Genomic DNA, 56,530 nt, shown 5'->3' with positions numbered 1-56,530 from the left:
GAAATCGAGCGCCGCAAATCTCCAGCCGTACCTCCCAACCTCAGCCGGCGATCAACTGGCGCAGCACGTAATGCAGAATCCCCCCTGCCTTGAAGTACTCCACCTCATTCAGGGTATCGATGCGGCACAGCACCTCGATCTGTTCCTGCTGCCCATCTTCGCGGGTAATGCGCAACGTCAGGCTCATCCCCGGGCGCACCTGCGCACCGTCCAGGCCCAGCACATCGATTTGCTCCTTGCCGGTCAGCCCCAGTTGCTTGCGGTCGTGCCCGGCCGTGAACTGCAGCGGCAATACGCCCATGCCCACCAGGTTGGAGCGGTGAATCCGCTCGAAGCTTTCCGCCAGCACCGCCTTGACCCCCAGCAGGTTGGTGCCTTTGGCTGCCCAGTCGCGGCTGGAGCCGGTGCCATATTCCTGCCCGGCGATCACAACCAGCGGGGTACCTTCCTGCTGGTAACGCATGGCCGCGTCATAGATCGACAGTTTTTCCCCTGTGGGCACGTGCAAGGTGTTGCCGCCTTCCTCACCTGCCAGCATTTCGTTGCGGATACGGATGTTGGCAAAGGTGCCGCGCATCATCACTTCATGGTTGCCGCGCCGCGACCCATAGGAGTTGAAGTCGCGTGGTTCTACACCCTGTTCGCGCAAGTAGCGCCCCGCCGGGCTGTCGGCCTTGATGTTCCCGGCCGGGGAGATGTGGTCGGTGGTCACCGAGTCGCCCAGCAGCGCCAGCACGCGCGCGCCGTGGATGTCGGCGATGGCGGGTGGCGGCCCACCAATGCCTTCGAAGAACGGTGGGTGCTGGATGTAGGTGGAGTCAGCCTGCCACACGTAGGTGGCGGCCTGTGGCACTTCGATAGCCTGCCACTGCGCATCCCCGGCGAACACTTCCGCGTATTCCCTGTGGAACATGGCCGTGTCGACCTTGGCCACGGCCTCGGCAATTTCCTGCTGGCTTGGCCAGATATCGCGCAGGTACACCGCTTTGCCATCTTTGCCGGTACCCAGGGGGTCGCGGGTCAGGTCCACGCGCACGCTACCGGCCAGCGCATAGGCCACCACCAGCGGTGGCGAGGCCAGCCAATTGGTCTTGACCAGCGGGTGCACCCGTCCTTCGAAGTTGCGGTTGCCGGACAGCACCGAGGCCACGGTGAGGTCGGCGCTGCCGATGGCTTTCTCGATGGCCTCGTCCAGTGGCCCGGAATTGCCGATGCACGTGGTGCAACCATAGCCGACCAGGTCAAAGCCCAGTTGATCGAGGTAGGGGGTGAGCCCGGCGGCATTGAAGTACTCGGTAACTACCTTCGAACCCGGCGCCAGCGAGCTCTTGACCCAGGGTTTGCGTTGCAGGCCCTTCTCCAGGGCTTTTTTCGCCACCAGGCCGGCAGCCATCATCACACTCGGGTTGGAGGTGTTGGTGCACGAGGTGATCGCGGCGATCACCACGGCGCCATCGCGCAGGGTGTGGGTCTGGCCTTGATGGCTGTAATCGATCTCGCCGGCCTGGTCGGCGTTGCCGACTGCCACACCGCCACCCCCTTCGCTTTCCAGGCGACCCACCTCCTTGGCCAGCGGTTTGGGTTGCAGTTCGATGAAGTGGTCGAAGGCCTGGCTGACCTGGCCCAGTGCGACACGGTCCTGAGGCCGCTTGGGCCCGGCCAGGCTCGCTTCGACCTCGTGCATGTCCAGCGCCAGCGTGTCGCTGAACAGCGGCTCCTGGCCGGGGAGGCGCCACATGCCCTGAGCCTTGCAGTACTGCTCGACCAGTTGCACGGTCGCTTCGGGGCGACCCGAGAGGCGCAGGTAGTCGAGGGTGACATCATCGACCGGAAAGAAACCGCAGGTAGCGCCGTATTCCGGTGCCATGTTGGCGATGGTCGCGCGGTCGGCGAGCGGCAGTTCGGCCAGGCCGTCGCCGTAGAACTCGACGAACTTGCCCACCACACCCTTCTTGCGCAGCATCTGCGTTACCGTCAGCACCAGGTCGGTGGCGGTGATACCTTCCCTCAGCTTGCCGGTCAGGTTGAAGCCAATCACTTCGGGGATCAGCATCGATACTGGCTGGCCGAGCATGGCCGCTTCTGCCTCGATGCCGCCAACCCCCCAGCCCAGCACGCCCAGGCCGTTGATCATGGTGGTGTGCGAGTCGGTGCCCACCAGGGTATCGGGGAAGGCGTAGGTGCGGCCGTCGGCCTCTCGGGTCCAGACGGTGCGGCCGAGGTATTCCAGGTTGACCTGGTGGCAGATACCGGTACCCGGTGGTACTACGCGGAAGTTGTCGAAGGCGCTCTGGCCCCAGCGCAGGAACGCGTAGCGCTCGCCGTTGCGCTGCATTTCGATGTCCACGTTTTCGCCGAACGCCTGCGGCGTGCCGTAGTGGTCGACCATCACCGAGTGGTCGATCACCAGGTCAACGGGCGACAACGGGTTGATACGTTGCGGGTCGCCACCGGCCTTGGCCATGGCGGCACGCATGGCTGCCAGGTCGACCACCGCCGGTACGCCGGTGAAGTCCTGCATCAGCACCCGAGCCGGGCGGTACTGGATTTCGCGGTCTGAGCGGCGCTCTTTCAGCCATTGGGCGAGGGCACCCAAGTCATCGCGGGTTACAGTCTGGCCGTCTTCCCAGCGCAGCAGGTTTTCCAGCAGCACCTTCAATGACATGGGCAGGCGTTGCAGGTCACCCAGCTGGCGAGCGGCTTCGGTGAGGCTGAAGTAATGGTAGGTCTGGTCGCCGACCTTGAGCGGCTTGAGGGTGTTCAGGCTATCGAGCGAGGGCATTGCCAACTCCTTCTGCGCCGGTGCCCGGCAACTATTCATGGTTTGCCAGTGGCACCGTTTAGTTTCGGTCCGCACGGCACGGACCTAGGCTGAATGGTCAGGTTAGACCGGTTTAGGCCACCTGACCCTTTTCTGGACCGGCGGGGCGTGTCGCTGGTTCCGAACTTCCTTTATCATCGCCGCCCTGCCGGCGCCTGTTGCGCGCCAGCCGTAGTGGAGTGAGAGATGAATACCCTGTTCATGCATTGCCGGCCCGGTTTCGAGGGTGAGGTTTGCGCTGAAATCAGCGAACACGCCGCCCGCCTGGGTGTTGCTGGCTATGCCAAAGGCAAGCCGCAAAGTGCCAGTGCCGAGTTTGTCTGCAGCGAGGAGGGCGGTGCCGAGCGCTTGATGGGGGAGCTGCGTTTCAACCAGCTGATTTTCCCGCGGCAGTGGGCCCGTGGTGAATTTGTCGAGTTGCCGGAAAGCGACCGTATCAGTGTCCTGCTGGCACATCTGGCTGACCTGCCGGTGTTCGGCAGCCTGTGGCTGGAGGTGCTGGACAGCAACGAGGGCAAGGAGTTGTCCACCTTCTGCCGCAAGTTCGAAGTGCCGCTGCGCAAGGCCCTGGAAAAAGCCGGCCGCCTGGTTGACGACACCAGTCGCCCCCGCCTGCTGCTCACCTTCATCAGCGGCCGGCGGGTATTTGCCGGTATTGCCCCTGCCAACAACAGCGCGCTGTGGCCGATGGGTATCCCGCGGCTGAAATTCCCTCGAGAAGCACCCAGCCGTTCGACCCTCAAGCTGGAAGAGGCCTGGCACCAGTTCATTCCGCGTGAACAGTGGGATCAGCGGCTTGGGGATGACATGACTGGCGTCGACCTCGGGGCTTCGCCGGGTGGCTGGACCTACCAGCTGGTGCGGCGCGGCATGCTGGTGACGGCCATCGACAACGGGCCGATGGCCGAGAGCCTGATGGATACCGGGCTGGTGCAGCACCTGATGGCCGATGGCTTCACGTGGCAGCCGAAGCAGCCGGTTGACTGGATGGTGTGCGATATCGTCGAGAAGCCGGCGCGTACCACCTCGCTGATTGAAACCTGGCTGGGTGAGGGGCTGTGCCGCGAGGCGGTGGTCAACCTGAAGTTGCCGATGAAGCAGCGTTATGCCGAGGTGCGGCGGTTGCTCGATCGTATGGAGGCGACGTTCAAGGCGCGCAAGATTCGGGTTTCGATTGCTTGCAAGCAGCTGTATCACGACCGTGAAGAAGTCACTTGCCACCTGCGCCGGCTCGATTTGAAGGCACGTTGAGCGTTTCGGGTAGATGGCTTGCAGGTGTGGTTTGGATTGAGAACCAGCGCCGCGCGGGCGGCGCTCGGTCTCAACGTTCACACACAACTGAGCGCATGCCTCTGACCCCCCTTGGACCGCGTGGCGCTATGCGCGACAATAGCGATCATTTTCGGAGCTCCCCATGACCGATTTCACCCCCGACGCCATCCTCGATGCCACCGGCCTGAACTGCCCGGAACCCGTCATGATGCTGCACCAGCACGTACGCAATCTGGCCGCTGGCGGCCTGCTCAAGGTCATCGCCACCGACCCATCGACCCGTCGCGATATCCCCAAATTCTGCAACTTCCTCGGTCACGAACTGCTGCAACAGCAAGAGGACGCCGGCACCTTCCTTTACTGGATCCGCAAGAAAGCCGACTGAAGCGCTCTGGAACGCGCCCGACGTTGCGCCTACACTGCGTTCCCCAGACAGGAGAGCGCCATGCTGATAGTTGCCGACGAGAACATCCCGCTGCTCGATGCCTTCTTCCAGGGTTTCGGTGAAATACGCCGCTACCCCGGCCGAAGTCTCGATGCCGCCAGCGTCAAGGACGCCGATATCCTCCTGGTGCGCTCAGTGACCAAGGTCGATCGGCAATTGCTCGAAGGCAGCCGCGTACGCTTCGTCGGTACCTGCACCATCGGTACCGATCACCTCGACCTGGACTACTTTGCCGAAGCCGGCATCCGCTGGAGCAGCGCACCAGGCTGCAACGCCCGCGGCGTGGTCGACTATGTGCTGGGCAGCCTGCTGACCCTGGCCGAGCTGGACGGCGTGGCGCTGCCCCAGCGTGTCTACGGTGTGGTCGGGGCAGGTGAGGTAGGGGGCCGCCTGGTGCGGGTACTGCACGGCCTGGGCTGGAAAGTGCTGGTGTGCGACCCGCTGCGTCAGGCCGCCGAGGGCGGTGACTATGTCAGCCTCGAAACCATCCTCCAGCAGTGCGATGTGATCAGTCTGCATACCCCGTTGCAACGCGGCGGCGAGCACCCGACCTGGCACTTGCTGGGCCAGGCGCAACTGAAGCAGTTGCGCCCAGGTGCCTGGCTGGTCAATGCCAGCCGGGGGCCGGTAGTGGACAACGCCGCCCTGCGCGAGCTGCTGCTGGACCGTGAAGACGTGCATGCGGTGCTGGATGTGTGGGAAGGCGAGCCGCAAGTCGACCTGCAACTGGCCGACCTGTGCACTCTGGCTTCGCCGCACATCGCCGGCTATAGCCTCGATGGCCGCCAGCGCGGTACGGCGCAGATCTACCAGGCGCTGTGCCGCTTCCTGGAGGTGGACGAGCAGGTACAACTGGCCGACCTTCTCCCGCGACCGCCGCTGGCGCAAATTGAACTGGATGCTGCGTCCGACCCGGCTTGGGCCTTGGCTACGCTATGCCGCGCCGTCTACGACCCGCGTCGCGATGATGCCGATTTCCGCCGCAGCCTGAGCGATGACCCGCAGCAACAGCGCACGGCGTTCGACCAGTTGCGCAAGCAATACCCGCCGCGGCGCGAGATCGAGGGCTTGGCAGTGCGCTTGCGTGGCGAGTCGCCGCAGCTGGCGCAACTGGTCAGTGCCCTGGGTGGGGTAGTGGTCTGATACCACCGTATCCAGGCAAATAAAAACCCGGCGCAAGCGCCGGGTTACAAGGAATTCGCCGATCAACCTTTGCGTACACGCTCGGCCCGGCTTTGTTCCAGGGCCTTGCACGCCTGCTGGATCATCTGCTCGGTGATCGGTACCTCGCGCCCCTGGGCGTCGATGATCGAACCGCACACCTGTGGTTGCGGGGTCGGCCGGGGCTGCTGGTTGTCGCTGCTATGCTGCAAGCTCATGCATGGTCTCCTCATCAGGTGGAAGCTCAGGGTAGCCTTGCACCGTGACTGGCCTGTGACGATGCCCGTATCACGGCAGTACCAGTCCAACAGAAACGCGGTCAAAGCTCCAGACCCTGGTTATATCGATAGGCTATAGCAGCCTGCAAGCGTTCCCCTGGCGCTGATGAGTGGTAGTCTGCGGCTTCTCCACCACTGTGGTCGTCGTCATGCCCGAATCGGTTTCCCCGCGTCAACGCCGCGCCTTGCGTCTGGCCTGGCAGTTCGTTCGCCCGTACCGCAGGCAGATGCTGCTGGCCTTGCTGGCGCTGGTGGTGACTGCTGCCATCACCCTGTCGATGGGCCAGGGCATCCGCCTGTTGGTAGACCAAGGCTTCATGACCCGCTCCGCACACCAGCTCAACCAGACTATCGGGCTGTTCCTGCTGCTGGTGCTGGCCCTGGCGGTCGGCACCTTCAGCCGCTTCTACTTGGTTTCGTGGATTGGCGAGCGCTGTGTGGCGGACATCCGGCGTGCCGTGTTCGACCACCTGATCGGCCTGCATCCGGGCTTTTTCGAAGACAACCGCAGCTCGGAGATCCAGTCGCGGCTGACGGCAGACACCACCCTGTTGCAATCGGTCATTGGTTCGTCGCTGTCGATGTTCTTGCGCAACGCGTTGATGGTCATCGGCGGGGTGGTGCTGCTGTTCATCACCAATCCCAAGCTCACCAGCATTGTGGTCGTGGCATTGCCATTGGTGCTGGCGCCGATTTTGCTGTTCGGCCGCCGGGTCCGCAGCCTGTCGCGGCAGAGCCAGGACCGGGTTGCCGATGTGGGCAGCTATGTGGCCGAGACCCTTGGGCAGATCAAGACCGTGCAGGCCTACAACCACCAAGCGCACGACCGCCAACTTTTTGCCGGTACGGTCGAGGCGGCATTTGATGTGGCGCGCAAACGGATCGCCCAGCGTGCCTGGCTGATCACCCTGGTGATCGTGTTGGTGCTGGGCGCCGTGGGGGTGATGCTGTGGGTCGGTGGCATGGATGTGATCGCTGGGCGGATTTCCGCAGGCGAGCTGGCGGCATTCGTGTTTTACAGCCTGATTGTCGGCAGCGCCTTCGGCACCCTCAGCGAGGTGATCGGCGAGCTGCAGCGTGCCGCGGGCGCCGCCGAGCGCATTGCCGAACTGCTGGCGGCGCGCAGTGCCATCTTGCCTCCCGCCGCGGCACAGGTGCCGCCCCAGCAGCGGGCCCGGGGCCGTATCGATCTGGAGGAGGTGGTGTTCGCCTACCCTTCACGGCCCACGGTGGCGGCGGTCGACGGTCTGAGCCTGGCCATCGAGCCCGGGCAGACCGTTGCCTTGGTAGGCCCTTCTGGGGCAGGCAAGTCGACCTTGTTCGACCTGCTGCTGCGCTTTTACGACCCTCAGCAGGGGCGCATCCTGCTCGATGGCCAGCCGCTGACCGAACTGCACCCGGACCAACTGCGCCAACAGTTCGCCCTGGTTGCCCAGAACCCCGCGCTGTTTCGTGGCACCGTCGAGGCCAACATCCGCTATGGCCGGCCCGCCGCGACATTGGCCGAAGTCGAAGCCGCGGCCCGCGGTGCCCATGCCGACGAATTCATCCGGCAATTGCCGCAGGGCTACCAGACACCGCTGGGGGAGGGCGGCATAGGCCTGTCCGGTGGCCAGCGTCAGCGCCTTGCGATTGCCCGGGCCTTGCTGGTCGATGCGCCGATCCTGTTGCTGGACGAAGCCACCAGCGCACTCGACGCGCAAAGCGAATACCTGATCCAGCAAGCGTTACCCAGCCTGATGGCCGGGCGTACCACGCTGGTCATCGCCCATCGCCTGGCCACCGTACAGCATGCCGAACGCATCGCTGTCATCGACCAGGGCCGGCTGGTGGCAGTGGGTACCCACCGTCAGTTGATCGAAGACAGCCCGCTGTATGCACGGCTGGCGGCTTTGCAGTTCACCAGTGGCTAGGATGTCGTGGCTTTGTAATATTTCTGTAGCAATTGCTTGAGAGTATCTGCCCCAACTGTTGCGTAAGTGCTCGACCTGGCTGCCATTGCTTGATGGCAGCTTTTTTTTGGCCTGCCAGTCATGGGGGCCGCCCAGCGGCCTCAGCCTTCCCCTCTGGTTCCGAGACCCTCGATGTTGCGTAAATCCCTCAGAGTGCAAATTCTCTCGCTGCTCGGTGGCAGTCTGGTGGCGATGCTGCTGATCGCCCTGGTGTGTTTCCAGTTCCTGTCGTCCAGCGTGCGCGGTTATGCCGAGCTGGTCGACGGGCCTCTGCGGGCTTCGCAATTGATCGACGAAGCCAACCTGCAGTTCAAGATCCAGGTGCAGGAATGGAAGAACGTGCTGCTGCGCGGGCGCCAGCCGGCCGAGCTGGACAAGTACTGGCAGCAGTTCCAGGCGCGTGAGCAACAGGTGCAACAGCTGCTGGGGCAGTTGATCGACAGCAGCGACGCCAGCCTCAAGGCGCCGCTGCAGCAGTTGCGTGACAGCCACCAGCAGTTGGGCCGTGCCTATGAACAGGGCCGCCAGGCGTTTATCGCTGCGGGTGGCGACCCGGTAGCCGGCGACCAGGCAGTGAAGGGTGTGGACCGTGCGGCCAGTGAACAGATGAGCGAACTGGTCGAGCAGTTACGTGGCGATGCCCGCCAGCGTGCAGCCAGCATCAGTGCCAGTGCCGAGCGCACGGTCTGGCTGGGCGTGCTGGTGATGCTGGCGTCGGCGCTGTTGGTGGGATTGCTCAGCCTGTGGCTGCTCAACCGAAACCTGATCGAGCCGATTCGCCAGTTGATCGAGTACGTTGCGCAGCTCAGCCAGGGCTGTTTTGCCGCGCGGGTCGATAGCCGCCGCGAGGACGAGCTGGGGCGCCTGGCGCGGGCAGCCAATACCTTGCGCGACTTCCTTGCCGACACCGTTGGCCGGCTGCAGGACAACGCCCAGGAACTGGAAGGCGCCAGTGGCCAGTTGCGCAGCATTGCCGGTGACATGGCCCGTGGCACCCACGACCAGTTCCAGCGCACCGACCAGGTGGCCACGGCCATGCACGAAATGTCCGCCACCGCCCAGGAAGTCGCACGCCACGCCGCCGAAGCTGCGCGCGCGGCGGACGACGCCGACCACAGCGCCCAGGCTGGCGAGCAGGTGATGCAGCAAACCATCGACATCATTGGCCTGGTCAACCGCGAGATTGCCGGCACGGCGGCGGTGATCCGCGACCTGGAGCATGACAGCACGCGCATTGGCAAAGTGCTGGAAGTGATCCGCGGCATTGCCGAGCAGACCAACCTGCTGGCGCTCAACGCAGCCATCGAAGCGGCCCGTGCCGGCGAAGCCGGGCGCGGGTTCGCGGTGGTCGCAGATGAAGTGCGTAGCCTGGCCCAACGTACGGCAGCCTCGATTGCCGAGATTCACCAGATCATCGAAGCAGTGCAGTCAGGAGCAGTGGAAGCGGTCAAGGCCATCGAAAGTGGCCAGCAGCGCAGCCAGGAAGGGGCTGAACAGGTCGAGCAGGCCGGGCAGATGCTGCAGCGCATCACCCAGGCCGTGGAAGCAATCCGCGACATGAACCGGCAGATCGCCACGGCGGCCGAAGAGCAGACCAGCGTGGCCGAAGACATTTCCCGCAACCTGATCGAAATTACCCGAATCGCCACGGCCAACCAGGCAGCGGTGCAGCATACCGAACAGGCCGGCCAACGCCTGCATGGCTTGTCGGGGCAACTGGGTGAAGTGACTTCGCGCCTGACCGCTTAAGCGATTGCACGCCCAACACGGCCCCGGTAGAGCCGGGTGTCGCGGTCGGCCGCAAAGCGCCTTTAGGCAAGACCAGCCCCCGGCGGATGCATTTTTCGGAGACGACAAAAAGCCCGCACAAGGCGGGCTGATTGAGCAGGATCTGGTCGGAGAGACAGGATTCGAACCTGCGGCCTTCTCGTCCCGAACGAGACGCGCTACCTGGCTGCGCTACACTCCGATGAAGAAAATCCTACTGCATCCCGTTTTGGCCGGCAAGCCCTTGTTGTTTAAAGGGTGATTGCCAAACGGGGCGCGGGTCAGAGCTCCTTGACGGTGCGGATCTGGTCCTTGTTCAAGCGCGTGCGCTTGCCGTCCAGTTGCTCGAATTCATAGAAGCCGGAGTCTTCGTCGTAGGACGGTTTATCCGTTGCCTGGATCTCGCGGCCATCGTTGAGGGTGATGACGGTTGGGGTCGAGCAGCCGGCAAGAGCGCCCAGGCCCAAAGCGAGCAAAAAGGCAGGAAGGGTCCGTTTGATCATCGTGTTTCTCCAAGTGCGATGGTGCTAGATGACATTTATGACGCGAGACGTTAGTGCAAGTTCATTCCAAGTGCAGCATAGCGACAAATCCGTGCTCTTGACCCAGCGCAACCCCGACGGCTGCAACGCGGTAAAAGGTGCGCTGTGATATAACTGCGGCCATCCATCTTCTGGTGACCGACACCCATGAAAGCCAAGGCAGATACCCCCTTCGTGCCGCTGAACATCGCCGTGCTCACGGTCAGCGACACCCGCACCTTCGACACCGACACTTCCGGCCAGATGTTCGTCGACCGCTTGAGCGCAGCCGGCCACCGTTTGGCCGAACGCGTGCTGCTCAAGGACGACTTGTACAAGATTCGCGCTCAGGTCGCTACCTGGATCGCCGACGACACCGTGCAGGTCGTGCTGATTACGGGGGGTACTGGTTTTACCGGCCGCGACAGCACCCCCGAGGCCGTGGCCTGCCTCCTGGACAAGCAGGTGGACGGCTTTGGTGAGTTGTTCCGGCAGATTTCCGTACCCGACATCGGTACCTCCACCGTGCAGTCGCGAGCCCTTGCCGGGCTGGCCAACGGCACCCTGGTGTGCTGCCTGCCGGGGTCGACCAATGCAGTACGTACCGGTTGGGACGGTATCCTTGCCGAGCAGCTCGACGCCCGCCATCGCCCGTGCAACTTCGTGGCGCACCTGAAGCAGGCAGCGGCCTGTGACAGCCGTGGCTGAGGCCCACCAGGCTCGGCCTCTGATGCCGGTTGAGCAGGCTCTGGAGCAACTGCTGGCGCTGGCCGCGGCCGCACCGATCCGCGAGACCGAGAACGTGCCACTGGCGGCGGCCGAAGGCCGCGTGTTGGCCTGCGACCTGGTGGCCTCGCTCGACCTGCCGCCCTGGCCGAACAGCGCCATGGATGGTTATGCGTTACGCCTGGCCGACTGGCATGGCGAGCCGCTGCAGGTCAGCCAGCGGGTTTTCGCCGGCCATGCGCCGCAGCCGCTGCAGCCGGGCACCTGTGCGCGGATCTTTACCGGTGCACCCGTGCCGGAAGGTGCCGACTGCGTCGAGATGCAGGAAAACACCGAAGTACTCGAGGATGGCCGGGTGCGCTTCCTTGCAGCGCTGCAGGCTGAACAGAACATTCGCCCACAGGGCCAGGAAACCCGCAAGGGTGAACAGGTGATGAGCGCGGGCACCCGCCTTGGCCCGATCGAACTGGGCCTGGCTGCGACCCTGGGGCATGGCAGTCTGGACGTGGTGCGCAAGGTGAAGGTAGCGGTGCTGTCCACAGGTGACGAGCTGGTCGAGCCTGGCCTGCCGCTGGGCCCCGGGCAAATCTACAACAGCAACCGCCGGTTGCTGGTCAGCTGGTTGCAGCGGCTGGGTTGCGACGTGGTTGACGCAGGGATCCTGCCCGATGACCTGGCGCGTACCTGCGCGTGCCTGGCCGGGTTGGGCGATGTCGACCTGATCCTCTCCACCGGCGGGGTTTCGGTGGGCGAGGCCGACTACCTCGGGGCTGCCCTGCGCGAAGCCGGTGAGCTGGCGTTGTGGAAGCTGGCGATCAAGCCGGGCAAGCCGCTGACCTTTGGCCACTTCCAGGGTGTGCCGGTGATCGGCCTGCCGGGTAACCCAGCGTCGACCCTGGTTACCTTCGGCCTGCTGACCCGTCCGTACCTGTTGCGGCGCCAGGGGGTGGCCGATGTGACCCCCCTGCGTTTCGACATGCCGGCGGGTTTTGACTGGCCCAAACCTGGTACGCGCCGCGAATACTTGCGTGCGCGCATCGAGCAGGGCCAGGTGCGCATCTACAAGAACCAGAGCTCGGGTGTGTTGCGTAGCGCAGCCTGGGCCGAAGGGCTGGTGGAAGTGCGCGAAGGCAGTACGCCGAAACCGGGCGACAGCGTCCCCTTCATCCCTTTCAGCGAGCTACTTGGCTGAGCGGCCTAGCCAGGAACCACCCAGCGGTGCGGCTTCGGCCGGCGCTGTCTGGGTCAGGCGCATGTGCACGTTTTCCAGCTGCTGGGCGGCTACGCGCCAGTCGTGACGCTGGCGGGCGAACTGGCGACCGGCATCGCTCAACTGGCTCATGCGCCAAGGCTGGTTGAGCAGTTGGGTGATCAGCAACGCCAGTTGGTCACCATCATCACTGCCGAGGTAGTGTTCGCCATTGTTCGCAGCCAGGCCTGAAACGCCTTTGCCGGTGGTGATCACCGGCAAGCCGGCAGCCATCGCTTCGAGAATCTTCACCTTCGAACCACCGGCGTAGCGCAGGGGGGCGAAGAACAGTGCCGAGCGCCGTTGCAGCTCTCGCAGGTCGGGGCGGTAACCAAACCATTCGATGCGCGGGTCGTTCCAGTGCAGTTTCCAGCTGGCGGGCATGGCATGCCCGGCGATGGCCAGGCGAACCGCAGGGTTGCTCATCCACACTTGCGGCATGATATCTTCCAGCGCCCATTCTATGGCCTCCAGGTTGGCGCCATACTCGAAATTGCCGACAAACAACAGGCGCTGGCTGTGCAGTGCAGGTTGTACGTGCTGATAGAAATCACAGTCCACGCCATTGACCACCACGTTGACCGGGCGCCCGCTGATCTGCGCAATCAGCTCGGCATCGTGGGCACTCACTGCCACCAGCTCGGTGGGCTGGCGCAGCACGCGGTGCTCCCAGCGCCGGTAGCGCCAGCGGTCGAATGCGTTGAGCGGTCGCAGCCACAGCGGCAGGCGGTCGTGGCAGGCGCCACCCATGACCGACTCCAGGGTGTGCTCGCTGAGCATGTAGGGCACACCGCGGGCCTGCAGGGCCTTTTCGAAAGGTTGGAAACTGTAGCTGTGCTCGATCTGGATCACGTCCCAAGCTTCGTCCAGCAGTTGTTCGAAGCGATGCCGCAGGCAAGGCGACAAGCCGTTGATGATCGCCCGCATGGGGTAGTCGATGATCGGTGAGGCCAGCAGGTTGAGCGGGCTGTGCAGCGGCCGCCGCGGCACAACGATCAAGCGCTCGAGCAACGGTTCCAACGCATCGCGCGCGCTGTCGTTGAGGGGGATTTTCGACTGCACCAGCAAGGTAATTCGGTGGCCCCGCTGGGCCAGTGCACGCAGCAGGTGGTATTGCCGGGTCTTGCTGCCGCTGGTGGTTGGCCAGGGCAGGTAAGGCAGTGTCCAGAGAATGCGCATGACCCGGAATCCTCATTGACGGCAGCAGATGGCAAGACGCGCCCGCGGCAGTGTTCAGGCAACACTGCCGGGGGGCGCGTCCATGGCTAAGATCGAGGCAGGGCTGGGCATCGGAAAGTCAAAAGGCTGACTCGCCTGAGTTGATTCCCTGCTCAGGTCAAAAACTTGTCAAAGGTTCATTAGCAGAGCATAGCCGGGCATTGCCGGCCGTGTGAAAAATGCCATCATTTTCCTGAGCCCGGAGACCCTGTTTTTCGGCGCGCATGCAACGATCCCTGTATGCCTGTGGTCGAGATAGGGGTTGGCCAACTTCACGGAGACGCGCACATGCAAGAGCGCAAGGCAATGCTGGTCCTGCATGGCAAGCAGGCAATGAACGAAGAGTTGCGCAGTGCCGTGAGCGACCTGCGCGACAGCGGCTGGGTGCTCGATGTGCGGGTTACCTGGGAGGCGGGTGACGCGCAGCGCCTGGTGGGCGAGGCGCTGGCGGCGGGCTACACGCATATCGTCGCCGGTGGTGGCGATGGCACGTTGCGTGATGTGGCCGAGGCCATGGGCCAGGCGGGTACCGATGCCAGCCTGGTCTTGCTGCCGCTGGGCACGGCCAACGATTTCGCCAAGGCTGCCGGTATCCCCCTGGAGCCAGCTTCGGCGCTGGCCCTGCTGAATGTCGACCCCCAGCCGATAGACCTGGGGCAGGCCGGCGACCAACTGTTCCTGAACATGGCCACGGGCGGCTTTGGCAGCCAGGTCACGGCCAATACCTCCGAAGACCTGAAGAAAGTGCTGGGTGCTGCTGCCTACCTGTTCACCGGCTTGTCGCGCTTCAGTGAACTGGAGGCCGCGTCGGTAGAGCTGCAAGGGCCGGAATTTCACTGGCAGGGGCCACTGCTGGCGCTGGGTATCGGTAATGGCCGCCAGGCTGGCGGTGGGCAAGTGCTGTGCCCCGAGGCGGTGGTCAACGACGGCTTGCTCGATATCGCCATCCTGCCTGCACCGCAAGAGGTGGTCGGGGCGTTACGCGACCTGTTGGCTGGCGACGGCCTGTTCGTCCGGGCGAGGTTGCCTTGGGTCGAGATCAAGAGCTCCCAGGGGCTGGATATCAATCTCGATGGCGAACCCTTGCAGGCTGACAACCTGCGTTTCCAGGCCCGGCCCGCAGCGTTGCGCCTGCACTTGCCGGCCGGGTCGCCGTTGCTCAGTCGTCCAGGCTGATGATCTTCTCGCGCACGGCGAACAGCACCAGGCCTGCCACGTCATGAATCTGCAGGCGCTTCATGATCTGCGAGCGGTGGGTTTCCACGGTCTTGATCGAGAGGCTCAGGCCCGCAGCGATTTCCCGGGTCGATTTACCCCGCACGATGAGGCGCAGGATTTCCAGCTGCCGCGCAGTCAGTGTGTGCCGTTCGCCGGCCACTTGCTTGCCCTGCCTGGAGTGCCGCAGTGCCTGGTTGATGACCGTGTGGGCGATGGCCGGGCTTAGGTAGCGCTCGCCGTTACGCACTGCCACCAGTGCTTGCTCCAGTTCAGTGGCACTGGTGTCCTTGAGCAAGTAACCCTGGGCACCGCTTTCCAGCGCGCGCATGATCAGGTCCGGATCGGTATGCATCGACAGGATCAGCACCTTGCAGGTGTTGCCGCTGGCCCGCAGGTGAGTGAGGGCATCCAGGCCGCTGGTCGAACGCATCGAGATGTCCAGCAAGACAATGTCAGGCGCCAGCGTGCGAACCTGATCCAGCAGTTGGCTGCCATCGTCGGCTTCGCCGATCACTTCATAGCCTGGGATGTCGCAGACCAGTGCGCGCACCCCGGCGCGGATCAGTGAGTGATCGTCTACCAAAAGCAGTCTACAGGTCATGGGCGGCACTACTCCGGGCGCGTTGCTGGGTGCGCGGCGGCCAGGGAAACATCGCCTCGATCTGCGTGCCGAGGCCAGGCTGGCTGGTGATGTCGAGGCTACCCTGCAGCGCGGTTACCCGCTCCTGCATGCCGGCCAGGCCGCGCTGGCCGGCTTCGGCCGGGTGGCGAACGGGCACAAAGCCCACGCCATCATCGTGGATCCCCAGCGCCAGCCCCTCGGGCGTGCGCTGCAGGCGGATGACCAGATTGTGTGCCTTGGCGTGGCGCAGCATGTTGGTAACCGCCTCTTGGGTGATACGGAACACGGCCATGGCCACTGCCTCGTCAATGCCGCCCAGGCGCTGGTTGCAAGCCAGGCTCCAATGCACGTTGGAGCTGGCCAGGGTGCGTACCAGATGGGCGCGAAGGCTGGCTTCCAGGCCAAGGCTGGCCAACTGCCGAGGGTTGAGCAGGGCGGATACGTCGCGCACGTTGCCCAGGGTGGCATCCAGGGTATTGCGCAGGGCGTCGCAGTGGCCTTGCAGTTCGTCGGGCATGCGCCGTTGCAGCCATTGCAATTGCAGCTTGGCAGCGGTGAGCGACTGGCCGATGTCGTCGTGCAGCTCCCGGCTCAGGTGCTGACGTTCATCTTCCTGCACCTTGAGCATGCGCTCGGCCAGTTCTGCCGGGCGCAGGCTGATCGACCTGGCGCCCAAGCCCAGCTGCACGGCGGCGCCCACCGTGGCGGCCAGTTGCAGCAGCAGCAAGCTGGCCGGGATCGCCTGGCTGGCCAGGGACAGCGCCACATTGGCCCCCAGCGAGGCCACCCACAGCCCGGCCGTTGCCCAGCGCAGCAGGGCCGTGCGGGAGACGCAACGCAAAGTAGTCTTCAAGCGTGGGAACATAGTTAGGGAAGCCACTGAAGTATTGCTGATGGTGGGCCTTGCACAATGCTGGTCAGAGGCTTTGGCGCAGTACTTTCGATGTTTTTCTGAACGCGTGATCTTGCAACTTTTGTGCGGCTCGCAAGCGTTTGTGGGGGCGCATGTTACCACTTCGGATTGCATCGGTCGCGGCTGGGAAACCCTTTGAAACGCAGACTGGTCGGGCATTTTCGGGTAGCAAAGTGCCACCCTTGAATCGAGTGCTGCGCACCGTTCGGCAACTAGCGTGGCAACGGTGCAACTTCGCCCACGAAGAACTTGCAGAACTTTCCAAGTTCGACCGGTGCCGGGCTGGGATACACGTACTTAGTTGCCCTTGGCTGCAGGTTGATGCGACGGGGGCAGGCGCCCGGTACGCGTGCCGGCTGCCACGTCAGCATGCGGATGAATGCAAGGGCTACCGTGCTCATCGCAAGCGGCACAGGCCGGCGCGAAGGGTTGCTGCACGGCTTTGGCCAACTCGCCCAGCAAGACCAACTGTTCGCCGATGTCCAGGTTAAGCCGCCCGGTCCGGGGGTCGACCAGCTCCAACTGCCACGCCAGCAGGGTAAGGCAGGCCTGTACCGCTGGCAGGGCTTCTCGTTGCAGACAGCCGCCGTGGCAGGCCGGGGCGAGCAACTGCTGCAGGGCACTTGAGTAATGCGCTACTTCACGCAGGCCCAGGCGTGTGGCCTGGCGAGCGAGGCCGTCGAGGGTATTTTCCAGGCAGCGGCAGGCATCCGGATCGTTGTCGATCAGTTCCAGATGCCGCAGGCATTCATGCGCCTGGGTCAGTAGCACTTGGGCATCCAGCAGAAAACCCCGCAAGGCTTCATCGAACGATAAGGCAGAGTCCACCATCAGCGCCCCGCGGGTGGCATGGGCGCAGGGGATGGGCACGCCGAAACGATAGCTAGCAAAAGCCTGACTCCATTCATGCAATGAGAATGGCGTCACATTAATGGCTAAAGGATATCGCGAATATCAGGTTGCACCTGATTACCGGTAAGGGTTTCCCCGATAAGCGGCCCAGCTTGGGAACTTTTATCAGGTGCTTGATTGACCCGTCAGTGTCCTGAGTTAAGCATGATGTTAAAGTGATATCAATTAGTTGCGTGGCATTTTCCCGCAAGGGTCAAGGTGTGCGTGAAGCCGCCGATACAGGGTGGATGATTTTACTTTTCTCGACTCAAGCCTGGGGGCTTTTCAATGGCAGGCATTCTCGACACGGTAGACCAACGCACGCAACTGGTGGGTGAGAACCGCCTGGAAATCCTGATGTTTCGCCTGGCCGGTCGGCAGTTGTTCGCGATCAACGTGTTCAAGGTGCAGGAAGTCCTGCAACTGCCCAAGCTGACCCTGATGCCTCAGCGCCATGCCTTCGTGTGCGGGGTGGTAAACCTGCGCGGGCAGACGCTGCCGGTGATCGACCTGTCCCAGGCGATCGGCATGCGCCCGCTGCAGCCAGGGCCAGACAGCACCATCATTGTCACCGAATACAACCGGTCGGTGCAGGCCTTCCTGGTGGGCGGTGTCGACCGCATCGTCAACATGAACTGGGAGTCGATCATGCCGCCGCCGACCAGTGCCGGACGCCAGCATTACCTGACCGCTATCACCAAGGTCGACGAAAAGTTGGTGGAGGTGATCGACGTAGAGAAGGTGCTGGCCGAGATCGTGCCGTACAACGCACGGGTGTCCGGCGAGAAACTGGCCGATCCAGTGTTGGCCCGGGCGCGTGGCCGCGAAGTGTTGCTGGTAGACGACTCCAGTGTGGCCTTGGCGCAATTGCGTGACACCCTGTCCCAGCTTGGCGTGAAGCTGCATGTGGCCAGTGATGGCCTGAAGGCGCTGCGCATGCTCAAGGGCTGGGCCGATGCCGGCGAGGACGTGTGCGAGAAGCTGCTGATGGTGTTTACCGACGCCGAAATGCCGGAAATGGACGGCTACCGGTTGACCACCGAGATTCGTAGCGATGCGCGCCTGCGTCAGCTCTATGTAGTGCTGCATACTTCGTTGTCGGGCAGTTTCAACGAATCGATGGTGAAGAAGGTGGGCTGCGACAACTTCCTGTCCAAGTTCCAGCCCGATCGCCTGGTCGACGTGGTCAAGCAGCGGCTGCTGATGGACATCGCCTCTGCGTGATCCGCGGGCCGGCCAGGTATAAGCTTGGCTTTTGGCATGACGCGAGGCGGCAGGGATGTTTCTCAGTGAGTTGTATCGGTACCCGGTGAAGTCGGGGCGGGCGCAAGGTCTGCAGGCTTCAGCGGTTGGCTGTTTGGGGCTGCAGGGTGACCGGCGCTGGATGGTGGTGGAGGAAGAAAACGGACGCTTCCTGACCCAGCGCGCCTGGCCACAGCTTGGCCGCATCGAAGCGCATGACGACGACAATGGCCAGTTATTGTTGCAGGCCCCGGGGCAGGCGCCGCTGCGCGTGGCGGTGCCGCCTGCCGACGAAGCCCTGCGTGGCGTGACCATTTGGCGCGATACCCTGCGCGTTCCGGACGCTGGCGATGCGGCGGCAGGTTGGTTGAGCGCGTTGCTGGGCAAGGCCGTTCGCCTGGTACATTGCCCGGAGCAGCGTGCGCGTTACCTACCTAATGGTTATGGTTTCAACAGTGATCGGGCGGCGTTTCCCGACGGTTTCCCGTTGCTGCTGATTGGCCAGGGCTCGCTGGACGAGCTGAGCCGGCGTATCGGCCGGCCCATGGAAATGCTGCGGTTTCGGCCTAATTTGGTGGTGCAGGGGGCTGAGCCATTTGCCGAGGATGGCTGGAAACGCATCCGCATTGGCAGCCTGGAATTCCGGGTGCTCAAGCCCAGTGTGCGGTGCATTTTCACGACCATCGATCCGGCCACCGGTGAGCGCAGCGCTGACCGTGAGCCTATGGCTACGCTGAAGACGTTTCGCGAAAAGGAAGGCGACGTGCTGTTCGGCCAAAACCTGGCGGTGGATGGCAGCGGGCGGTTGGACGTTGGGATGCAGGTAGAAGTCCTGGAGTAGCGATGTTGCCGTTACCGACCCTATCGCCGTCAAGCCAGCGATAGGGTCGGTACAGGCTCAGCAACAATCACATGTCATCGAAATACCGCTCATGCCAGTCCACCAGCGGCTGCGGTGAGTTCAGCTTTTGCCCGTAGATGACCGAATACGACAGTACGTTTTGCACGTACTGGCGGGTCTCGTCGAACGGGATCGACTCCACCCATACATCGAAGCTCAGATGCTTGGCCCCTTTGAGCCACTGGCGAACGCGCCCCGGCCCGGCGTTGTAAGCCGCCGAGGCCAGCACCCGGTTGCCGTTGAACTGGCTGTGCACCTGGCTCAGGTAGGCTGCACCCAGCTGGATGTTCTTGTCCGGGTTGAGTACCTGTGCCGGTGATGCCAGCGGAATGCTGAACTTGCGCGCGGTTTCCTTGGCGGTGGCCGGCATGAGCTGCATCAGGCCGCTGGCGCCCACTGGCGAGCGGGCATCCTCCATGAAGGCACTTTCCTGGCGGGTGATGGCGAACACCCAGCTCGAATGCAGGCCGCGCACCTTGGCTTCACGCACGAGGGTGTCGCGGTGGGCCATCGGGAAGCGGATGTCCAGGTCGTCCCAATACTGCGCCTGGCTGATGGTGCGGATGGCCGGGAAGTACCAGCGCAATTCGTAACCCAGACGGGCCTGGGCGACCATCTCGTCGCGGGTGAAGTGGCGGCTGACGTGGTACCACTCGCGGCGCCCTTCGACGATCTGGCCGCGGGCGTGGAATTCCAGTGCGCGCTGAATGCCCGGTGTGTTACGCACTTTCTTGACCAGTTGCGGGCTCAGCAGCAGCGGCTTGTTGTTCAACTGATACGGGGTCTGGGCCCGGTCGGCAGCGAGGAAACCATAGAAATCACGCTCACGCGCCACGGTTTTGTACAGCAACGGGATCTGCGGGTTGTTCGGCTGTGCCAGTTCCAGGCTGCGTGCCTGCCAGTACTTCCAGCGGCTGCTGCTGGCCAGGTCCTGGGGCAGGCGCTTGGTCAACGTGTAGGCGTCTTCCCAGCGGCCCAGGCGCAGCAGCAAGCGCAGGCGCCATTCGCTGACGGTGTTGTCACGCAGCTCAGGGTCGTAGCGGGTCATCAGGTCGAGCGCGCGCGGGTCGTAGCGGCGGGCGAGGGTCAGGCCGATTTCGCGGGCGATGGCCACCTTCTCGTCGCGGGAAAAGTGCATGCGCTGGGCGTAATCGTCAAGCAGCGCCATGGCCTGCTCCGGATTTTGCCGCGCCAGGCGGCGCAGGCCGAGGCTGACTACGTCGGCCATCGCTTCGTTGGCCGGGGTGAAGCGCGATGGCTGGTTGAGCAGCTCGGGCTTCTGCGCTACGTCAACCAGCAGACGCCCTTGCGGAGCAAGGGTGGTCAGGGTCTTGACCAGGTTGTTGGCCAGGCCGTAGTTGCGTGCCTGGGCGGCCAGCTTGGTACGATGCCAGCGCTTGCTTTCGGTCAGCTGGCCTTCGGCCGCCCACATGCCGAACAGCGTATCGCACGCGGCAGGTTGTGACTTGCCCACGTTCCACAGCTTGTCAGCGGTGGCGTTGCCTTCGGCGCGCAGGCCATGGCTGAGCTGGTACTGGCCGTTGAGGCAGTCCAGTTCGGTGAAGTTGAGCTTGGGGTCGTAATACTTGACGAAAGTGTCCCATTCGCCGCGTTCGGCCAGCCAGCGCAACCAGCGCAGTTTCATCCAGTTGGCCTGGGGCAGGTCGCCATGCTTGGCGAGGAAGGCTTCGATTTCCTGGTTGCTGGCGCTTTTCAGGCGAGCGGTGAGTTCGTCATAGGCCAGGTACGGGGTGAGCGGGTAATCGCTTAGGGCCTGGGCGTACCGCAGGTACGGGCCTTTGTCGCCCTTGGCCAGCGCACGCTTGGCCTCGTCGTAGTACTGGCGTTGCAGGGTCAGGTCAGTGGCCTGCGCCGCGCAGGTGGCAGCGGTAAGCAGCAGGCAGGATGCAATATGTAACAGGCGGCTGCGCATGATACGTCCGGGCAGTTGAACCATGGGGAAGTGACGGCGGAGCCAGCACTGTTGGAAGCTATTGCCTTAGCTTAGCTGTTTGCCGGCGGCGGGTGAAAGCACTGTGCTTGTATCGGGATATTAAGTTCGACCAGCTGTCACCGGCCGCTCGGCGGTTGGCCTGGCGGATGCCGTCGGGGGCCAAGTCAGGTAGAATGCGCCCCCGATTTATGGAGACCAACATGACCCTGCTCAAATTCAGCGATGTGTCCCTCGCATTCGGCGCGATGCCGCTGCTGGACAAAGTGTCCTGGCAGATCGCTCGTGGCGAGCGGGTGTGCATCATCGGCCGCAACGGCACCGGTAAGTCGAGCATGCTGCGCCTGGTCAAGGGCGAGCAGAAGGGCGACGACGGCGAAATCTGGCGTGCCCCGGGCCTGAAGATCGGCGAGCTGCCCCAGGAGCTACCGGTGGCCGACGAGCGTACGGTGTTCGACGTGGTGGCTGCTGGCCTGGATGGCGTGGGTGAGCTGCTGGCGCAGTTCCATCACCTGAGCATGAATATCCAGGGTGACGAAGACCTGGAAAAGCTCATGCACGTCCAGCACGAGCTGGAAGCCCGCGACGGCTGGCGCCTGCAGCAAGTGGTAGAAAGCACGCTCAGCCGCCTGCAACTGCCGGCCGACAAGACCCTGGCCGAACTGTCCGGTGGCTGGCGCCGCCGCGTGCTGCTGGCCCAGGCGCTGGTGTCGGAGCCCGACCTGCTGCTGCTGGACGAGCCAACCAACCACCTGGACATTGGCGCTATCGCCTGGCTCGAAGAGGCCCTGCGTGGCTTCAACGGCGCGGTGCTGTTCATCACCCACGACCGTTCCTTCCTGCAGAACCTCGCTACACGCATCCTTGAGCTGGACCGTGGTGGCCTGATCGACTGGAACGGCGACTACGCCAGCTTCCTGGTGCACAAGGAGGCCGCGCTGGCCGCCGAAGAAACCGCCAACGCGTTGTTCGACAAGCGCCTGGCCCAGGAAGAAGTATGGATCCGCCAAGGCATCAAGGCTCGCCGGACCCGTAACGAAGGCCGCGTGCGTGCGCTCAAGGCCCTGCGTGTAGAGCGTGGCGAGCGCCGCGAGCGTCAGGGCAAGGCCAATATCCAGATCGAAGCGGCCGACAAGTCCGGCAAGCAGGTGATGGTGCTGGAGAACGTCAGCTTCCATCACGCCGACGGCCCGCTGCTGGTAAAGGACTTTTCCATGGTCCTGCAGCGCCAGGACCGTATCGGCCTGCTGGGCGCCAACGGTACCGGCAAGACCACCTTGCTCAAGATGATGCTGGGCGACCTTGAGCCTACAGCGGGCAAGGTGGAGCGTGGTACCAAGCTGGAAGTGGCCTATTTCGACCAGATGCGCCACCAGCTCGACCTTGAAAAGACGGTAATCGACAACCTCGCCGAAGGCCGCGACTTCATTGAGATCGATGGCCAGAACCGCCACGTGCTGAGCTACCTGGGCGACTTCCTGTTCAGCCCTCAGCGTGCGCGCACGCCGGTCAAGGCGCTGTCGGGCGGTGAGCGTGCGCGGCTGCTGCTGGCCAAGCTGTTCAGCAAACCCGCCAACCTGCTGGTGCTTGACGAGCCGACCAACGACCTGGATGTGGAAACCCTCGAGCTGCTGGAAGAAGTGCTGTCCAACTACAAGGGCACCGTGCTGATGGTCAGCCACGACCGGGCCTTCCTCGACAACGTCGTCACCAGCACCCTGGTGTTCGAAGGCGAAGGCAAGGTGCGTGAGTACGTCGGTGGCTACGAGGACTGGATTCGTCAGGGTGGCTCGCCGAAACTGCTGGGCGTAACCGAGAGCAAGGGCGGTAAGTCGGCGCTCAACAGCGCGGTGGTGGAGAAGGTCGAGGTCAAGCCTGAGCCTGTCGCGGCGCCGGTGGTGGAAGAAGCTTCGAAGAAGAAGCTGAGCTACAAGCTGCAGCGTGAGCTGGAGATGCTGCCGGGGCAGATCGATGAGCTGGAGCAGCGCATGGCTGAAGCCCAGGAAGAAGTGAATGCGACTGGCTTCTACCAGCGGCCGATCACAGAAACCTCGGCGGTGCTGGCGAAGATCGAGAAGCTACAGGGCGAGCTGGATGCGCTGGTAGAGCGCTGGGCCGAGCTGGAAGGCTGAGCAGATTTCAATCTGTACCGACCTCTTCGCGGGACAAGCCCGCTAAGAGGTCGGTACAGGTTGAATCAATCCTTCTTCAGCAAGCGGACCGCCAGCACGTCGCACGGCGCGCCGTGCAGCACATCATTGGCCGTGGACCCCAGCAGCAACGCCAGGCCATGACGGCCATGGCTGCCCACCACGATCAGGTCGCACTTTTGCTCCTTGGCCAGCTGGTGGATTTCCTGGCGCGGTTGGCCGTAGGTCAGATGCGAATCGCCACGCTGGATGTCCGGGTACTTGTTGAACAGGCGTTCCATGCGCTCCTTGGCTTGGTCGAACTGCTGCTGTTGCAGCTGCGACAGGTCCATCGGCACGTCACCGCCGAATGCCATCGCCATCGGCTCGACGATATGCACCAGCGATACCTTGGCGTTCGAAGGTTTGGCGAGCGCCATGGCGCGCTTGATCACCGGGTCGCATTCTTCGGTCAGGTCGACGGCGACCAACAAATGTTCGTATTCCATGAGCGGTACTCCTGGCAATCGCGATAGAAGAAGTATGGTCGCTTTCGGGCGGGTCTTCCGTGAAAAATGGCTAACCAGCTCATTTGCAACGCTTTATGGGATCTACAGATATGACGATATTGCTGGTGGTGTCAATCCTTGCGCTGATTCTTAGCCCGCTCTCCTGGCTGCGCAGCTCGCGCAAGCAGAGCGAGCAGATGCAGTTGCGCCTGGAGGCTCGGCGCATGGGCCTGGCCATGCAGCTGGCGCCACAGCAATGGCCGCACTGGCTGGAGAAGGAGCCACCAAGCCCCTGCCCGCAGTACCACCGGGCCCGGCGCCGGGGGCATGAAGACAGCTTCAGTTTCTGGCAGGTCAGCCCAGGGGTGTGGTGGAACCAGTGGCGCGAACCCTGCCAGGATCCACGTTTCATGGAGGCCCTGGGGCGCTTGCCGGCCACTGTGTACAAGGTCGAAGCCGATGCGCGAATGATTGCCCTGTACTGGACCGAGCGCGGTGATACGGCTGTGTTGCGGGATGTTGCCTACGTCCTCGAAACCTTGGCCTGAGTTCTGCTTTTGCATGGCCCTCCTGCTTCGCGGGTAGGCCCGCCCCCACAGTGTCGGCGTTCAGCCGGGTAAAACTGCTCTTCAACGACAAAGCGGCGGCTTGGCATACCCCTGAAGGGGTGGGGTGCCAAGTCGCCGCTTTGCGTTCTGCTGTCGCAGAAAAGGCCAGGCAGGCCGGGTATTCATTCAAGCAAGTGCCAGTGTAGCCGTCCGCGGTTGCCGTGCAAGGGCAAAGTTGCAACGATTTTCAAGTCGTTGCGGTCAATCGCTGACATGAATGGACGGCGATCACTGTCATCATGTTTTGTACCGGGACGATAGAAAATGACCGGAAAGTCGCGTTTTCCTCGTGCTTGCGAGCATTTGACAACGTCGGTCTTTTCGGAGAATGTGTGCACACCCAAATCAAACGGGCGTATGAATTGAGCGTTTGTATGTCATGACGCCAAGCCATACTTCCGACTAGCGCGCTGACGGGTGTGCCTGGGGCGGGGCAGTTAGGCCTGCTTTTGCCGCAGCGATCGGCGTGTACAGTTCAGCTTCCATATCGTGGAGATCAGTTGATGATTTACGAAGGTAAAGCCATCACGGTTAAGGCTCTTGAAAGTGGCATCGTCGAGCTCAAGTTCGACCTCAAGGGTGAGTCCGTCAACAAGTTCAACCGCCTTACCCTCAACGAGCTGCGCCAGGCCGTCGATGCCATCCAGGCCGACGCCTCGATCAAGGGCGTGATCGTCAGCAGTGGCAAGGATGTGTTCATCGTCGGCGCCGATATCACCGAGTTCGTCGACAACTTCAAGCTGCCCGAGGCCGAACTGGTCGCCGGCAACCTGGAAGCCAACCGCATCTTCAACGCTTTCGAAGACCTCGAAGTGCCGACCGTTGCGGCCATCAACGGCATCGCCCTGGGCGGTGGCCTGGAAATGTGCCTGGCGGCCGACTACCGCGTCATGTCCAATACCGCCAAGATCGGCCTGCCGGAAGTCAAGCTGGGTATCTACCCGGGCTTTGGCGGTACGGTGCGCCTGCCGCGCCTGATCGGCTCGGACAATGCCATCGAGTGGATCGCCTCCGGTAAGGAAAACCGTGCCGAAGACGCCCTGAAAGTCGGTGCCGTCGACGCCGTGGTTGCCCCTGAGCTGCTGCAGGCCGGCGCCCTGGACTTGATCAAGCGCGCCATCAGCGGCGAGCTGGACTACAAAGCCAAGCGCCAGCCGAAGCTGGAAAAGCTCAAGCTCAACGCCATCGAGCAGATGATGGCCTTCGAGACTGCCAAGGGCTTTGTCGCCGGCCAGGCCGGGCCGAACTACCCGGCCCCGGTCGAAGCCATCAAAACCATCCAGAAGGCCGCCAACTTCGGCCGCGACAAAGCCCTGGAAGTAGAAGCCGCGGGCTTTGCCAAACTGGCCAAGACGTCGGTTGCCGAGAGCCTGATCGGCCTGTTCCTGAACGACCAGGAGCTCAAGCGCAAGGCCAAGGCGCATGACGAAATCGCCCATGACGTGAAGCAGGCCGCCGTGCTCGGTGCCGGCATCATGGGGGGTGGCATCGCCTACCAGTCGGCGGTCAAGGGCACTCCAATCCTGATGAAGGACATTCGCGAGGAAGCTATCCAGCTGGGCTTGAACGAGGCTTCCAAGCTGCTCGGCAACCGCGTCGAGAAGGGCCGTCTGACCCCGGCCAAAATGGCCGAGGCACTCAACGCCATTCGCCCGACCCTGTCCTATGGTGATTTCGCCAATGTCGACATCGTCGTCGAAGCCGTGGTCGAGAACCCTAAGGTCAAGCAGGCCGTGCTGGCTGAAGTGGAAGGGCAGGTGAAGGACGATGCGATCCTTGCCTCCAACACGTCGACCATCTCCATCAACCTGCTGGCCAAGGCGCTCAAGCGCCCGGAAAACTTCGTCGGCATGCACTTCTTCAACCCGGTGCACATGATGCCGCTGGTGGAAGTGATCCGTGGCGAAAAGTCCAGTGAAGTGGCGGTCGCCACCACCGTGGCCTACGCCAAGAAAATGGGCAAGAACCCGATCGTGGTCAACGACTGCCCGGGCTTTTTGGTCAACCGCGTGCTGTTCCCGTACTTCGGCGGTTTCGCCAAGCTGGTCAGCGCCGGTGTCGACTTCGTGCGCATCGACAAGGTCATGGAAAAGTTCGGCTGGCCGATGGGCCCGGCCTATTTGATGGACGTGGTCGGCATCGACACCGGCCACCACGGCCGAGACGTCATGGCCGAAGGCTTCCCGGACCGCATGAAGGACGAGCGCCGCTCGGCGGTCGATGCGCTGTACGAGGCCAACCGCCTCGGCCAGAAGAACGGTAAGGGCTTCTACGCCTACGAAACCGACAAGCGCGGCAAACCGAAGAAGGTCTTCGATGCCACCGTGCTCGAGGTGCTCAAACCGATCGTGTTCGAGCAGCGTGAAGTCACTGACGAAGACATCATCAACTGGATGATGGTCCCGCTGTGCCTGGAGACCGTGCGTTGCCTGGAAGACGGCATCGTCGAGACCGCTGCCGAAGCCGACATGGGCCTGGTCTACGGCATTGGTTTCCCTCCCTTCCGCGGTGGTGCGCTGCGTTACATCGACTCGATCGGTGTGGCCGAATTCGTCGCCCTGGCCGATCAGTATGCCGACCTGGGGCCGCTGTACCACCCGACCGCCAAGCTGCGTGAAATGGCCAAGAACGGCCAGCGCTTCTTCAACTGAGCGGTCAACGAGCTAGAGCGAGAGATTTGATATGAGCCTGAATCCAAGAGACGTGGTGATTGTCGACTTCGGTCGCACGCCAATGGGCCGCTCCAAGGGTGGCATGCACCGCAATACCCGCGCCGAAGACATGTCGGCGCACCTGATCAGCAAGCTGTTGGAGCGCAACGGCAAGGTTGACCCAAAAGAAGTCGAGGACGTGATCTGGGGCTGCGTCAACCAGACCCTGGAGCAGGGCTGGAACATCGCCCGCATGGCTTCGCTGATGACCCCGATCCCGCACACCTCTGCGGCGCAGACGGTCAGCCGCCTGTGTGGCTCGTCCATGAGCGCGCTGCACACTGCCGCCCAGGCGATCATGACCGGTAACGGCGATGTGTTCGTGGTCGGTGGCGTGGAGCACATGGGCCACGTCAGCATGATGCATGGCGTAGACCCCAACCCGCACCTGTCCTTGCATGCCGCCAAGGCTTCCGGGATGATGGGCCTGACTGCAGAAATGCTCGGCAAGATGCACGGCATCACCCGTGAGCAGCAAGACCTGTTCGGCTTGCGTTCGCACCAGCTGGCCCACAAGGCCACGGTCGAAGGCAAGTTCAAGGACGAGATCATCCCGATGCAGGGCTACGACGAGAACGGCTTCTTGAAGGTGTTCGATTTCGACGAGACCATTCGCCCGGAAACCACCCTCGAAGGCCTGGCATCGCTGAAGCCTGCGTTCAACCCGAAGGGTGGTACGGTCACGGCCGGTACCTCGTCGCAGATTACCGACGGCGCCTCGTGCATGATCGTCATGTCCGGTCAGCGTGCCATGGACCTCGGTATCCAGCCATTGGCGGTGATCCGTTCGATGGCAGTGGCCGGTGTCGACCCGGCAATCATGGGCTACGGCCCGGTGCCATCGACCCAGAAAGCCCTCAAGCGTGCCGGCCTGACCATGGCCGATATCGACTTCATCGAGCTCAACGAAGCCTTTGCTGCACAGGCCCTGCCAGTGTTGAAAGACTTGAAAGTGCTCGACAAGATGGATGAGAAGGTTAACCTGCACGGCGGCGCCATTGCCTTGGGCCACCCGTTCGGTTGCTCCGGGGCGCGCATTTCCGGCACCCTGCTCAACGTCATGAAGCAGAATGGCGGTACCCTGGGGGTGGCGACCATGTGCGTCGGCCTTGGTCAAGGTATCACCACTGTTTTCGAACGCGTCTGATCGCGTAGCGGGACAGCAGCCGGGGCCATGTGCCCCGGTTTTGTTTTTTTCAGGTTTTTTTTCAAGAGGGTGGGCAACATGCAGATACAGCCAGGCATCTACCGGCATTACAAAGGGCCTGAGTACCGTGTCTTCAGTGTTGCGCGGCACTCGGAGAGCGAAGAGTGGATGGTGTTCTACCAATGCCTGTATGGTGATTACAGCTTCTGGGTACGGCCACTTTCGATGTTCCAGGAGTCCGTTGAGGTTGACGGCGAGCAGGTGCCACGCTTTGCTTTGGTCAACGCCGAAGAAGGGCTGCCTGGCTTGCTGGGCAAGTCGCACGAGTGATCGTTCGAACTTGACCTCACACTTTTGCCACTATATATAGCGGTGCCGCGTCTAGGCACCTGACGCGTTTTTCATCTTCAGATTCAGGAATACTCCGATCCATGGGCAAATCGCTGGTCATTGTGGAATCCCCGGCCAAGGCCAAGACCATCAACAAGTACCTGGGCAACCAGTACGTGGTGAAGTCGAGTATCGGCCATATCCGAGACCTCCCCACCAGCGGTTCGGCCAGCGCAAGCAAAGAGCCGGCCGCCAAGCGTGGCAAGGCCGCGGGTGAGGCTCCGGCCCTGTCGCCGAAAGAAAAGGCTCGTCGCCAGCTGGTCGCACGCATGGGCGTCGACCCTGACCACGGCTGGAAGGCCAAGTACGAGATCCTGCCTGGCAAGGAAAAGGTGATCGAAGAGCTACGCCGCCTGGCCAAGGATGCTGACACCATCTATCTCGCAACCGACTTGGACCGCGAAGGGGAGGCCATCGCCTGGCACCTGCGCGAGGCCATCGGTGGCGACGACACCCGCTACAAGCGCGTGGTGTTCAACGAAATCACCAAGAAGGCCATTCAGGAAGCGTTCTCGCAGCCAGGCCAACTGGACATCGATCGGGTCAACGCCCAGCAGGCGCGGCGCTTCCTCGACCGCGTGGTCGGCTACATGGTCTCGCCGCTGCTGTGGGCCAAGATTGCCCGTGGCCTGTCTGCCGGCCGTGTACAGTCGGTGGCGGTGAAGCTGGTGGTTGAGCGTGAGCGTGAAATCCGCGCGTTCATCCCTGAAGAGTACTGGGAGATCCACGCCGACCTTGGCACCGCCAAGAACGCCAAGGTACGTTTCGAGGTGGCGCGCGAGAAGGGCGAGGCCTTCAAGCCGCTCAACGAAGCACAGGCCATGGCGGCGCTGGAGAAGCTCAAGGCTTCCAGCTACAGCGTGGTCAAGCGCGAAGATCGCCCGACCAGCAGCAAGCCATCGGCCCCGTTCATCACGTCCACTTTGCAGCAGGCGGCCAGTAATCGCCTGGGCTTCGGCGTGAAGAAAACCATGATGATGGCCCAGCGCTTGTACGAAGCCGGCTACATCACCTACATGCGTACCGACTCGACCAACCTGTCGGCTGATGCGTTGGATATGGCCCGCAGCTACATCGAGCGCGAGTTCGGCAAGCAGTACCTGCCGGAAGCGCCGCTGGTCTACGGTAGCAAGGAAGGCGCCCAGGAGGCGCACGAAGCGATTCGTCCTTCCGATGTGAATACCCATCCGACCAAGCTCAGTGGCATGGAGCGCGACGCTGAGCGCCTGTACGAGCTGATCTGGCGCCAGTTCCTGGCCTGCCAGATGCCGCCAGCGCAGTACCTGTCCACCAGCGTTACCGTCGCCGCCGGCGATTTCGAGCTGCGTGCCAAGGGCCGGATCCTCAAGTTCGACGGTTACACCCGCGTGCTGCCGCAGCAGAGCAAGCCGGGCGAAGACGACGTGCTGCCAGAAATGGTGCAGGGCGAAGCACTCAAGCTGATCCAGATCGACCCGAGCCAGCACTTCACCAAGCCACCCGCACGCTTCACCGAAGCCAGCCTGGTCAAGGAGATGGAAAAGCGCGGTATCGGTCGCCCGTCGACCTACGCGGCAATCATTTCCACCATTCAGGATCGCGGCTATGTGACCCTGCACAACCGCCGCTTCTACTCCGAGAAGATGGGCGATATCGTCACCGAGCGCCTGTCGGAGAGCTTCTCCAACCTCATGGACTATGGCTTTACCGCCGACATGGAAGAGAACCTCGACGACGTGGCCCAGGGCGAGCGTGACTGGAAAAACGTGCTTGACGAGTTCTACGGCGACTTCAGCAAGAAGCTGCAGACCGCCGAGTCCAACGAAAATGGCATGCGCGCCAATCAGCCGACCATGACCAACATCCCGTGCAAGGAATGTGGTCGGCCGATGATGATCCGCACCGCTTCAACGGGCGTGTTCCTCGGTTGCTCGGGCTACAGCCTGCCGCCGAAAGAGCGCTGCAAGGCTACCGTCAACCTGGTGCCCGGCGACGAGATTGCCGCTGACGATGAGGGCGAATCAGAATCACGCGTGCTGCTGGGCAAGCACCGCTGCCCGATCTGCGCGACGGCGATGGATGCCTACCTGCTGGACGAGAAGCACAAGCTGCACATCTGTGGTAACAACCCGGATTGCGCCGGCTACGAGATCGAGGAAGGCAACTACCGCATCAAGGGCTACGAAGGGCCGAGCCTGGAGTGCGACAAGTGTGGTAGCGAGATGCAATTGAAGACTGGCCGTTTCGGCAAGTTCTTTGGCTGCACCAACCCTGCATGCAAGAACACCCGCAAGCTGCTCAAGAGCGGCGAAGCGGCGCCACCGAAGATGGACAAGGTGGACATGCCCGAGCTCAAGTGCGAGAAGGTGGACGACACCTACGTGCTGCGTGACGGTGCTTCGGGGTTGTTCCTGGCCGCCAGCCAGTTCCCGAAAAACCGCGAAACTCGCGCGCCGCTGGTGCTGGAGATCGTGCCGCACAAGCATGAAATCGACCCGAAGTACCACTTCTTGTGCGACGCGCCGCAGAAAGACCCGGACGGCCGCCCAGCGGTGATCCGCTACAGCCGCAAGACCAAGGAGCAGTACGTGCAGTCCGAGGTTGACGGCAAGCCGACAGGGTGGAAGGCATTCTACGACGGCAATGCCTGGAAGGTTGAAGACAAGCGCTGATCTATCGGTGCTGTAATCTGGGGCCGGTTTGCGCCCCTTCGCGGGCAAGCCTGCGAAGGGGCGCAAACCGGCCCTGATCATTTATGATGCTGGTATCCGCCTTGTAGCCTTATTGGAGGGCACTGAAATGGCCCAGGAAACCTACACCCGTACCAACCAGAAATTGTTCTTCGCCGGCCTCGCCCTGGAGTCCATGGCCAAGGCCGAGCAGAGCCAGGCCATGAATGCCCAGGGTTTGGTCCAGGCCGGGCGCGAGTCGGCGCTGTTTCATCTGTACGGTGCGCTGCTGGGCATGTGCCATGAAATCGGTGCTTTCTACCGCCTGCCGGTTGTGGCGAGCGTCGAGCAGGCTTTGGCGGACGACAGCCTGAACGGTATCGCCATCCCCGAAGTCGCCGAGCTGCTGGAGCTGGCCCGCCAGCGTGAAACCTGGCTGGCGCAAATGCTCGCTGCTTATGCTGATTTGTTCCGACCACCTGTCGTGAGGAAAGCGCCGAAAACCGACGTCACTCAGCCACTGATCCAGGCTGTGAATCTCGATGAGCCTGAGCATCCAGCGCTTTCGCGTGCCGAGCTGGAGAGCTGGCGCAACAACCTCAAAGGGTTGGTGAGACGTTTCCGCGACGCGTTGAGTGAGTGCTGATAGCCGCAACGGCTGGTACAATGCTGGCCTTTCGCGGAGAACTGCCATTTATGTCTACGTCGTTTCTGGAAATTGTCGAGTTGCCTGATGGCCGCATCGAACTGCGTCGCGCCGAGGATGAAGGCTCTCTGGTAACCTTGGATTTCTCGGAAGACGCCAAGGTATTCTTGCAGGGTCAGCATGTGGAAGTGGCCAAGGCCATGCTCAGTGTGGGCGTGCAGATGGCTGGTCGCCTGATGGATGGCGAGCTGGAGCGTGATGAAGGGCCGCGCGTGCTGCACTAGGCTGTACGCCCTGACGGTGCAGCAGCTAATCAGGCTTTTTGAAGTGACAGGCAAAGCCTGAACATCAGCCGAGGCGGATGTTCAGGCTTTGTGCGTTTCCGGTACTGGCAGCGCGCAGCAGTTGCTGGCGTGCGGTGGCGTTGACGCTACCCAGCCAGCTGACCACCGTGTGGCTGAGGCCCAGGCGCAAGGCTTCGCAAGCCAGTTGCAGCGGGCTTTGGTTGCTGCGAGGTTGCAGCAGCAGGATGCGTTCACGGTTGAGGCCGGCATCGCGCAGCCAGGCCTGGGTCAGGCTCGATGGCGGGGCGATCAGGGTCAGCCAGCGGGTCTCGTCTTCTTCGCTCAGCTCGCGCAGTACGGGTGCCAGCAGGCTTTGGCAGTGCCCGGGCGTGCCGCGCAGCGACAGTTCACTGAACAGCTCGGGCTGGCTGCTCTTGCGTGCCACTTCGCTGGCTTTGAGGCCAGGTAGCACGGGTTGAGCGAGGAATGCTTCGAACAATGGCAACTGGGCTTGCTCGGGTGCGTGAATGAACTGCTGCATGACGCCTCCTGGATCAGCGGCGAATGACGCCGACGCTCAAGCCCTCGATCACCAGTTCCTGTTCTTTCAGGTCGACTTCGATGGGGGCGAATTCGGGGTTTTCGGCCAGCAGCCAGACCTTGCTGCCTTCGCGCTTGAAGCGCTTGACGGTAACTTCGTCGCCGATGCGCGCCACGACGATCTGGCCGTTGCGGGCCTCGCGACAGGTGTGCACAGCCAGCAGGTCACCGTCGAAGATGCCGACGTCCTTCATGCTCATGCCGTGTACGCGCAGCAAATAGTCGGCCTGGGGGTGGAAGAAGGCAGGGTTGATGTTGCAGGATTGCTCGATGTGCTGTTCGGCGAGAATCGGCGCACCGGCAGCCACACGGCCGATGATCGGCAGGCCGCTTTCTTCGGCCTTGGCTTCGAAACCCGGGATGCGGATGCCGCGGGAGGCGCCCGGGGTCATTTCGATCGCACCTTTGCGGGCAAGGGCCTTGAGGTGCTCCTCGGCTGCATTGGGCGACTTGAAGCCCAGCTCCTGAGCGATCTCGGCGCGCGTCGGCGGGAAGCCGTTGTCTTCCAGGCAACGCTTGATGAACGCGAGAATTTCGGCTTGGCGTGGCGTCAGTTTCAACATGTTGTGCGCTCTGTCTTTTTGTACAGTGACTGGGATTATATACAGTACTGGATGGGCTGCAAGCCAAAAGGCGCAATAAAGAGCTGGGGTTGGCACTTGCAGCTGGCCACCCGGCGCTTTTAAATGGCGACCGGCTGGTCACGGAGCCTTGACAGATGCAGGGCTGAAACGTATGTTTCAAACACCTGTTTGTCTGGCGGAGTAGTCGGAGTAGTCATGGCCCAATCGGAAACCGTTGAACGCATTCTCGATGCTGCCGAGCAGCTGTTCGCGGAAAGGGGATTCGCCGAGACCTCGTTGCGGCTGATTACCAGCAAGGCCGGGGTCAACCTGGCGGCGGTCAACTATCATTTCGGCTCCAAGAAGGCGTTGATCCAGGCAGTTTTCTCGCGTTTCCTCGGTCCGTTCTGCGCCAGCCTCGAGCGTGAACTGGAGCGGCGCCAGGCCAAGCCGGAGCACAAGCCCAGCCTTGAAGAGCTGCTGGAAATGCTGGTGGAACAGGCGCTGGCCGTGCAGCCGCGCAGCAACAACGACCTGTCGATCTTCATGCGCCTGCTGGGGCTGGCCTTCAGCCAGAGCCAGGGCCACCTGCGGCGCTACCTGGAAGACATGTACGGCAAGGTATTCCGCCGCTACATGCTCCTCGTCAACGAAGCCGCCCCCCGTATTCCCCCGCTGGAGCTGTTCTGGCGTGTCCACTTCATGCTGGGTGCCGCCGCTTTCAGCATGTCGGGTATCAAGGCCTTGAGGGCCATTGCCGAGACCGATTTCGGCATCAACACCTCTATCGAGCAGGTGATGCGCCTGATGGTGCCGTTCCTGGCGGCGGGCATGCGCGCCGACAGCGGTGTCACCGACGACGCCATGGCCACTGCGCAGCTCCGCCCGCGCAGCAAGGCCGGTACTGCCACGGCCAAGGCCTGAAGGCTGGGCGCAGCGGGGCTGCTTGGGCTAAGCTAGCGCCGCTTTTGTTCAGTCTTCAAAGAAGGATTACCCATGACCGTCAGCCTGCAAGGCTCCTTGATGGTGGATATTGCCGGTAAATGGCTGACCGCCGAAGACCGCCACCTGCTGCGCCAGCCTGAAGTCGCTGGCCTGATCATCTTTGCCCGCAACATCGACAGCCCGCGCCAGGTGCGTGAGCTGTGTGCTTCCATCCGCGCCATCCGCCCTGAACTGATTCTTGCAGTGGACCAGGAGGGCGGCCGCGTGCAGCGTCTGCGTCAAGGCTTTGTACGCCTGCCGGCCATGCGCGCGCTGGCTGACAACGACAATGCCGAGTACCTGGCCGAGCAGTGTGGCTGGCTGATGGCGACCGAAGTGCTGGCGGTCGGTCTGGACCTGAGCTTTGCGCCAGTGCTCGACCTCGATCACCAGCGCAGCGCCGTGGTGGGTAGCCGGGCCTTCGAGGGTGACCCGCTGCGTGCCACGCAGTTGGCCGGGGCGTTCATCCGTGGCATGAATGCGGCAGGCATGGCGGCCTGCGGCAAGCATTTCCCCGGGCATGGCTGGGCCGAGGCTGACTCGCATGTGGCCATTCCTACCGACGAGCGCAGCCTGGAGCAACTGCGCCAGGCCGATCTGGTGCCGTTCAGCCGCCTGAGCGGGCAGTTGGCCGCCGTGATGCCGGCGCATGTCATCTACCCGCAAGTCGACAACCAGCCAGCCGGATTCTCGCGGCGCTGGTTGCAGGACATCCTGCGTGGCGAGTTGGGCTTTGACGGGGTGATCTTCAGTGACGACCTGTCGATGGCCGGTGCGCACGTGGTGGGTGATGCCGCCAGCCGTATCGAAGCAGCGTTGAGTGCTGGCTGTGACATGGGCTTGGTGTGCAATGACCGGGCAGCAGCGGAACTGGCGCTGAGTGCGGCGCAGCGGATGAAGGTCAAGCCGTCGCGGAGGATTGCGCGGATGCGGGGTCAGGGCTATGCCCGCACCGATTATCGCCAGCAGCCGCGGTGGCTGGCGGCGTTGGGGGCGTTGAGGGAAGCCCAGCTGGTCGATTGACTGCCTCGGCCTCTTCGCGGGCATGCCCGCGAAGAGGCCAGGATAGGCAGAGCAAAAGGCTGGATTACCGCCCGCGCTTGCCTGGCAATGGCGCAAACAACGCCTCGATCTCTTCATCCCCCATGCGCCACTGCCCAGCCTGGCCGCCATCCAGCAAGCTGGCCGCCAGGGCTGCCTTCTCCTGCTGCAGCAACTGGATCTTTTCTTCCACCGTGCCCCGGGTGATCAGCTTGAACACAAACACCGGCTTGTCCTGGCCAATGCGGTAGGCGCGGTCGGTAGCCTGGTTTTCGCTGGCCGGGTTCCACCATGGGTCGTAGTGAATCACCGTGTCCGCTGCCGTCAGGTTCAGGCCTACGCCCCCGGCCTTGAGGCTGATCAAAAAGACCTCGCTGTCACCTTGCTGGAATTGCTGCACCGGCGTCCGTCGGTCGCGGGTGTCGCCCGTCAGCAGGCTGTAGCGGATCTGGCGCTTTTCCAGCTCTTGCTCGATCAATGCCAGCATCGAAGTGAACTGCGAGAACAGCAGCACCCGGCGGCCTTCGCTAAGCAGCTCTTCAAGCATTTCCAGCAGCGCGCCGAGCTTGCCCTTGTCGGCTTGGTTGCCCTTGCTTTCCGCGCCCTTGACCAGGCGCAGGTCGCAGCAGACCTGGCGCAGCTTGAGGAGTGCGTCGAGGATGACGATCTGGCTGCGCGCGGCGCCATTGCGGGCGATTTCGTCGCGGACCTTCTGGTCCATGGCCACGCGCACAGCTTCATAGGTGTCGCGCTGGGCGTCGCTGAGTTCGACCCAGTGCACCATCTCGGTCTTGGCCGGCAGTTCGGTGGCCACCTGTTCCTTGGTTCGGCGCAACAGGAACGGGCGGATGCGGCTGGCCAGGTGGGCCATGCGCTCACTGTCGGCGTGGCGCTCGATCGGCGTGCGGTAGTCCTGGTTGAAACGCTTGAGATCCCCCAGCCAGCCGGGCATCAGGAAGTGAAAGATCGACCACAGCTCGCCCAGGTTGTTTTCCATCGGTGTGCCGGTCAGGCAGACGCGCTGGGTGGCCTGCAGTTCGCAGATGGCGAGGGCCGCCTTGCTGGTGCTGCTCTTGATGTTCTGCGCTTCGTCCAGGACCAGTACGTGCCAGGCGTGGGCGCGCAGGTGTTCGAGATCGCGCGGCATCAGCGCGTAGGTAGTCAGGACCAGGTCGTATTCATGCAGCTTGGCAAAGTGCTTGCTGCGCCCCGGCCCGTGCAGGGCCAGCACGCGCAAGGCGGGGGCAAAGCGTTGGGCTTCGTCCAGCCAGTTGGGGATCAGGCTGGTCGGCATCACTGCCAGCGCCGGCGTGCCTAGGCGCCCTGACTCTTTCTCCAGCAGCAGGTGGGCCAAGGCCTGCAGGGTCTTGCCCAGGCCCATGTCGTCGCCGAGGATGCCGCCGGTGCCCATCTCGCGAAGGGCCTGCAGCCAGTTCAGGCCCTGTTGCTGGTAAGGGCGCAAGCTGGCCTGCAACCCGCCGGGTGGCGCCACTTGCAGGTCGCGGGCGTCACGCAGGCGGCGGCCCAGGTCGCGCACATGCTCGCCACCTTCCCAGTGCAGGGGCAGGCCTTCTATGTCGTTCAGGCGCGCAGCATCGGCGCGCTCCAGGCGCAGGCTCGGGCCGGCCGTGGCTTCGTGCAGGTACAGTTCGCCCAGGGTGCCCATGACTGCCTTGAAGCGGCCATAGGGCAGGGCTACGCGCAGGGCTGGGGCGTCCAGGCGGCCGCGGTTGAGGTCGATCAGCAAGTGCTCGTCGTCACTGCGCCGGGCCAGTTCACTGGGGCGCAGCAATTCTGGGCTGCTGCGCAGCAGTTGTAGCACGATCGGCAGCAGGCTGTGGCGCTGGCCATCGACCACGATCCCCAGCTCCAGGTCGAACCATTCATGGCCGGGGGCTTCATCGATGGTCGCGTACCAGTCGTCCACCTCCTGCAGGTTGAAGGCGAAATCACGATGGATGTCGATGTTCCAACCGGCTTCACGCAGGCGCGGCAGGCCTTCGCGGGCAAAACGCAGCCAGGCTTCGTCGTCAGTCAGTTGATACATCTCGCCGGCACTGTCGGGCAGGGCTTTGCTCTGCCGGGTGGCGGGCTTGAAACCGAAGTCGCGCAGTGTCTTGCGCAGCGCGTGTTCAGCCTGGGGCTGGCGGCGAATGCGCTGGCTGGTACTGCCCGTCAGGCGGGTCAATGGCTTCTCATCGCTGCCGCTGGCTTGCAGGCCGTCATACTCGAACGCCAATGCCGCGCGATGTTGCATTTGCCGTTGCATGCGCCCGGTTTTCGGCATGTAGGCGGTGTATTCGAGGCTGCCAAGGGCAAGCAGTGCCTTTGGCTGGATACCCTCGAGCAATTGTTCTTGCACCGGTGTGGGAGTTGGTACCTTGTGGCTCAGGGCGTTGAGCTTGTGACTGAGGGGTACGACCAGGTGTTCCGGGACATCGGGAGCGATGGTCAGTTGCACGGCAACGTGTGGATCAAGGCTGTGTTCGACCTTGCCCACTTCGCTTGTCAGCGCATCGAAGTAGTACAGCGGCAGCAGAGGGATAACGCAGCGCAGCATTTCCTCGCCGCTGTACCACAGGCCCCTGTAATTACCGTTTTCCAGGCGTACCCAGCGAAACTCGGCATGGCGCACCGGGCCCTCGCGAAGTGGCGGTAAGTCGGCATCAAAGAACATGCGCCCGGTTTCAAGGGCGCGCTGGAACAGTTCGCCACCTTCCAGGCCCTTGAGTTTGTAGCCGCGATCCTGGCCGCCCCCCTGATTCAGGGCCGAAAGCAGCCGCAGAATGCGGGTGTCTTCTTCCGTCACGAAGCGCGGTGGCTCGTAGAGAAAATCATAAAGTGACTGAACGCGGCTGAAGCGGATGCCGTCTTCACTGCGCGTTCCCTTGCGAACCAGTAACGAGCAGCCGGCATCATCAGTCGGTTGCAGCTGATAGCACACCATGCGCCCGCGTTTGTCGTCGGCTGTGCCGGCTTTGGCTGGCGCCTGTTCCAGGCCGCTCAGCCAGTGTTGCAACTCGGCAGACAAGGTGCCTGAGGTGGCTTGCGCCCCCTGAGTGCCCGAGCTGGGGTCGCTTATGCAGAACAGGACGGCGGCGCAGTGCTTGCAGTTCTGCCGTACGGGGCAATCGCACTCGCCCTGCACGTGACAGCGGCCGCCCGCGACATGCAGGTCGATGGTTTGCTGGTAGATGTTGGCGCCGCTCCCGCGGCAACTGGCTGTAATCGTCTGTTGGTAAATACCCTCCAGTTCGACACGGCCTTCCTCGGCATAATGCTCACCGCGTTGCAGGGTTGCCTTGCTGAACGACTGGGTCCAGTTCGGGTATGTGTTCACCAGCGCGGCGGCATCTTGCGTCATCCGTTTACTGCTCCATCATCTCCGGGTCCATCACCGGCATTTTCGGCGTACCCGGTGGCGTCACCTTCAGCAGTACCGCCAGGTGCCCGCCGTCGAGGAAGGTCAGCTGGCCGCCCTTGACGTTGCTGTTGCTCTGCTTGAACTGCTCGCTTTGCAGCACGCTGCCGTTACCGTCCAGCTGGTTGACCCAGAAGTTGGCCTCGACCGCTATGAAGCGGCCTTCGGCGATGCTCAGGTTGCCTTCGATGGGGAAGTGTCCGAACTGCTCGGTGCCTTCGCCCAGGGCGATGCGGCTGGGTTCGCTGCCAACCTGCTGCTGCCAGGCCTTGTGCATCAGCACGGTGTAGTCGGCGGTGGCCTCCAGCCGGGTGGCTTCGTCTTCCAGCCCAAGGCGGCGTTCGGCGTCCTTCTCCAGGCGCGGGGCGCCGGCACTCCAGTCTTCCGGGGCGAACGGGCTGGTGAAGGCGGGCACGCTGTTCTGCCGCACCAGAATCATTTCTACCTGATACATGCCTTCGGCGAAGGCGGCCGGGGCGAACAGCGCCAGCAGCAGGGTCAGGCAACGGATGGCACGCATGGATCTTCCTTAGGCAGGCTGTGGGGTCAGGCGCTCGAACAGCGCCTCCAGGGTATTGAATCGTTCGTCGGGGCGTTCCATTGGCACCAGGAAGCGGAACTGGGTCGCGCCTTCGAACTTGTAACGCTTGGGCTGGCCCTGGATCAGCTTGATCAGGGTCAGCGGGTCGACCGGGGTCTCGGCCTCGAACTCGAGCTTGCCGCCATTGGGGCCGGCATCGACTTTCTTGATGCCGAGCTTTTCCGCGTGCAGTTTCAGCGAAGTCAGGCGCATCAGGTTCTTGGTCGGCTCCGGGAGCAGGCCGAACCGGTCGATCATCTCGACCTGCAGGTCCTTCAGGCCCTCTTCGTCGGCGGCCGAGGCAATGCGTTTGTAAAGGATCAGCCGTGCATGCACGTCGGGCAGGTAATCCTCGGGGATCAGCGCCGGCAGTCGCAGGTTGATCTCCGGGCCACCGCCCAGCGGCTGCTCGAGGTTGGGCTGGGTGCCCTTGCGGATCGCCTTGACCGCGCGTTCGAGCATTTCCATGTACAGGGTGAAGCCCACCGCCTGGATCTGCCCGCTCTGGCCTTCGCCCAGCAGCTCGCCGGCACCGCGGATTTCCAGGTCGTTGGTGGCCAGCACGAAGCCGGCGCCAAGGTCCTGGGTGTTGGCAATCGCCTCCAGGCGCTTTTCGGCGTCGGCGCTGACCTTCTGCCGGGTGGGCGTGAGCAGGTAGGCGTAGGCCTGGTGGTGGCTACGGCCAACCCGGCCGCGCAGCTGGTGCAACTGGGCCAGGCCGAACTTGTCGGCACGCTCGATGACGATGGTGTTGGCGCTGGGAACGTCGATACCGGTTTCGATGATGGTCGAGGCTACCAGCACGTTGAAGCGCTTGTGGTAGAAGTCACTCATCACCTGTTCCAGTTCGCGCTCGCGCATCTGGCCGTGGCCGATGCCGATACGCGCCTCAGGCACCAGCTCGGCAAGGTCGGCGGCACATTTCTCGATGGTTTTCACATCGTTGTGCAGGTAGTACACCTGGCCACCGCGCAGCAGCTCGCGCAGCAGCGCCTCCTTGACCGTGCTCTTGTTCTGCTCCATGACGAAGGTGCGCACCGACAGGCGGCGTGCCGGCGGCGTGGCGATGATCGACAGGTCGCGCATGCCCGCTACCGCCATGTTCAGCGTGCGCGGGATCGGCGTGGCGGTCAGGGTAAGGATGTCGACCTCGCTGCGCAGGGCCTTCAATTGCTCCTTCTGGCGTACGCCGAAGCGGTGCTCTTCGTCGATGATGGCCAGGCCCAGGTCCTTGAAGCGCACATCGTCCTGCAGCAGCTTGTGGGTGCCGATCAGGATGTCGATCTTGCCTTCGGCCAGGTCGGCCGCTGCGGCAGCCACCTCCTTGGCTGACTTGAAGCGGCTCATCACTTCCACCGTCACCGGCCAGTCGGCAAAGCGGTCGCGGAAGCTGTTGTAGTGCTGCTGCGCAAGCAGGGTGGTGGGCACCAGTACGGCGACCTGACGGCCGCTGTGCACGGCAATGAACGCGGCGCGCATGGCCACTTCGGTCTTGCCGAAGCCGACGTCACCGCACACCAGGCGGTCCATCGGCTTGGGCGCCAGCATGTCGGCACGTACGGCTTCGATGGCGGCTTGCTGGTCGGGGGTTTCCTCGAACGGGAAGCCGGCGCTGAAGGTGGCGTAGTCGGCGGACGGATCGGCAAACGCGTAACCCTTGCGCGCCGCGCGGCGGGCATAGATGTCGAGCAGCTCGGCCGCTACGTCGCGCACCTGTTCCGCGGCCTTGCGCTTGGCCTTCTGCCAGGCTTCCGAGCCGAGCCGGTGCAGCGGTGCCAAGGCATCGTCGCTGCCGGTGTAGCGGGCGATCAGGTGCAGGTTGGCCACCGGCACGTACAGCTTGGCGTTCTCGGCGTATTCCAGGGTGAGGAACTCGGCGGCCTGGCCGTCGATTTCCAGCGTGGCCAGGCCCAGGTAGCGCCCTACGCCATGGTCGATGTGCACCACCGGTGCGCCTTCACGCAGTTCGGTGAGGTTCTTGATCACCGCGTCATTGGCGGTTTCGCCACGTTTGTCACGGCGCCGGCGCTGCATCACCCGCTGGCCGAACAACGGGCTTTCGGCGATCAGGGCCAGGCCTGGGTCGTCCAGCAGCAGGCCTTCGTCCAATGGGGCGATGGTGATTGCCAGGCGCTCGCTGCCGGTAACGAAGTCGTCCCAGCCGTCTACGGTATGCGGGCGCAGTTTCAGCCGTTCAAGCAGCTCCAGCAGCACTTCGCGGCGGCCCGCCGATTCGGCCGTGAACAGCACGCGGCCGGGGAACTGGTCGAGGAAGTTGGCCAGCTCGGCCAGCGGCTGGCTGGCCTTGGCTTCGATAGCCAGGTTGGGCAGGGCGCGGGCGGGGAAGCGCTCGCGGCCCGTGCCGGGGTCCAGGTCTTCGCTGCTGACCACAACCCGCGGCCATTGCTTGAGCCGGGCAAAGCAGTCCTCCACCGGCAGGAACAGCTCGGCCGGCGGCAACAGCGGCCGGCTGAGATCGCCGCGGCGGTCTTCGTAGCGCCCGCGCACGTCGTTCCAGAAGTGCTCGGCGGCTTGCTCCACACCAGGCAGCGAGAACACTTGGGTGTTCGCCGGCAGGTAGTCGAACAGGGTCGAGGTTTCTTCGAAGAACAGTGGCAGGTAGTACTCGATACCCGCGGGGATGATGCCGCTGGCCAGGTCCTGGAAGATCGCGCTGCGGCGGAAGTCGACGTCGAACCGCTCGCGGAAGCGCGCTTTGAAGCGGGTGACCTCCTCTTTCTGCATCGGGAACTCGCGCGCTGGCAGCAGGCGCACCGAGTCGACTTTGTCGATCGAGCGCTGGGTCTCGGGGTCGAAGGTGCGCAGGGTCTCGATCTCGTCATCGAACAGGTCGATGCGGTAGGGCAGCTTGCTGCCCATCGGGAACAGGTCGATCAGTGCGCCGCGCACGGCGAATTCACCGTGCTCGTAGACGGTGTCGACGCAACGGTAGCCGCTGGCCTCCAGTCGCGTGCGCATCTGCTCCACGTCGATGGTCTGGCCCACATCCAGCACCAGGCTGCTGCCCAGCAAGAAACGCGTGGGCGCCAGGCGGTGCAGGGCGGTGGTGACGGGCACCACGAGGATGCCGTGGCTCAGCTCCGGCAGGCGGTACAGGCTGGCGATGCGCTGGGAGATGATGTCCTGGTGCGGCGAGAATAGGTCGTAGGGCAGGGTTTCCCAATCCGGGAACGGCAGCACCGGCAGGTCCGGAGCAAAGAAGCGCAGCTCCTGTTCCAGGCGGTCGGCGGCCTGGCTGTCGGCTGTCAGCAACAGGGTGAAGCGGCCAGCGTTGCTGGCGGCCTCGGCGATGGCCAGGCTAAGGGCGGCACCGGGCAGGTTGCCCCAGGTTTGTTTGCCGGCCGTGGCCGACATTTGCGGTAGGCGCAGAACTGACACGGGAGATTGCACTCCAAGCGTTGCGGCAAAGAGACCGATTGTACCGGTGACGGTGCCGGCTGTCAGGCTCGATAGGGCATGAACGCTGGCTTGCGTCGCCGCGACAGGCGCTCATTGCCGGTTCCGCGCTGGGGCGTCATAATGTAGCCCCTTTTTTCTGTCCCTACATGTGGAAGGTTCCCGTGACTCAGAAGCCCGACCAGTGTCTTGGTGAGTGGATTGATCGTGAAGCCCTGGCTGAAGCGATGATCCCGCTTATCGGTCAGCTCTACCGCAACAACAATGTGGTGAGCTCGATCTATGGCCGCAGCCTGATCAACCGTTCGGTTATCTCGATCCTCAAGGCGCACCGCTTTGCGCGTCACCGTCAAACCGACGAAACCGAGCTGTCCGTCCACGAGACATTCCCCCTGCTCAAGGCCATGAGCGAGCTGAAACTGGGCGCCGCTTCGGTTGACCTGGGCAAGCTGGCCAACAAGTTCAAGCAGGAAGGCAATGGCCGCACTGCCGAGCAGTTCGTCCGTGAAGAACTGGCCGAAGTGGTTGGCCAGCAGAACGCTTCGGCGCGCAAGGGCACCGACGTCGTACTGTACGGCTTCGGCCGCATCGGCCGCCTGCTGGCGCGCATCCTGATCGAGAAGACCGGTGGTGGCGACGGCCTGCGCCTGCGTGCCATCGTCGTGCGCAAAGGCGCCGAGAACGACCTGGTCAAGCGTGCCAGCCTGCTGCGTCGTGACTCGGTACACGGTCCCTTCGATGGCACCATCACCATCGACGAAGCCAACAACACCATTACCGCCAACGGCAACCTGATCCAGGTTATCTACGCCAAGAGCCCGAGCGAAGTCGACTACACCCAGTACGGTATCGAAAACGCGCTGATCGTCGACAACACCGGCGTATGGCGTGATGCCGACGGCCTGGGCCAGCACCTGGCCTGCCCGGGCGCTGCCCGCGTGATCCTCACCGCACCTGGCAAGGGCGCGCTGAAGAACATCGTGCACGGCATCAACCACGGCGACATCGCTGCCGATGACAAGATCATCTCCGCGGCGTCCTGCACCACCAACGCCATCGTGCCGGTGCTCAAGGCCATCAACGACCAGTACGGCATCGTCAACGGCCACGTCGAAACCGTTCACTCGTTCACCAACGACCAGAACCTGATCGACAACTTCCACAAGGGCAGCCGCCGTGGCCGTGCCGCGCCGCTGAACATGGTCATCACCGAAACCGGCGCCGCTACCGCTGCCGCCAAGGCACTGCCAGTGCTGAAGGGCAAGCTGACCGGTAACGCCATTCGCGTACCGACGCCGAACGTATCGATGGCCATCCTCAACCTGAACCTGGAAAAGGCCACTACTCGCGACGAGATCAACGAGTACCTGCGCCAGACCGCGATGCACTCGGAGCTGCACAAGCAGATCGACTACGTCGCTTCCCAGGAAGTGGTTTCGACCGACTTCGTCGGCTCGCGCCATGCCGGTGTGGTTGACGCTGAAGCGACCATCGCCAACGACAACCGCGTTGTTCTGTACGTCTGGTACGACAACGAGTTCGGTTACAGCTGCCAGGTGGTTCGTGTGATGGAAGACATGGCCGGTGTGAACCCGCCAGCGTTTCCACACTGATTCGCTTGTAAGGCAATAAAAAAACGGGAACCTTCGGGTTCCCGTTTTTTTTGCTTGCCGTGGGGTGTGTGGTGCCTATGAGATCGAGCGCCGCGCGGGCGGCGCTCGATATACGCCATACCACAAAGCCAAAGCCAAGCACCCAGGAACCGAACCTTGCGCACAGCCATACTGTTCCTCCTCCTGCTGCTCACCGCCTGCAATCAAGGCCCCACCCTGGAGCGCCTGGGTGGGCCGACCATGGGCAGTAGCTACAGCATTCAGTATGTCCGTGAACCCGGTGGCCCAGCGCCGGCCCAGGTGCAGGCAGCGGTCGAAACCATCCTTGATGAAATCGACCGGCACTATTCGACCTACCGCGGCGATTCTATCGTCAGCCAGTTCAACCAGTTGCCTGCCAACCAGTGCCTGGCCCTGCCGTCCAACATGCTCGAGCTGGTCAACTTCGGCCTGCACCTGGCCGAACAAAGCGACGGTGCTTACGATCTTACCGTCGAGCCGTTGCTCGACCTGTGGGGCTTTGGCCCCCAGGCCCGCCACGAGCAGGTGCCCGACGCGCAGGCCTTGGCCCAGGTTCGTCAGCGCGTGGGCTATCGGCATTTGCACACCGAAGGCCAGGCTCTGTGCAAGGATGCCCCGGTGCAGCTCGACTTCAACAGTGTCGCCGCCGGCCACGCGGTCGACCTGATCGCCGCCCGGCTGCAGGCCATGGGCGTGGCCAGTTTTGTCGCCGAAGCCACCGGCGAGCTGAAAGCGGTTGGCCGCAAGCCCGATGGCAGCGCTTGGCGCATTGCCCTGGAGCTGCCGCGCGAAGACCGCCAGATCGCTCGCCAGATCATCCCCGTCAATGGCCTTTCAGTATCAACCTCGGGTGACTATCGGCATTATTTCGAGGAGAATGGCCGGCGCTATTCGCACACCTTCGATGCCCGCCTCGGGCGCCCGGTCGACCACGACCTTGCCGCCGTCACCGTGCTTGATGCCTCGGCACTGCAAGCCGACGGCTATTCGACGATGCTGCTGATCCTGGGCCCCGAGCGTGGCTGGGATTTTGCCTTGGCGCATGGCCTGGCCGCAGTTTTGGTGACTCGGGCAGAGGGTGGCTTCGTCTCCCGAGCTACGCCTGCGTTCGAACGGGCGGTGAAAGGCGAGTGAAAGCACAAGCAGGGATGATTGCCGCCAGGGAATGGGTAAAGCATATGTAGTGCGGGCGAAATTGGCCTACGACGCGACCAAGGGTTAATGTGCGCGGCGTTCACGCTTGATTAGACTGCACCCGAATTTTCTCATGACGCCCCGGCGGCATGATCGCGCCCCGCGAGCGACCGTGGCTTGCGGGCCAGTTCTGAAGGAGTACGCATGGCTGTCTACAACTACGACGTAGTGGTGCTGGGTTCCGGCCCGGCCGGTGAAGGCGCGGCAATGAACGCCGCCAAAGCAGGGCGCAAGGTGGCGATGGTCGATAGCCGTCGCCAGGTCGGGGGCAACTGCACCCATCTGGGCACCATCCCGTCCAAGGCACTGCGTCACTCGGTGCGGCAGATCATGCAGTTCAACACCAACCCGATGTTCCGCGCCATCGGTGAGCCGCGCTGGTTCTCGTTCCCGGACGTGCTGAAAAGCGCCGAGAAGGTCATCGCCAAGCAAGTGGCTTCGCGCACCGGCTACTACGCCCGGAACCGCGTTGACCTGTTCTTCGGCACCGGCAGCTTCGCCGACGAGCAGACTGTAGAAGTCGTGTGCCCGAATGGCGTGGTCGAAAAACTCAACGCCAAGCACATCATCATCGCTACCGGCTCGCGCCCGTACCGCCCGGCCGACATCGACTTCCACCACCCGCGGGTCTACGACAGCGACACCATCCTCAGCCTCAGCCACACCCCGCGCAAGCTCATCGTGTACGGCGCCGGTGTGATCGGTTGCGAATACGCGTCGATCTTCAGCGGCCTGGGTGTGCTGGTGGAGCTGGTCGATAACCGTGGCCAGCTGCTGAGCTTCCTCGATTCGGAAATTTCCCAGGCGCTGAGCTACCACTTCAGCAACAACAACATCACCGTGCGCCACAACGAAGAGTATGAGCGCGTCGAAGGCCTGGACAATGGGGTGATCCTGCACCTGAAGTCGGGCAAGAAGATCAAGGCCGACGCCTTGCTGTGGTGCAACGGCCGTACCGGCAACACCGACAAGCTGGGCCTGGAAAACATCGGCATCAAGGTCAACAGCCGTGGCCAGATCGAAGTTGACGAGGCCTACCGCACCAGCGTGCCGAACATCTACGGCGCTGGTGACGTGATCGGCTGGCCAAGCCTGGCCAGTGCTGCCCACGACCAGGGACGCTCGGCTGCTGGCAGCATCGTCGACAATGGCAGCTGGCGCTTCGTCAACGACGTGCCGACCGGCATCTACACCATTCCGGAAATCAGCTCGATCGGCAAGAACGAGCAGGAGCTGACCCAGGCCAAGGTGCCGTACGAAGTGGGCAAGGCCTTCTTCAAGAGCATGGCGCGTGCGCAGATCGCCGGCGAGCCGCAAGGCATGCTGAAGATCCTGTTCCATCGCGAGACGCTGGAAGTGCTGGGCGTGCACTGCTTTGGCTACCAGGCGTCGGAGATCGTTCACATCGGGCAGGCGGTCATGAACCAGCCGGGTGAGCAGAACAACCTGAAGTATTTCGTCAATACCACGTTCAACTACCCGACCATGGCTGAAGCCTATCGGGTAGCTGCCTACGACGGTCTGAACCGGCTTTTTTGAGCGGCTCCGACCGGTGGCCTGAGCCGGTCGGAGAGACCGATTTCAACCCTGCCCGAGGGTGGTCTTGGCCAAACCGGGAAAGTCTGTAATCAGGCTGTCCACGCCAAAGTCAGCAAGCCGGCGCATCAGTGCCGGCTCGTTGACCGTCCACACCGACACGTGCAAACCCTGGCCCTGCGCTTTCAGCAGGCGCTCGGGGGTGCACAGCGTCCAGTTCAGGGCCAGAAGGTCGCAGCCGTAGTTCTGCGCCACTTTCAGCGGGTCGAGCCAGGCGTATTCGGCTACCAGCCCACGTTTCACGTCCGGCACCAGCTCCAGGGCGGCACCCAGTACTTCGCGTGAGCTGGAGGTGATCGTCACCTTGTCCAGCAAGCCGTACTGCTGGGCCAGTTCACGAATCGCCAGCACCGTGGTGGCGGCGCGGGTGCGCGAAGCACTTTTCACTTCCAGTTGCCAGTGATCGAACGGGCATTTCTCGAACAGTTCTTCCAGTTTCGGGATCGTGCAGGGCTGTACATGGCCCGGCCCGCCTTTGCGTGCGTCGATCTTCACCAGCTCGGCGGCCGGGTGCTCGACCACTTTGCCGCGCCGGCCAGTGGTGCGCTTGAGGGTGGGGTCGTGGATCACCATCAGCTCGTTGTCGGATGACAGGTGCAGGTCCAGCTCGCAGCGCGTCACGCCGTGGGCCAGGCATTGCTGGAAGCTCTTCAGGGTGTTCTCGGGTGCTTCGCCCTTGGCGCCGCGATGGCCGTAGATCAGGGTCACGTTCGTTCCTTCAAATCAGAGAAATATGGGCTCAAGAGGAGGGGTCGTTCTGTTCCAGCTGCTGACGCCGTTGCTGTTGCTGACGCTGCAGAATGTAGCGGGCCAGCAGTTGCCGTTGGGCGTCGGTCATGTCGATGAACTCGGTGCCGACCTCGTAGCTGCCGTCCGGGCGCGGGTCGCAATGGGTGACCTTGCCGCGCAGCAGCAGGCCATGGGCGCGCGGCATCAGCACCATTTTCACTTTTACCTGGGTGTCCGGGGCGATTTGCGTGGGCTGGGCAAACTCGATGCCGCCCTCGGAGATGATCACCGGCTGGGGCTTGCCCACTTCGCCGAGCAGGGATTGCGCAACGACCGCGCTGAGCAGGTCGAGGCGTTTGTTCTGCGCACGCAGAAAGGCCGCGAGGGTACGGTCCTTGTCGCTGAGCTGGCGCAGCAGGTGCTGCGACTCGAAGTCGGACAGGTGCAGCTCGCTGAGCAGGTTGAACAGCGGGGAATCATCTTGCAATACATCTGGCTCAAGGGCTTCGGCCGCGCTGAGGGGGCTTATTTGAAGTGCGATCCGATCTTCGATGCGGTAGTATTCGCGGCGATCTTCTTCGTCTAATGTCGTCATGGCGAACCCAAGGTAGCGGCGGTGGTCCGAGTGTAAAGCCGCCGTAGGCGCCTCGCCACAAGGACGTTCCCTTTCATCCGAACAAGCCCCGACATGTTCAGACCTCTTTTCGCATTCATCGGCACGCGTTATACCCGTGCCAAACGACGCAATCATTTCGTCTCGTTCATTTCCCTGACCTCGATGATCGGCCTCGCCTTGGGCGTGGTGGTGATGATCGTGGTGCTGTCGGTCATGAACGGCTTCGACCACGAGATGCGTACTCGCGTGCTGGGCATGATCCCTCATGCCACGCTGGAGAGCGGCCAGCCCATTGGCGACTGGCAGGCCCTTGCCCAACAAGTAAAGCAGAATCCGCAGGTGCTGGCGGTTGCGCCGTTCACCCAGATGCAGGGCCTGCTGACCCATGACGGCAAGGTGCAGAAAGTACTGCTCAACGGCATCGACCCGGCCCGCGAACGCGAGGTGTCGATTATCGACAACTTCGTTCTGCAGGGCCGCCTGGACCAGCTGGCGCCGGGCGAGTGGGGGATCATGATCGGCGACAAGGCGGCGGCCAAGCTGGGCGTGGCCATTGGTGACAAGCTCACCTTCGTCGCCCCCGAGGTCAGCGTGACGCCGGCCGGCATGTTCCCGCGCATGAAGCGCTTCACCGTGGTCGGTACCTTCCACGTGGGTGCAGGCGAGATCGACGGCTACCTGGGGCTGACCAACATCAGCGACCTGTCCCGCCTGCACCGTTGGAAACCCGACCAGGTGCAGGGCCTGCGCCTGAAGTTCGACGACCTGTTCCAGGCGCCGCGAGTGGCCTGGAGCATCGCCCAGCAGTTGGGTGACCAGGAGTACTACAGCCGCGACTGGACCCGTACCCACGGCAACCTCTACCAGGCAATCCGCATGGAAAAGGCCATGATCGGCCTGTTGTTGCTGCTGATCGTGGCGGTGGCGGCGTTCAACATCATTTCCACCCTGGTGATGGTGGTCAACGACAAGCGTGGCGACATCGCGATCTTGCGCACCCTAGGCGCCACGCCCGGGCAGATCATGCTCATCTTCATGGTGCAGGGCACGGTGATCGGGGTGATCGGTACCCTGATCGGCGCGGTGGTCGGCATTCTTGCGGCGCTGAATGTCAGTGCCGCAATTGCCGGCATCGAGAAACTGATCGGGCACAAGTTCCTCAACGCCGACGTGTATTTCATCGATTACCTGCCGTCGCAGATCCAGGCACAAGACGTGTACATGGTCTGTGGTGCGGCGCTGGTCCTGAGTTTCTTCGCCACCCTGTACCCGGCCTGGCGTGCGGCGCGCACCCAGCCTGCAGAGGCGCTACGTTATGAGTGAGTCGCGCATGAGTGATAAAGCCGTTCTGAGTTGCCGCAACCTGGGCAAGTCCTACGACGAGGGCCCGGAGTCGGTCCAGGTACTGGCCGGCCTCAACCTTGAACTGCACGCCGGTGAGCGCATAGCGATCGTCGGTAGCTCAGGCTCCGGCAAAAGCACCTTGCTCAACCTGCTGGGCGGCCTCGATCGGCCGACGCAGGGCAGTGTCTGGCTGGCTGGCGAAGAGCTGTCGGCGCTGGGCGAGCGTGCCCGTGGCCTGCTGCGCAACCGTGAGCTGGGCTTTGTCTACCAGTTCCACCACCTGCTGCCTGAGTTCACCGCCATCGAGAACGTGTGCATGCCCCTGCTGATCGGCCGCACGCCCATTCCCGAGGCGCGTGAGCGTGCCCAGGCGCTGCTCAAGCGCGTGGGGCTGGGCCACCGGCTGAACCACAAGCCGGCCGAGCTTTCCGGCGGCGAGCGTCAGCGCGTGGCAATTGCCCGGGCACTGGTCAACCGCCCTGGCCTGGTGATGCTCGACGAGCCGACCGGCAACCTCGATCACCATACCGCCCAAGGCATCCAGGAGCTGATGCAGGAGCTGTCCAGTTCCTCGCGCACGGCGTTCCTGGTGGTCACCCACGACCTTAACCTGGCGCGGCAGATGGACCGTGTATTGAAGCTCGACGACGGCCACCTGGTGGCTATCTGATCGACTGCCCGGGGTGGCACGTGCTGCCCCGTTTTCCTGTTTTTACTGGGTGACTCCGTACATGTTCAGACCCTTGCCCATTTTCATCGGCGCGCGCTACACCCGAGCCAAGCGCCGCAACCACTTCATTTCGTTCATTTCGATGACCTCGATGATTGGCCTGTCGCTGGGCGTGCTGGCGATGATCGTGGTGCTGTCGGTCATGAACGGCTTCCAGCGTGAAATGAGCTCGCGCATTCTCGGCCTGGTGCCGCACGCCGCCATCCTTGGCGTACAGCCGCTGGACGACTGGCACAAGGTGGCTGACGCGGCCATGCAGAACCCGGCGGTAATGGCTGCGGCGCCCATTACCGAGATGGAAGGCATGCTCTCGTACAAGGGCGCGATGCAGCCTATTCAGGTGGGCGGTATCGACCCCGCCGAGGAAGGCAAGGTTTCGATTGTCGGCCAGCACATCGTCCAGGGCCGTCTGCAGGACCTGCAGCCGGGTGAGTTCGGCGTGGTCATCGGCGAGCTGACGGCTCGGCGTTTTCGCCTGAACACCGGCGACAAGCTGACCCTGATCGTTCCGGAAATCAGCAAGGAGCCGGGTGGTATCACCCCGCGCATGCAGCGCCTGACAGTGGTGGGTATCTTCAAGGTGGGCGCCGAACTGGACGGTTCGCAGGCCTATATCCATGTGGCCGATGCCGCCGAGATGCAGCGCTGGGCGCCAGGCCAGGTGCAGGGCGTGCGCCTCAAGTTGCACGACCTGTACGCCGCGCCGCAGGTGTCCAAGGCTATCGCCGCCGGTTTGGGCGACGCGTTCCGCGCCGATGACTGGTCGCACACCCAGGGCAGCCTGTTCAGTGCGATGAAGATGGAAAAGACCATGATCGGCCTGCTGTTGATGATGATCATCGCGGTGGCGGCGTTCAACATCATCGCCACCCTGGTGATGGTGGTGAACGACAAGGGGCCGGACATTGCCATTTTGCGCACCCTGGGCGCCACGCCGGCGCAGATCATGGGTACCTTCATGGTCCAGGGCAGCTTGATCGGTATTGTCGGCACGCTGATTGGTGGCGTGCTGGGGGTTATTGCGGCGTTCAATGTCAGCCAGATCGTCGGCTGGCTGGAGCGGGTGAGCGGGCAGCATATCTTCACTTCGGATGTGTACTTCGTCAGCAGCTTGCCGTCGCAGTTGCAGTGGGGTGATGTGGCGATGATCTGCACGGCAGGGCTGGTGATGAGCTTCCTCGCGACCATTTACCCGGCTTATCGGGCGTCGCAGGTGCAGCCGGCGATTGGCCTGGCGGTTTGAGGTAGACCACAGCTACGGCGCGGGCTCTGGGCTTGCGGCCCTGTGGTGGGGTTTGCCGACGATGGGCTGCCGGGCAGCCCCACTTTTACCGATCTTGAGCGAACTCGATCATGAATCGGGTCCACCCACCGTCGCACTCCGCTCGAATGCATCCGCCATGGGCCTGCACGATCGAGCGGGTAATCGCCAAGCCCAACCCCGCATGCTCGCTACTGCCTTCGCGCCGCGCAGGGTCCACGCGGTAGAAGCGGTCGAACAGCCGCGGCAAAGCAGCTGGCGCGATGGGCGGCCCGGTATTGGCCACGCTGATGCTTGGCCCAGGCTTCAGCGTTACCCTTACTTGCCCGCCCGTCGGGGTAAAGCGCAGGGCGTTATCCAGCAGGTTGGACAGCGCCCGGCGCAGCATATGCCGGTCGCCCAGCAACACGGCTTCACCCTCGCGCAGCATTTGGACATGGCTGTCTTCGGCCAGCGGCGCGTAGTACTCCAGCAGGGCATCCACCTCCTCATGCAGCGCCAAAGGTGCTTGGCCAGGTACTAGCAAGCCGTGGTCGGCCTTGGCCAGGAACAGCATGTCGTTGATCATCTGGGCCATCCACTGCAGTTCTTCCAGGTTGCCATGCAGTGCTTCGCGATACTCCTCGAGGCTACGTGGGCGGGTGAGGGTGACCTGGGTATGGGTCAGCAAGTTCGACAGCGGCGTGCGCAGTTCGTGGGCAATGTCGGCGGAAAACGCCGACAGGCGCTGGAAGGCATCGTCCAGGCGCTGCAGCATGGCATTCATGCTGGTGGCCAGCTCGGCCAGCTCCTCGGGCATCTGTGCCACTGGCAGGCGTGTGGTGAGGGAGCGCGCCGACACGCTGGCGGCCACCTGGCCCATCTGCCGTAGCGGGCGCAGGCCGCGGCGTACCGCCCAAGCGCCGAGCAGCGCGGTGACTAGCGCTGAAAGGCCGACAGTCAGCCAGATCAGGCGTTGCATGCCTTGCAGGAAGTGCTGGTGGTGGGTGATGTCGAGGTACAACGTCAGCTGCGGCGACTGTGCCGCGCCTTGAGCCAGGTGTACGGCCAGGCTGCGGTAGTCGGTGCCGTGTGCATGCAGGGTGGCCAGCCCGGCGCGGAGCGGTGCCGGTGGCAGCCCGGTGCGGCTTTCGAACCAGGTGGTGCCGTCGTTGCCGCTGATGCGCACGGCCAGGTCAGCCTGGTGGCTCAGCTCATCGCGTAAGGCGGGGAGGCGTACCTGCAGCTCGGTTGGGTTGGAAATGCCAGCCAGTTGGGTGCGCAACAGTGAAAGTCGCGAGTCCAGCAGTTGTTGGTCAAGTTCGACGAAGTGCTGCTCGCTGGCCTGGCTGAACAACAGGCCGGCGCCTAGCGAAACGGCGGCGGTGCAGGCGGCGAACAGCAGTGCCAGACGAGTGCCGAGGGAAACCCTGCGCATCATTCGGGGCGCTCTTCCATGACATAGCCCATGCCGCGTACGGTGTGGATCAGCTTGGTGGGGTGCGGGTCGTCGATTTTCAGGCGAAGGCGGCGGATCGCTACCTCGATCACGTTGGTATCGCTGTCGAAGTTCATGTCCCAGACCTGCGAGGCGATCAGCGATTTTGGCAACACTTCGCCCTGGCGGCGCAGTAGCAGTTCGAGCAGGGCGAACTCCTTGGCGGTCAGGTCGATGCGGCTGCCTGCGCGTTCGGCGCGGCGGCGGATAAGGTCCAGGCGCAGGTCGGCCAGGCTCAGGAGGGTGTCCAGGCTGGGGCTGGAGCCCCGGCGTAGCAGGCTGCGTACCCGGGCCAGCAGTTCGGAAAAGGCGAACGGCTTGACCAGGTAATCGTCGGCGCCCAGTTCCAGGCCGTGCACGCGGTCATCGACAGCGTCGCGGGCGGTCAGAAACAGTACCGGCGTGTCCAGGCCGGCCTGGCGCACGGCCTGGAGAATCTGCCAGCCGTTACGGCCGGGCAGCATCACGTCGAGGATCAGCAGGTCGTGGTCGCCGGTCAGGGCCAGGAACTGGCCGGTCTCGCCATCGGTGGCCAGCTCGGTGGCAAAGCCGGCTTCGCTCAGGCCCTGGCTCAGGTACTGGCCGGTGCGGGCCTGGTCTTCGACGATCAGCAGTTTCATTGGGTGGCTTGACTCCCACAGGGACCGAGTGATGTTGAAATGATACGTGACGAAGTGCCGGCTCGCCCAAGCTGACAAAGTTGTAATCTTCCCGTCAGGTAGCTGCCAGTCGCCGCTGACTAATGTGGCGTCATCCCGCTATGTATTACCGGAGTCATCATGAAACGCCTGTTCGTCGCCGCCACCCTTGCCTTGGCCAGCCTGCCGACCTTTGCCGGTGAGGCGCAACCCTTCGCCTTCGGCGAGCCGGCGCCGGCCGCCAAGGCCACCCGCACGGTCAATGTGGTGCTGAGGGACATTGCCTTCGAGCCCAAAAACCTGCAGGTAAAAGCCGGCGAGACGGTGCGCTTCGTGCTGGTCAACGAAGGCAAGCTGCCACACGAGTTCAACCTTGGCGACAAGGCCATGCATGCCGAGCACCAGAAGGAGATGGTCGCCATGCAGGGCAAGATGTTCACCGAGGGCATGAACCATGAAGGCATGGATCACAGCCAGATGATGAGCCACGGCCACTCGATGGCTCACGGCGGCGGCCATGGCCACGGGGACGGCAATACCGTGTTGGTCATGCCCGGCCAGCGTGCCGAACTGACCTGGAGCTTCCATAAGTCGGCACCCATCGAGTTCGCCTGCAACGTGCCGGGGCATTACCAGGCGGGCATGGTCGGGGCGCTGACCATCGAGTGACTGGCCCTGCAAGGCGGGGTGCAAAACCGGTAGACTAGGGGCAATTTCGAACCTCTAGGTCAGTTTCCATGCATCCTGCTGCCGAACACTCGCCGCTGGGCAAATCCAGCGAATACATTGCCACCTACTCCCCGGAGCAACTGTTCCCGATCCCCCGTACCGCCAAGTGGGCCGAGCTGGGCGTCACTGCCCAGACCTTGCCGTGGCAGGGCGTGGATTACTGGAACTGCTTCGAACTCAGCTGGCTGCTGCCGTCGGGCAAGCCGGTGGTGGCGATCGGCGAGTTCGCCATCCCGGCCGACTCGCCGAATATCATCGAGTCCAAGTCGTTCAAGCTGTACCTCAACTCGCTGAACCAGACAATGTTCGCGTCGCTGGGCGAATTGCAGGGCTGCCTGGAGAAGGACCTGTCTGCCGCCGCCGGCAAGCCGGTTAGCGTGAAGGTGCGTACCTTGGCCGAGGTCGAGGCCCAGGGCGTGGTGGCCTTGCCGGGGCTGTGCATCGATGCGTTGGACGTTGCCATCAGCAACTACGAGCACCCGCAGCCAGGGCTGCTGCGCTGCAACCCGGAGCGCGTGGTGGAAGAAACCTTGCACAGCCACCTGCTGAAGTCCAACTGCCCGGTGACCGGCCAGCCGGACTGGGGCAGCGTGGTGGTCGAGTACAAGGGCAGGGCGCTGGACCACGCCAGCCTGCTGACCTACCTGATCAGCTTCCGCCAGCATGCCGACTTCCATGAGCAGTGTGTAGAGCGCATTTACCTGGACTTGAAGAACCTGCTGCAGCCGGAGTATCTGACGGTGTATGCGCGGTATGTGCGCCGGGGCGGGCTGGATATCAACCCGTACCGCAGTACCCGAGCGATCAACCCGGAGAACACGCGGCTGGTCCGGCAGTAAGGTGCCAGTGGCCCGCTGTGGGGGCAGTTTACCCGCCCCCACAGCGGGCACAGGACAGCTCAGATCCCCATGCTGTGCAGCGAGTTGGCAATGCTGCGCAGGGTGGCGGTGAGGTCGGGGTGGTCGGCCTCGAAGCGTTCGATGGCCAGGTTCACGCCATCCACCAGGTTATTGTCCGGTGTGGCTTCCTCGAGTTTCAGTTGCGCTTCGATCTGGCGCGCTTCTTCGTGCAGCGCAGCCAGTTCGTCTTCCGAAAGCGGTACGTTGCGGTCCAGTTGCTCGCGCAAGCTGTTCAGGCGCTCTTGCAATTCGCGGGCAGGCATTGGCATTTCTCCATCAATGGCTTGGCTAGCCATGGACCTCAGCGAAGCGGCAAAGGTTCTGGCCTGTGTTCAGCGTAATCCACCTGGCGTTGCTTTGCATGATCCGCGTCAAGGCTGCTGTTTCAGGGTTTTTCACCTTTGCGCCGGCGCAGGGCGATGTCCTGCAGGCAGGTGTCCAGTGCTTCCAGATGGTCGATCACCGAGTGCACGCCCAGGCTGAACAGCTCCAGGGTCGCCTTGCCACGGGCAAGGTCCTGTTCCTGGGGGCTCAGGGCTTGCCATTGCTGGGAAGTGCGGTCGCAAAACGGGCTGCAGGCGGCCAGCCCCACTGTCCATAAGCCTGCGTTGAGGCCTGACTGCAGCAGACTCGGGTCGCCGCTGACCAGCACGCAGCCATCGAGGCGCTCGCTGTCGAGGCTCATCAATGCCTGCCAGCAGGCATTTGGTGCCGGCCAGCGCACGCCATTGACCGAGTGGCCGGGCAGCCAGGCTGGCAGCACATGGGCCAGGCGCTTGCTTTGCGTGCTGTTCAGGTCATCCAGCCAGATGCACGGCACCTGGCGCTGGCGCAGGCTGGCGAGGGTGGCCAGGGCG

General features: G+C 63.2%; 48 protein-coding genes, 1 tRNA gene and 1 pseudogene. 29 read left to right on the top strand and 21 right to left on the bottom strand.

Features of this window, described 5'->3' with window-relative positions; all coding sequences use genetic code 11:
- Nucleotides 1-40 precede the first annotated feature (40 nt).
- Nucleotides 41-2,782 carry an aconitate hydratase AcnA gene (gene acnA / locus DMX11_RS18450; protein WP_110745813.1) on the bottom strand — a complete coding sequence of 914 codons (2,742 nt, stop codon included), beginning with the start codon at nt 2,780-2,782 and terminating at the stop codon, nt 41-43.
- 225 nt (nt 2,783-3,007) lie between these two features.
- Here acnA and rlmM point away from each other — a divergent pair, with 225 nt between their 5' ends.
- From rlmM to pdxB, 3 genes are all read left to right on the top strand, one after another.
- Nucleotides 3,008-4,072, top strand: coding sequence for a 23S rRNA (cytidine(2498)-2'-O)-methyltransferase RlmM (gene rlmM, locus DMX11_RS18445; protein ID WP_110745812.1), 1,065 nt, complete (start codon nt 3,008-3,010; stop codon nt 4,070-4,072).
- A 163-nt stretch (nt 4,073-4,235) separates the two neighbouring features.
- Nucleotides 4,236-4,478, top strand: a complete 243-nt coding sequence (gene tusA / locus DMX11_RS18440; RefSeq protein WP_003248727.1) for a sulfurtransferase TusA — start codon at nt 4,236-4,238, stop codon at nt 4,476-4,478.
- 60 nt (nt 4,479-4,538) lie between these two features.
- Nucleotides 4,539-5,681 carry a 4-phosphoerythronate dehydrogenase PdxB gene (pdxB, locus tag DMX11_RS18435; RefSeq protein WP_110745811.1) on the top strand — a complete coding sequence of 381 codons (1,143 nt, stop codon included), beginning with the start codon at nt 4,539-4,541 and terminating at the stop codon, nt 5,679-5,681.
- A gap of 62 nt (nt 5,682-5,743) precedes the next feature.
- Here the strand turns inward: pdxB and DMX11_RS26075 are convergent, their stop codons facing one another.
- Nucleotides 5,744-5,917: a PA1571 family protein gene (locus tag DMX11_RS26075; RefSeq protein ID WP_177410763.1), complete on the bottom strand. Its 174-nt coding sequence runs from the start codon at nt 5,915-5,917 to the stop codon at nt 5,744-5,746.
- 209 nt (nt 5,918-6,126) lie between these two features.
- On the opposite strand from DMX11_RS26075, the gene DMX11_RS18430 reads away from it, so the two are divergent.
- The 3 genes and pseudogenes from DMX11_RS18430 (at nt 6,127) to DMX11_RS26500 (ending at nt 9,678) form a co-directional block, all read left to right on the top strand.
- Nucleotides 6,127-7,890 (top strand): ABC transporter transmembrane domain-containing protein, encoded by a 1,764-nt coding sequence (locus DMX11_RS18430; RefSeq protein ID WP_110745846.1) that lies wholly within the window; start codon nt 6,127-6,129, stop codon nt 7,888-7,890.
- Nucleotides 7,891-8,010: 120 nt separating this feature from the next.
- A pseudogene (locus DMX11_RS26505) lies at nt 8,011-8,745 on the top strand (methyl-accepting chemotaxis protein); the annotation flags it as partial.
- A 165-nt stretch (nt 8,746-8,910) separates the two neighbouring features.
- Nucleotides 8,911-9,678: a methyl-accepting chemotaxis protein gene (locus DMX11_RS26500; protein WP_371921799.1), complete on the top strand. Its 768-nt coding sequence runs from the start codon at nt 8,911-8,913 to the stop codon at nt 9,676-9,678.
- 143 nt (nt 9,679-9,821) lie between these two features.
- On the opposite strand, the gene DMX11_RS18420 is transcribed toward DMX11_RS26500, so the two are convergent.
- Both DMX11_RS18420 and DMX11_RS18415 read right to left on the bottom strand, forming a co-directional pair.
- Nucleotides 9,822-9,898 (bottom strand) — tRNA-Pro (locus DMX11_RS18420).
- Nucleotides 9,899-9,977: 79 nt separating this feature from the next.
- On the bottom strand, nt 9,978-10,199 hold the full coding sequence (locus DMX11_RS18415) for a YgdI/YgdR family lipoprotein (protein WP_003248738.1): 222 nt from the start codon (nt 10,197-10,199) through the stop codon (nt 9,978-9,980).
- Between the two features lie 186 nt (nt 10,200-10,385).
- Between DMX11_RS18415 and moaB the strand changes: the two genes are divergently transcribed.
- A complete protein-coding gene (gene moaB / locus DMX11_RS18410; RefSeq protein WP_110745809.1) occupies nt 10,386-10,925 on the top strand; it encodes a molybdenum cofactor biosynthesis protein B in 540 nt (179 codons plus the stop codon).
- Nucleotides 10,909-12,135, top strand: coding sequence for a gephyrin-like molybdotransferase Glp (gene glp, locus DMX11_RS18405; protein WP_110745808.1), 1,227 nt, complete (start codon nt 10,909-10,911; stop codon nt 12,133-12,135). Before moaB ends, glp begins: the two co-directional genes overlap by 17 nt.
- Here glp and DMX11_RS18400 read toward each other — a convergent pair.
- Nucleotides 12,124-13,371, bottom strand: coding sequence for a glycosyltransferase family 4 protein (locus tag DMX11_RS18400; RefSeq protein WP_110745807.1), 1,248 nt, complete (start codon nt 13,369-13,371; stop codon nt 12,124-12,126). The two genes, glp and DMX11_RS18400, sit on opposite strands and share 12 nt — an antisense overlap.
- A 327-nt stretch (nt 13,372-13,698) precedes the next feature.
- Here DMX11_RS18400 and yegS point away from each other — a divergent pair, with 327 nt between their 5' ends.
- Nucleotides 13,699-14,586, top strand: coding sequence for a lipid kinase YegS (gene yegS / locus DMX11_RS18395; RefSeq protein WP_110745806.1), 888 nt, complete (start codon nt 13,699-13,701; stop codon nt 14,584-14,586).
- Here the strand turns inward: yegS and DMX11_RS18390 are convergent.
- The 3 genes from DMX11_RS18390 to DMX11_RS18380 all read right to left on the bottom strand — a co-directional run bounded on the left by DMX11_RS18390 (nt 14,570) and on the right by DMX11_RS18380 (nt 16,991).
- On the bottom strand, nt 14,570-15,229 hold the full coding sequence (locus DMX11_RS18390) for a response regulator transcription factor (protein WP_110745805.1): 660 nt from the start codon (nt 15,227-15,229) through the stop codon (nt 14,570-14,572). The genes yegS and DMX11_RS18390 overlap by 17 nt on opposite strands.
- Nucleotides 15,219-16,115, bottom strand: a complete 897-nt coding sequence (locus tag DMX11_RS18385) for a sensor histidine kinase (RefSeq protein ID WP_110745804.1) — start codon at nt 16,113-16,115, stop codon at nt 15,219-15,221. Before DMX11_RS18385 ends, DMX11_RS18390 begins: the two co-directional genes overlap by 11 nt.
- 345 nt (nt 16,116-16,460) lie before the next feature.
- Nucleotides 16,461-16,991, bottom strand: coding sequence for a histidine kinase (locus DMX11_RS18380; RefSeq protein ID WP_110745845.1), 531 nt, complete (start codon nt 16,989-16,991; stop codon nt 16,461-16,463).
- 351 nt (nt 16,992-17,342) lie between these two features.
- Between DMX11_RS18380 and DMX11_RS18375 the strand changes: the two genes are divergently transcribed.
- Complete coding sequence (locus DMX11_RS18375) at nt 17,343-18,278, top strand: chemotaxis protein CheV (RefSeq protein WP_110745803.1); 936 nt, start codon at nt 17,343-17,345, stop codon at nt 18,276-18,278.
- Between the two features lie 55 nt (nt 18,279-18,333).
- Nucleotides 18,334-19,137, top strand: a complete 804-nt coding sequence (locus DMX11_RS18370; RefSeq protein ID WP_110745802.1) for an MOSC domain-containing protein — start codon at nt 18,334-18,336, stop codon at nt 19,135-19,137.
- Between the two features lie 67 nt (nt 19,138-19,204).
- Here the strand turns inward: DMX11_RS18370 and DMX11_RS18365 are convergent, their stop codons facing one another.
- Complete coding sequence (locus DMX11_RS18365) at nt 19,205-21,130, bottom strand: transglycosylase SLT domain-containing protein (RefSeq protein ID WP_110745801.1); 1,926 nt, start codon at nt 21,128-21,130, stop codon at nt 19,205-19,207.
- Nucleotides 21,131-21,351: 221 nt separating this feature from the next.
- Between DMX11_RS18365 and DMX11_RS18360 the strand changes: the two genes are divergently transcribed.
- Nucleotides 21,352-23,280, top strand: a complete 1,929-nt coding sequence (locus DMX11_RS18360) for an ATP-binding cassette domain-containing protein (RefSeq protein ID WP_110745800.1) — start codon at nt 21,352-21,354, stop codon at nt 23,278-23,280.
- Nucleotides 23,281-23,345: 65 nt separating this feature from the next.
- Here the strand turns inward: DMX11_RS18360 and DMX11_RS18355 are convergent, their stop codons facing one another.
- Complete coding sequence (locus DMX11_RS18355; protein WP_003248761.1) at nt 23,346-23,786, bottom strand: universal stress protein; 441 nt, start codon at nt 23,784-23,786, stop codon at nt 23,346-23,348.
- Between the two features lie 110 nt (nt 23,787-23,896).
- On the opposite strand from DMX11_RS18355, the gene DMX11_RS18350 reads away from it, so the two are divergent.
- From DMX11_RS18350 to DMX11_RS18320, 7 genes are all read left to right on the top strand, one after another.
- Complete coding sequence (locus tag DMX11_RS18350) at nt 23,897-24,334, top strand: hypothetical protein (RefSeq protein ID WP_110745799.1); 438 nt, start codon at nt 23,897-23,899, stop codon at nt 24,332-24,334.
- Between the two features lie 563 nt (nt 24,335-24,897).
- On the top strand, nt 24,898-27,045 hold the full coding sequence (gene fadB / locus DMX11_RS18345; protein WP_110745798.1) for a fatty acid oxidation complex subunit alpha FadB: 2,148 nt from the start codon (nt 24,898-24,900) through the stop codon (nt 27,043-27,045).
- Nucleotides 27,046-27,076: 31 nt separating this feature from the next.
- The gene (fadA, locus tag DMX11_RS18340; RefSeq protein WP_010953128.1) at nt 27,077-28,252 is read left to right on the top strand and encodes an acetyl-CoA C-acyltransferase FadA; all 1,176 of its coding nucleotides are present in this window, start codon (nt 27,077-27,079) and stop codon (nt 28,250-28,252) included.
- Nucleotides 28,253-28,330: 78 nt separating this feature from the next.
- Entirely contained in the window at nt 28,331-28,582 is a 252-nt protein-coding gene (locus DMX11_RS18335) for a DUF1653 domain-containing protein (protein ID WP_110745797.1), read from the top strand.
- 101 nt (nt 28,583-28,683) lie between these two features.
- Nucleotides 28,684-31,293 (top strand): type I DNA topoisomerase, encoded by a 2,610-nt coding sequence (gene topA / locus DMX11_RS18330; protein WP_110745796.1) that lies wholly within the window; start codon nt 28,684-28,686, stop codon nt 31,291-31,293.
- A gap of 127 nt (nt 31,294-31,420) precedes the next feature.
- Nucleotides 31,421-31,936, top strand: coding sequence for a DUF6586 family protein (locus tag DMX11_RS18325; RefSeq protein WP_110745844.1), 516 nt, complete (start codon nt 31,421-31,423; stop codon nt 31,934-31,936).
- A gap of 50 nt (nt 31,937-31,986) precedes the next feature.
- Nucleotides 31,987-32,220, top strand: coding sequence for a hypothetical protein (locus tag DMX11_RS18320; RefSeq protein ID WP_003248777.1), 234 nt, complete (start codon nt 31,987-31,989; stop codon nt 32,218-32,220).
- Between the two features lie 64 nt (nt 32,221-32,284).
- Here DMX11_RS18320 and sulA read toward each other — a convergent pair whose 3' ends face one another.
- On the bottom strand, nt 32,285-32,761 hold the full coding sequence (gene sulA, locus DMX11_RS18315; protein WP_110745795.1) for an SOS-induced cell division inhibitor SulA: 477 nt from the start codon (nt 32,759-32,761) through the stop codon (nt 32,285-32,287).
- Nucleotides 32,762-32,774: 13 nt separating this feature from the next.
- Entirely contained in the window at nt 32,775-33,383 is a 609-nt protein-coding gene (gene lexA / locus DMX11_RS18310; RefSeq protein WP_110745794.1) for a transcriptional repressor LexA, read from the bottom strand.
- A gap of 216 nt (nt 33,384-33,599) precedes the next feature.
- Here lexA and DMX11_RS18305 point away from each other — a divergent pair, with 216 nt between their 5' ends.
- Both DMX11_RS18305 and nagZ read left to right on the top strand, forming a co-directional pair.
- The gene (locus DMX11_RS18305; RefSeq protein WP_110745793.1) at nt 33,600-34,307 is read left to right on the top strand and encodes a TetR/AcrR family transcriptional regulator; all 708 of its coding nucleotides are present in this window, start codon (nt 33,600-33,602) and stop codon (nt 34,305-34,307) included.
- Between the two features lie 84 nt (nt 34,308-34,391).
- The gene (gene nagZ / locus DMX11_RS18300) at nt 34,392-35,390 is read left to right on the top strand and encodes a beta-N-acetylhexosaminidase (protein ID WP_177410764.1); all 999 of its coding nucleotides are present in this window, start codon (nt 34,392-34,394) and stop codon (nt 35,388-35,390) included.
- A 64-nt stretch (nt 35,391-35,454) separates the two neighbouring features.
- Here the strand turns inward: nagZ and DMX11_RS18295 are convergent, their stop codons facing one another.
- Genes DMX11_RS18295 through mfd form a run of 3 tightly spaced genes read right to left on the bottom strand, consistent with a single transcriptional unit; the run spans nt 35,455 to nt 42,808 of the window.
- Nucleotides 35,455-38,772 carry a DEAD/DEAH box helicase gene (locus DMX11_RS18295; protein ID WP_110745791.1) on the bottom strand — a complete coding sequence of 1,106 codons (3,318 nt, stop codon included), beginning with the start codon at nt 38,770-38,772 and terminating at the stop codon, nt 35,455-35,457.
- Nucleotides 38,773-38,776: 4 nt separating this feature from the next.
- Entirely contained in the window at nt 38,777-39,349 is a 573-nt protein-coding gene (locus DMX11_RS18290; RefSeq protein ID WP_110745790.1) for a CsiV family protein, read from the bottom strand.
- A 9-nt stretch (nt 39,350-39,358) separates the two neighbouring features.
- On the bottom strand, nt 39,359-42,808 hold the full coding sequence (gene mfd / locus DMX11_RS18285) for a transcription-repair coupling factor (RefSeq protein WP_110745789.1): 3,450 nt from the start codon (nt 42,806-42,808) through the stop codon (nt 39,359-39,361).
- 167 nt (nt 42,809-42,975) lie between these two features.
- On the opposite strand from mfd, the gene DMX11_RS18280 reads away from it, so the two are divergent.
- From DMX11_RS18280 to sthA, 3 genes are all read left to right on the top strand, one after another.
- A complete protein-coding gene (locus DMX11_RS18280; RefSeq protein ID WP_110745788.1) occupies nt 42,976-44,439 on the top strand; it encodes a glyceraldehyde-3-phosphate dehydrogenase in 1,464 nt (487 codons plus the stop codon).
- A 156-nt stretch (nt 44,440-44,595) separates the two neighbouring features.
- On the top strand, nt 44,596-45,594 hold the full coding sequence (locus tag DMX11_RS18275; RefSeq protein ID WP_110745787.1) for an FAD:protein FMN transferase: 999 nt from the start codon (nt 44,596-44,598) through the stop codon (nt 45,592-45,594).
- A gap of 204 nt (nt 45,595-45,798) precedes the next feature.
- Nucleotides 45,799-47,193 carry a Si-specific NAD(P)(+) transhydrogenase gene (sthA, locus tag DMX11_RS18270; protein WP_110745786.1) on the top strand — a complete coding sequence of 465 codons (1,395 nt, stop codon included), beginning with the start codon at nt 45,799-45,801 and terminating at the stop codon, nt 47,191-47,193.
- 42 nt (nt 47,194-47,235) lie between these two features.
- Here sthA and DMX11_RS18265 read toward each other — a convergent pair whose 3' ends face one another.
- Together DMX11_RS18265 and DMX11_RS18260 are read right to left on the bottom strand one after the other, a co-directional pair.
- Entirely contained in the window at nt 47,236-47,958 is a 723-nt protein-coding gene (locus DMX11_RS18265; RefSeq protein WP_110745785.1) for a glycerophosphodiester phosphodiesterase, read from the bottom strand.
- A 31-nt stretch (nt 47,959-47,989) separates the two neighbouring features.
- Nucleotides 47,990-48,574 carry a PilZ domain-containing protein gene (locus DMX11_RS18260; RefSeq protein WP_110745784.1) on the bottom strand — a complete coding sequence of 195 codons (585 nt, stop codon included), beginning with the start codon at nt 48,572-48,574 and terminating at the stop codon, nt 47,990-47,992.
- Between the two features lie 93 nt (nt 48,575-48,667).
- Between DMX11_RS18260 and DMX11_RS18255 the strand changes: the two genes are divergently transcribed.
- The 3 genes from DMX11_RS18255 to DMX11_RS18245 all read left to right on the top strand — a co-directional run bounded on the left by DMX11_RS18255 (nt 48,668) and on the right by DMX11_RS18245 (nt 51,912).
- Nucleotides 48,668-49,918, top strand: coding sequence for a lipoprotein-releasing ABC transporter permease subunit (locus DMX11_RS18255; RefSeq protein ID WP_110745783.1), 1,251 nt, complete (start codon nt 48,668-48,670; stop codon nt 49,916-49,918).
- A 7-nt stretch (nt 49,919-49,925) separates the two neighbouring features.
- Nucleotides 49,926-50,609, top strand: coding sequence for a lipoprotein-releasing ABC transporter ATP-binding protein LolD (gene lolD / locus DMX11_RS18250; protein ID WP_177410762.1), 684 nt, complete (start codon nt 49,926-49,928; stop codon nt 50,607-50,609).
- Nucleotides 50,610-50,670: 61 nt separating this feature from the next.
- On the top strand, nt 50,671-51,912 hold the full coding sequence (locus DMX11_RS18245) for a lipoprotein-releasing ABC transporter permease subunit (RefSeq protein WP_110745781.1): 1,242 nt from the start codon (nt 50,671-50,673) through the stop codon (nt 51,910-51,912).
- An 85-nt stretch (nt 51,913-51,997) separates the two neighbouring features.
- Here DMX11_RS18245 and DMX11_RS18240 read toward each other — a convergent pair whose 3' ends face one another.
- Nucleotides 51,998-53,350, bottom strand: coding sequence for a heavy metal sensor histidine kinase (locus tag DMX11_RS18240; RefSeq protein WP_110745780.1), 1,353 nt, complete (start codon nt 53,348-53,350; stop codon nt 51,998-52,000).
- Complete coding sequence (cinR, locus tag DMX11_RS18235) at nt 53,347-54,027, bottom strand: two-component system response regulator CinR (protein ID WP_110745779.1); 681 nt, start codon at nt 54,025-54,027, stop codon at nt 53,347-53,349. The genes DMX11_RS18240 and cinR overlap by 4 nt, the downstream gene beginning before the upstream one ends.
- A 159-nt stretch (nt 54,028-54,186) precedes the next feature.
- Between cinR and DMX11_RS18230 the strand changes: the two genes are divergently transcribed.
- Together DMX11_RS18230 and queF are read left to right on the top strand one after the other, a co-directional pair.
- Nucleotides 54,187-54,714 carry a plastocyanin/azurin family copper-binding protein gene (locus tag DMX11_RS18230; RefSeq protein WP_110745778.1) on the top strand — a complete coding sequence of 176 codons (528 nt, stop codon included), beginning with the start codon at nt 54,187-54,189 and terminating at the stop codon, nt 54,712-54,714.
- A gap of 68 nt (nt 54,715-54,782) precedes the next feature.
- Nucleotides 54,783-55,613, top strand: a complete 831-nt coding sequence (gene queF, locus DMX11_RS18225) for an NADPH-dependent 7-cyano-7-deazaguanine reductase QueF (protein WP_110745777.1) — start codon at nt 54,783-54,785, stop codon at nt 55,611-55,613.
- Between the two features lie 59 nt (nt 55,614-55,672).
- Here queF and DMX11_RS18220 read toward each other — a convergent pair whose 3' ends face one another.
- Both DMX11_RS18220 and DMX11_RS18215 read right to left on the bottom strand, forming a co-directional pair.
- The gene (locus tag DMX11_RS18220; RefSeq protein ID WP_019471256.1) at nt 55,673-55,936 is read right to left on the bottom strand and encodes a DUF4404 family protein; all 264 of its coding nucleotides are present in this window, start codon (nt 55,934-55,936) and stop codon (nt 55,673-55,675) included.
- Between the two features lie 122 nt (nt 55,937-56,058).
- A partial coding sequence (locus DMX11_RS18215) for a phosphonoacetaldehyde phosphonohydrolase-related protein (RefSeq protein WP_110745776.1) occupies nt 56,059-56,530 on the bottom strand: 472 nt, incomplete at its 5' end.

It is taken from the genome of Pseudomonas sp. LB-090624 (assembly GCF_003205205.1).
Taxonomy (GTDB): Bacteria; Pseudomonadota; Gammaproteobacteria; order Pseudomonadales; family Pseudomonadaceae; genus Aquipseudomonas.
The sequence above is the reverse complement of the archived record's forward strand: the minus strand, read 5'-3'. Positions and strand labels throughout refer to the sequence as shown.

What these genes read in the sequence shown, in the direction of transcription:
- acnA (WP_110745813.1), bottom strand. Translation starts at nt 2,782, where the DNA reads ATGCCCTCGCTCGATAGCCTGAACACCCTCAAGCCGCTCAAGGTCGGC.
- rlmM (WP_110745812.1), top strand. Translation starts at nt 3,008, where the DNA reads ATGAATACCCTGTTCATGCATTGCCGGCCCGGTTTCGAGGGTGAGGTT.
- tusA (WP_003248727.1), top strand. Translation starts at nt 4,236, where the DNA reads ATGACCGATTTCACCCCCGACGCCATCCTCGATGCCACCGGCCTGAAC.
- pdxB (WP_110745811.1), top strand. Translation starts at nt 4,539, where the DNA reads ATGCTGATAGTTGCCGACGAGAACATCCCGCTGCTCGATGCCTTCTTC.
- DMX11_RS26075 (WP_177410763.1), bottom strand. Translation starts at nt 5,917, where the DNA reads ATGAGCTTGCAGCATAGCAGCGACAACCAGCAGCCCCGGCCGACCCCG.
- DMX11_RS18430 (WP_110745846.1), top strand. Translation starts at nt 6,127, where the DNA reads ATGCCCGAATCGGTTTCCCCGCGTCAACGCCGCGCCTTGCGTCTGGCC.
- DMX11_RS26500 (WP_371921799.1), top strand. Translation starts at nt 8,911, where the DNA reads ATGGCCCGTGGCACCCACGACCAGTTCCAGCGCACCGACCAGGTGGCC.
- DMX11_RS18415 (WP_003248738.1), bottom strand. Translation starts at nt 10,199, where the DNA reads ATGATCAAACGGACCCTTCCTGCCTTTTTGCTCGCTTTGGGCCTGGGC.
- moaB (WP_110745809.1), top strand. Translation starts at nt 10,386, where the DNA reads ATGAAAGCCAAGGCAGATACCCCCTTCGTGCCGCTGAACATCGCCGTG.
- DMX11_RS18400 (WP_110745807.1), bottom strand. Translation starts at nt 13,371, where the DNA reads ATGCGCATTCTCTGGACACTGCCTTACCTGCCCTGGCCAACCACCAGC.
- yegS (WP_110745806.1), top strand. Translation starts at nt 13,699, where the DNA reads ATGCAAGAGCGCAAGGCAATGCTGGTCCTGCATGGCAAGCAGGCAATG.
- DMX11_RS18390 (WP_110745805.1), bottom strand. Translation starts at nt 15,229, where the DNA reads ATGACCTGTAGACTGCTTTTGGTAGACGATCACTCACTGATCCGCGCC.
- DMX11_RS18385 (WP_110745804.1), bottom strand. Translation starts at nt 16,115, where the DNA reads ATGTTCCCACGCTTGAAGACTACTTTGCGTTGCGTCTCCCGCACGGCC.
- DMX11_RS18375 (WP_110745803.1), top strand. Translation starts at nt 17,343, where the DNA reads ATGGCAGGCATTCTCGACACGGTAGACCAACGCACGCAACTGGTGGGT.
- DMX11_RS18370 (WP_110745802.1), top strand. Translation starts at nt 18,334, where the DNA reads ATGTTTCTCAGTGAGTTGTATCGGTACCCGGTGAAGTCGGGGCGGGCG.
- DMX11_RS18365 (WP_110745801.1), bottom strand. Translation starts at nt 21,130, where the DNA reads ATGCGCAGCCGCCTGTTACATATTGCATCCTGCCTGCTGCTTACCGCT.
- DMX11_RS18360 (WP_110745800.1), top strand. Translation starts at nt 21,352, where the DNA reads ATGACCCTGCTCAAATTCAGCGATGTGTCCCTCGCATTCGGCGCGATG.
- DMX11_RS18355 (WP_003248761.1), bottom strand. Translation starts at nt 23,786, where the DNA reads ATGGAATACGAACATTTGTTGGTCGCCGTCGACCTGACCGAAGAATGC.
- DMX11_RS18350 (WP_110745799.1), top strand. Translation starts at nt 23,897, where the DNA reads ATGACGATATTGCTGGTGGTGTCAATCCTTGCGCTGATTCTTAGCCCG.
- fadB (WP_110745798.1), top strand. Translation starts at nt 24,898, where the DNA reads ATGATTTACGAAGGTAAAGCCATCACGGTTAAGGCTCTTGAAAGTGGC.
- fadA (WP_010953128.1), top strand. Translation starts at nt 27,077, where the DNA reads ATGAGCCTGAATCCAAGAGACGTGGTGATTGTCGACTTCGGTCGCACG.
- DMX11_RS18335 (WP_110745797.1), top strand. Translation starts at nt 28,331, where the DNA reads ATGCAGATACAGCCAGGCATCTACCGGCATTACAAAGGGCCTGAGTAC.
- topA (WP_110745796.1), top strand. Translation starts at nt 28,684, where the DNA reads ATGGGCAAATCGCTGGTCATTGTGGAATCCCCGGCCAAGGCCAAGACC.
- DMX11_RS18325 (WP_110745844.1), top strand. Translation starts at nt 31,421, where the DNA reads ATGGCCCAGGAAACCTACACCCGTACCAACCAGAAATTGTTCTTCGCC.
- DMX11_RS18320 (WP_003248777.1), top strand. Translation starts at nt 31,987, where the DNA reads ATGTCTACGTCGTTTCTGGAAATTGTCGAGTTGCCTGATGGCCGCATC.
- sulA (WP_110745795.1), bottom strand. Translation starts at nt 32,761, where the DNA reads ATGCAGCAGTTCATTCACGCACCCGAGCAAGCCCAGTTGCCATTGTTC.
- lexA (WP_110745794.1), bottom strand. Translation starts at nt 33,383, where the DNA reads ATGTTGAAACTGACGCCACGCCAAGCCGAAATTCTCGCGTTCATCAAG.
- DMX11_RS18305 (WP_110745793.1), top strand. Translation starts at nt 33,600, where the DNA reads ATGGCCCAATCGGAAACCGTTGAACGCATTCTCGATGCTGCCGAGCAG.
- DMX11_RS18295 (WP_110745791.1), bottom strand. Translation starts at nt 38,772, where the DNA reads ATGACGCAAGATGCCGCCGCGCTGGTGAACACATACCCGAACTGGACC.
- DMX11_RS18290 (WP_110745790.1), bottom strand. Translation starts at nt 39,349, where the DNA reads ATGCGTGCCATCCGTTGCCTGACCCTGCTGCTGGCGCTGTTCGCCCCG.
- DMX11_RS18280 (WP_110745788.1), top strand. Translation starts at nt 42,976, where the DNA reads ATGTGGAAGGTTCCCGTGACTCAGAAGCCCGACCAGTGTCTTGGTGAG.
- sthA (WP_110745786.1), top strand. Translation starts at nt 45,799, where the DNA reads ATGGCTGTCTACAACTACGACGTAGTGGTGCTGGGTTCCGGCCCGGCC.
- DMX11_RS18260 (WP_110745784.1), bottom strand. Translation starts at nt 48,574, where the DNA reads ATGACGACATTAGACGAAGAAGATCGCCGCGAATACTACCGCATCGAA.
- DMX11_RS18255 (WP_110745783.1), top strand. Translation starts at nt 48,668, where the DNA reads ATGTTCAGACCTCTTTTCGCATTCATCGGCACGCGTTATACCCGTGCC.
- lolD (WP_177410762.1), top strand. Translation starts at nt 49,926, where the DNA reads ATGAGTGATAAAGCCGTTCTGAGTTGCCGCAACCTGGGCAAGTCCTAC.
- DMX11_RS18245 (WP_110745781.1), top strand. Translation starts at nt 50,671, where the DNA reads ATGTTCAGACCCTTGCCCATTTTCATCGGCGCGCGCTACACCCGAGCC.
- DMX11_RS18240 (WP_110745780.1), bottom strand. Translation starts at nt 53,350, where the DNA reads ATGATGCGCAGGGTTTCCCTCGGCACTCGTCTGGCACTGCTGTTCGCC.
- cinR (WP_110745779.1), bottom strand. Translation starts at nt 54,027, where the DNA reads ATGAAACTGCTGATCGTCGAAGACCAGGCCCGCACCGGCCAGTACCTG.
- DMX11_RS18230 (WP_110745778.1), top strand. Translation starts at nt 54,187, where the DNA reads ATGAAACGCCTGTTCGTCGCCGCCACCCTTGCCTTGGCCAGCCTGCCG.
- queF (WP_110745777.1), top strand. Translation starts at nt 54,783, where the DNA reads ATGCATCCTGCTGCCGAACACTCGCCGCTGGGCAAATCCAGCGAATAC.
- DMX11_RS18220 (WP_019471256.1), bottom strand. Translation starts at nt 55,936, where the DNA reads ATGCCTGCCCGCGAATTGCAAGAGCGCCTGAACAGCTTGCGCGAGCAA.